Consider the following 57,671-nt stretch of genomic DNA (forward strand, 5'->3'; position numbering starts at 1 on the left):
AAACCTGTACTTTCACATCAAGTGAAAGTGGAGCGGGAAACGAGGCTCGAACTCGCGACCCCAACCTTGGCAAGGTTGTGCTCTACCACTGAGCTATTCCCGCCCTATAAAACCACCCTACTTTATTCAGGTGATATACTAAATAGTGGCGTCCCGTAGGGGGTTCGAACCCCTGTTACCGCCGTGAAAGGGCGGTGTCCTAGGCCTCTAGACGAACGGGACACAAATCAGTTTTATGAAAACTGTAAACCTGTACTTTCACATCAAGTGAAAGTGGAGCGGGAAACGAGGCTCGAACTCGCGACCCCAACCTTGGCAAGGTTGTGCTCTACCACTGAGCTATTCCCGCCCTATAAAACCACCCTACTTTATTGGGGTGATATACTAAATAGTGGCGTCCCGTAGGGGGTTCGAACCCCTGTTACCGCCGTGAAAGGGCGGTGTCCTAGGCCTCTAGACGAACGGGACACAATCAGTTTTATGAAAACTGTAAACCTGTACTTTCACATCAAGCGAAAGTGGAGCGGGAAACGAGGCTCGAACTCGCGACCCCAACCTTGGCAAGGTTGTGCTCTACCACTGAGCTATTCCCGCATTACAGTCGCCCTACTCGTTACTCGCATAACACAGTGAACAACTTCTAAATCTTCTACCTAATACTTAGTAAAAGTAGATGGTGGCGTCCCGTAGGGGGTTCGAACCCCTGTTACCGCCGTGAAAGGGCGGTGTCCTAGGCCTCTAGACGAACGGGACACAATCAGTTTTGTGAAAACTGTAAACCTGCACTTTCACATCAAGTGAAAGTGGAGCGGGAAACGAGGCTCGAACTCGCGACCCCAACCTTGGCAAGGTTGTGCTCTACCACTGAGCTATTCCCGCAAAATGCTTTTCATACAGCCTTAAAGAGAAGTAAACTATCATCTATTAACTAGATGGCGTCCCGTAGGGGGTTCGAACCCCTGTTACCGCCGTGAAAGGGCGGTGTCCTAGGCCTCTAGACGAACGGGACATACGTTCACGTCTTGCTGTGTGAGCGGGTGCGTATATTACTGTTACTATTTGGAAAATCAACATTTTTTTTAATAATCTGCTAAGTTAGTAGATTAAACACTTGTTTTACAACAATTTTGTATAAAAATGGAGCAACTATGCTTAATAAACGTCTCATTTTGACTTTTACATTGTCTGCCGCCTTACTCGCGGGCTGTTCAACAACGCACTACATACAAATAGACCCTACTGCCTCTATTCAAAGCGAGAAACTCAGTAATAATCGAGTGATTCAGGTTAGTACAACAACACAGATTGGCAACCAAATAGGGTCAATCAAAACAGGACTCAATGAACGTGCGGATATTTTTACCACTAATGATGTAAAACAGAGTGTTAATAAAAGTATTGTAAATGGTCTTCGCAAGTTAGGATTTACTTTAGACCAAGGTGTTTTGCCGCCGGCAAAAGTGGACGTTGTGATTACGAAAATGAGTTACACCACTAAAGTAGATAATTTAAAAACCGTTGCCACCTTGAATTTTGGGTTGAATGTTACCGTGACAGCAGGAGATGAAACTTATAAGGCGAAGTTTGCATCACAAAAAACGGAAGAATACGGGACCTTGCCCTATCAATCTGCCGTACAAAAGGATATGAATGAACTGGCAAGTAAAACGGTTACCCGACTACTTGAGGATCAAAATATTATCAAGCTTCTTCAGCAGTAGCCTAGTCATAGGCTGTCTTCAAAGCGGGGGACGTTATGTAACGTCTCCCCCTTTCCATTTTTCTTCAGACTAATATGAAACCTTTACCTCTCATTGAAAATGCTCCAGAGATAAGGTCGTGCTACTATATCTATCTACAGAATTGACCTATGAACTTAAGGTTGTCTGATTGATGAGGAATTAACGTGCACATTCGAAAGTCAAACAAACTATCAAATATCTGCTATGAAATTCGTGGCCCTGTTCTAAAAGAAGCCATGCGTATGGAAGAGGAAGGACAGCGTATTCTCAAGCTTAACATAGGCAACCCTGCCCCATTCGGCTTTGAAGCACCAGATGAAATTCTGGTCGATGTTATTCGCAACCTTCCAACCGCTCAAGGCTATTGTGAGTCAAAAGGTTTATATCCCGCTCGCAAAGCGGTTATGCAAAAATACCAAGCCCTCGGCGTGAAATCATCCGATGTGAATTACATTTGGATGGGCAACGGAGTTAGTGAACTGATTGTGATGGCGATGCAAGCTTTGCTGAACGATGGTGACGAAATTTTGATCCCGGCACCGGATTATCCATTATGGACCGCTGCGGCAACACTTTCTGGAGGTTACGTTAGACACTATCATTGCGATGAAGGCGCCGGTTGGCAACCAGATTTACAAGATATTCGCGCTAAGATATCTAATAAAACCAAAGCCATTGTGATTATAAACCCAAATAATCCAACGGGTGCTGTTTACGAGAAAGCTATTCTAGAAGGTATCATTGATATTGCCTCTGAGCATAATCTGCTTATTTTCTCCGATGAAATCTACGATAAGATCTTATACGATGGCGCCACTCATATCCCAACCAGTACATTAACAGAAGGTAGAGCACCATGCATAACCTTTGGCGGACTATCAAAAGTTTATCGAACAGCCGGTTTTCGTTCAGGCTGGATGATTGTTACAGGAGACAGGTCAGGTATTAAAGACTACATCGAGGGGTTGGATATTCTGAGCTCAATGCGTTTATGTGCTAACGTGCCTGCGCAGCACGCCGTACAAACAGCTCTTGGTGGTTACCAAAGTATTAATGAGTTAATCGAGCCTGGTGGTCGTTTATATGAGCAGCGCCAGGTCGCTTGGGAAGCTCTGGATGCTATTCCAGGTGTACATTGCCATAAGCCACAAGGTGCGCTCTATTTGTTCCCGCGGCTCGACTCTAAAATGTATCAAATAAAAGACGATATGGATTTTATTTTGCGTTTTTTACAAGAAGAGAAAGTACTGATCGTACAAGGTACTGGGTTTAACTGGCCAACGCCAGATCATGTGCGTTTTGTCTTCCTACCTCATGTCGAGCAACTCGTCCCTGCCATGGAACGATTTACTGCCTTTTTAGATCGATTAAGAAAGCGTTAACTTCTGCTTGAATTTCCACCAAACAGCCCTATCATGCTCTTTAACAATCTTTTAAGGAGCATGGTTATGCGTATCATTCTGTTTTTAGTCACGAACTTGGCTGTCATGTTAGTGGCTGGTGTGATTCTCAGCTTGCTGGGGGTGAATAATTATATGACCAGCAACGGGTTGAATTTCACCTCGTTACTGATTTTCTGTGGTGTATTTGGTTTTACGGGCAGTATCATCTCGCTACTAATGTCCAAATTCATGGCTAAGCGTGGTACTGGCGCGGTGGTTATTGAGAAACCAAGTAACCACAAAGAAGCTTGGCTAATGGATACTGTTGCTCAATTATCAAGAGAAGCGGGAATCAAAATGCCAGAAGTGGCCATTTTTCCATCGCACGATGCAAACGCATTCGCGACTGGCTGGAATAAAAACGACGCACTTGTCGCTGTCTCAAGCGGCATGCTTGAGCGTTTCCCGCCAGATGAGATCAAGGCTGTGCTAGGCCATGAGATCGGCCACGTTGCGAACGGTGATATGGTGACTTTGAGTTTGATTCAGGGGGTAGTTAACACCTTCGTCATGTTCTTTGCTCGTATTGCCGCTTATGCTGTTGATCAGTTCCTGCGTAAAGATGACAATGAAGGCTCTGTTGGTTGGGGTTATTACATTGCTACGTTTGTTTTCGAAATTTTATTCGGCATTCTAGCCTCAATGATTGTGATGTGGTTCTCTCGTTACCGTGAATTCAGAGCCGATGAAGCGGGTGCTCGTCTAGGCGGTAAAGGCGCTATGATTGCTGCTCTGGCACGTCTGCAAAGTGAGCACGAAGAAAGTCATATGCCTGATGGTATGGTTGCTTTCGGAATTAATCGCGGCAAAATGCCAACATTGGGTGAGTTGTTCTCTAGCCACCCACCTATCAATGATCGAATTAAAGCACTGCAAGCTTTATAATTAAAAATACCATTTGATACAAAAAAACGCTCGATACGTCGGGCGTTTTTTGTTTTCACCTCACGATAGACAAGTGAACAAACGCCCTTAAAGGGCTTGTGTGACGTTACCTTATCGGCATAATAAGAAATTACCCGCTGTAAAAAAGGAAGAATCTATTGTGCCCTATTCTCTGTCTTCGATTTCCATCTACCCAATCAAATCCATCCACGGCGTGGAATTAGTACAAAGCCAAGTAGAGTGGTCTGGGTTAACTGGGGATCGTCGCTATATGCTCATTAATTCAAATGGCGAATTTATCACTGGCCGAGACTTCCCCCAGTTGGTCTTGATCAAAGCTGAGCGGCTTACTAATAAAACATGGGAGCTGTCTCATCCTGATACTGCTATTAAGCTGGTATTAGACCCTGCAACCTTTAGCTCTATCTATCAAGATGTTGTGATTTGGGAAAAATCACTAAAAGCACAACATTGCTCGGAGCTGGCCAATGCTTGGTTTAGCCAAGTGTTAGACAGTGATGTTCGCTTGGTCTATTTTGGTGAGCAATCTGAACGGTTCACCAAAAGAAGGCCTGAAAGTCCTGTGGGCTTTGCCGATGGTTACCCATTCCACTTAACTTCCCAGGCTTCTCTAGAGGAGTTAAATCGTACATGCCAAGAAAGCATACAGATGACGCAATTTCGTCCCAATCTTGTTGTGACGGGCTCTCAGCCCTTTGAGGAAGAGACATGGAAACGTCTGCGGATAGGTGACGTCGAATTTGAGAATGTAAAACCCTGCGCTCGCTGTATTTTTACCACTGTGCACCCAGAGACGGCACTACGCAGTAAAAAAGGCGAACCAATGAAAACATTAGGCAAGTTTCGTTTGCAGCCTGAGGAAAAAGTCATCAATTTTGGTATCAATCTCATTGCCCTCAATACAGGGGAGATTCACGTGGGCGACAAAATGGAGGTTTTAGAGTATCAAGAAGCCTTTACTTATCAAGACAAACGCTAACGTCATTTTAGCAGACATAAAAAGGGAGCCTCTCGATATAGGCTCCCTTTTTATTGTGAATCACTAACGTGTTCAGTCAATACAAGACATTAAGCGTCCTGTTTGGCTAAATATTCGTCGTAAGTACCGTGGAAATCGACAATGCCATCACTGGTCACTTCAACAATGCGAGTCGCCAAAGAGGAGACAAATTCACGGTCGTGACTGACAAAAATCAATGTCCCTGGGTAGTTTTCCAGTGCTAGGTTTAAAGACTCAATCGACTCCATATCCATATGGTTGGTTGGCTCGTCCATTACTAGCACGTTTGGTTTTTGCAACATCAGTTTGCCAAACAGCATTCGGCCTTGCTCCCCACCAGAAAGTACTTTTACCGACTTTTTGATGTCATTTTGTGAGAACAACAGGCGACCCAGCGTGCCACGAATAACTTGCTCGTCATCGCCTTCTTTAGCCCACTGCCCCATCCATTCAATCAAATCGACGTCTTTGGTGAATTCATGGGCATGATCCTGAGCGTAATAGCCTATATTAGCATTCTCAGACCACTTTACTTCGCCTTTAGTCAGTTCCGTGTCACCGACCAAGCATTTAAGTAAGGTCGTTTTACCAATTCCGTTCGGGCCGATAACGGCGATACGCTCACCGACTTCCACCATCATATTCAGGCCGCTGAATAGCTGCTCATCGTAAGACTTGGCCACATTCTCCACCTGAACGGCCATACGATGTAATTTTTTCTCTTGTTCAAAACGAATAAAAGGACTTTGACGACTCGATGGTTTGACTTCTTCAAGTTGAATTTTGTCAATTTGTTTCGCGCGTGAGGTGGCTTGTTTCGATTTTGAAGCGTTAGCAGAGAAACGACTCACGAACGATTTCAGCTCGTTGATTTGTGCCTTTTTCTTCGCATTATCCGATAATAAACGCTCGCGAGCTTGTGTTGCGGCGGTCATATATTCATCATAGTTTCCTGAAAACAAACGCAATTCGCCGTAATCTAAATCCGCCATATTGGTACAAACCGAGTTAAGGAAGTGGCGGTCATGGGAAATGATGATCATGGTGCAGTTGCGCTCAACCAAGACGCCTTCCAGCCAGCGAATGGTATTGATGTCCAAGTTGTTGGTAGGCTCATCAAGCAACAGAATATCGGGATCAGAGAACAGCGCCTGCGCGAGCAATACACGTAGCTTCAAGCCTGGTGCGACTTCACTCATCAAGCCATAATGTTGTTCACTAGGGATCCCCACCCCCAATAACAATTCTCCGGCACGCGCATCGGCAGTGTAGCCGTCCATTTCCGCAAATTCTGCTTCCAAATCTCCGGCCCGAAGCCCATCTTCTTCGGTCATTTCGGGATTGGCGTAAATCGCATCTTTTTCAGACTTAACTGCCCACAGCTCTGTGTGACCCATAATCACCGTATCGATGACAGAATATTCTTCGTAAGCAAATTGATCCTGTTTTAATTTACCTAGACGCTCATTTGGGTCCTTAGATACGTTACCCGAACTCGGCTCTAAATCGCCGCCGAGGATTTTCATAAAGGTGGATTTACCGCACCCATTTGCACCGATTAGACCGTAGCGCTTGCCTTCAGCAAACTTAACAGACACATTTTCGAATAAAGGCTTGGCACCAAATTGCATGGTGATATTGGCAGTTGTTAACAAGGTATTTTTCCGCTTTTAAAAGTAAATTGAGCACACCTGAGTTGGCAGCTTGCATTAATGATCAGCATTATCGCACAGATACCCCTCGCTCTTTAAGACAGAAGATAAAATTACTGATAAAAAATAAGCTATATCAAGGGAACAAATGCTTACAATCCTACTCCAATTATTACGACTCAACACAGAAATAGGCTGTCATTAAATGATAGAAGACGCTAAAACTTATAGAAACAGGGATACAAAGCCAACAAACAAAGGATTACTATCGACAGAGAAGAGACATTGATTGACGGGAGACCATAAATGAAAACCGTCCTTAAGCAAGATACAAGCTATACTCTGGAGCCATCTAGACTCAAAGAAGGCTCTGTTTTTGGTGCCCTATCAGAACGCTCTATTACCTATTTACTCAAGAACGGAGCGCTTATTGAGCTGGAGTCTGGTGATCAACTGTTTGACTATGGTGATAAGGGTGATCGCTTTTACGTCGTCTTGGAAGGCTGTTTGGATTTTTACAAAACCCACAATGACCAAACCTGTCATACCAGAAGCATTAATTTTGGTGAAGCCGTCGGTTTCGTTTCAATGATTGCTTTGCATGATAAAGTAGGTAAAGCAATCGCCAAAGAAAACAGCCTTGTACTGGAGGTTACCAGTCAGTTATTTAGCGACTTTCACGATGACTATGCATTTGATTTTGGTATTTTACTGATGAATTTATCTCGTGACATGGCAAGGTCGCTAAGAGAGCTTGGTAATGCCTTGGTGGAAAACCACGTAAGTATAAAAGCGTAACTCAAGCAAGCGCGAGAGCTTTGCTTACCACCCAAAACACTACCAGAGATATGCAGCGCATGTTTTCATGCGCTTAGTACTTCTCTGCAGCAACAACTGAGATTTCGACTAACAGCTCAGGGCGAGCTAGGCGGGCTTCTACACAGGCACGAGCTGGTGTATGTCCTTGTACAACCCAAGCATCCCAAACGTCATTCATTGCAGCAAAATCTTTCATGTCTCGAAGATAAATAGTGGCCGACAAAAGATGCTCTTTGCTAGAACCTGCCTGCTCTAATAAAACTTCCACTTTATCTAACATGGTTTGAGTTTGTTCAGCAATATCTGCGCTTGCATCCGCCGCCACCTGCCCGCAAAGATAAATGGTACCGTTGTGCTTTACAATACGACTCATACGTGGAGTAATTTCCAAGCGCTCAATTTTCATAGCTCACCTCAATGTAAATAAAGCAGAATATTAGCAATATCCAGAAAGAATATTCATCTGTATATTGATTAAAACTAGGTTTTTTGACTAGAAACAGCTAAAATTCCAGTCCTTTCTGAGCTTTTATGCCACGCTTAAAAGCATGTTTCACTTCTTTTATTTCGCTGACGGTGTCCGCTAACGCAATCAAAGACTCACTCGCTCCTCTTCCTGTCACCACAAGATGCTGACACTCTGGTCGATTCATCAGCGCTTCCAGAACATGGTCTTCAGAAAGATATTCATAATGAAGTAGATATGTCAGCTCATCGAGCACCACTAAATCAAGACTTGCATCCGCCAGCATATCCGTTGCTTTTTGCCAGGCCTCTTCTGACGAAGCAACATCTGCCTCACGATTTTGCGTTTCCCATGTAAAGCCAGAGGACATAATTTCCCATCTAATGCCGTCTTGCTTTTTAAAAAAATCAATTTCTCCTGTGTTCCACTCACCTTTGAGAAATTGCACTACCCCTACTTTCATACCATGACCCAACGCACGAGCGACCATTCCTAATGCTGAACTGGATTTCCCTTTTCCATTACCAGTTAATAGTACAAAGGTTCCCTTATCTTCTTGGGCTTTGGTGATACGTTTGTCTACATGCTTTTTGATGTTTTGCATGCGTTTCTGATGTTTTTCTGGGTCTTGAATCGCTTTTGACACAATGGCCTTCCTAGTTGATGTAAATAAACAATGAGAGTTAACACCCCGTCATACTACACTCTATCATCTTCTGGGTCGTAGCCAAGATTTGGCGCTAACCAGCGTTCAGTATCTTCTTTGCTCATACCCTTGCGTTTGGCGTAATCATCCACTTGATCAGGACCTATTTTGCCAATACCAAAATACGTTGAGGCTGGATGAGCGAAGTACCAGCCACTGACCGCCGCTGTTGGCAACATAGCAAAGCTTTCTGTAATTTCCATATCAATATTATCTTTGACTTTCAATAGTGACCACAGTTTGGCTTTCTCTGTATGATCAGGGCAAGCTGGATACCCTGGCGCAGGGCGAATCCCTTGATACTTTTCTTTAATTAATTGCGCATTAGTCAAACTTTCATCTGGTGCATAGCCCCAGATCTCCTTACGCACTTTTTCATGTAAGAACTCTGCCGTAGCCTCAGCTAAACGATCCGCGACAGCTTTGATCATAATAGAGTTATAATCATCGTGATCGGCCTCGTATTTCGCAACGATGGGCTCAATACCAAAACCCGCAGCGCACGCAAAAGCACCGATATAATCAGGAATCTTCGACGCTTTAGGGGCAACAAAGTCGGCCAAGCTATGGTTATATTTGCCTGGTGCCGTCAGTTCATTTTGTATCCGCAAGAATGATAAATGCTCTATAACTTCACTGCGAGACTCGTCTGCATAAATTTCAATGTCGTCATCGTCTACTTGATTGGCTGGAAACAAACCCACTATGGCTCGTGCCTGTAAGCTGGCATTCGCGATCACGTTATCCAACATGGCGAGCGCATCGTTATAAACACGTGTCGCTTCCACACCAACTATTTCGTCCGTTAAAATGCGCGGATAAGCGCCGGCCAATTCCCATGTTTGGAAAAAAGGCGTCCAATCGATGTAATGTCGAACTTCGGCCAAATCGATATCATTTTCAGTCAACACGGTGATGCCAAGATTATTTGGCGTCACTATGCCACTGGAAAAATCGACGGGGGTTTTATTTAGACGCGCTTTGTCCAGTGAGACTCGACGACCTGCTTTGGCTCGGTCTTTATAGCGCAGGCGCGTTTTTTCATAATCGACTTTGATCTCATCAATAAAGGCTTGTCGGCGAGCTGTATCCTTGCTCAGTAAAGCACTGGCAACCCCCACGCTGCGTGAGGCATTGGTAACATGAACCACTTGATTTTGTTTATAGTTTTGCTCAATTTTAACCGCTGTATGAGCTTTGGAAGTGGTTGCTCCGCCGATCATTACCGGCAGATTGAAACCTTGTCGCTCCATTTCTTTTGCCACATGTACCATTTCATCCAGTGATGGAGTAATCAAGCCGGATAGGCCAATCATATCGGCTCCTTCCTCTTTGGCGGTACGCAATATTTTTTCGGCAGGAACCATGACCCCAAGGTCAATGACTTCAAAGTTATTACATTGCAAAACAACGCCAACAATATTTTTACCAATGTCATGAACATCGCCTTTTACAGTGGCCATGACAATTTTGCCATTACTGGACGATGCGGTGTCCATGTTCAGGCGTTTCTCTTCTTCAATAAAAGGCATTAAGTAAGCAACGGCTTTTTTCATGACGCGAGCCGATTTGACCACCTGAGGTAAGAACATCTTACCTGAACCAAACAAGTCCCCCACAATGCCCATGCCATCCATAAGGGGGCCTTCAATGACCTCCAAAGGACGGGCATACGCTTGACGCGCCTCTTCAGTGTCGTCATCGATGAATTCGGTAATCCCTTTAACCAAAGCATGGCTTAAACGTTCTGTTACCGGTAAGTTGCGCCACTCTTGTGTTTCTTTTTCTGCGACCTCGCCAGTACCTGCAAACTCGCCAGCAATGGCTAGCAAGTTATCGGTGGCATCCGGAGTGCGATTTAATACGGCATCTTCTACTGCATCGCGCAATTTAATTGGGATGTCTTCATACAAAGCTAATTGCCCAGCATTGACGATCCCCATGGTCATACCTTGTTTAATGGCATGATATAAGAACACAGCATGGATGGCTTCGCGAACAGGGTTGTTGCCTCGGAAAGAAAACGACACGTTAGACACCCCACCCGATACCTTGGCATAGGGTAATTCGCGGGTAATGTCTCCCGTCGCCTCAATAAAATCTAACGCGTAACGGTTATGCTCTTCAATACCGGTCGCTATGGCAAAAATATTGGGGTCAAAAATAATGTCTTCTGGCGGAAAACCGACTTCATCGACAAGAATTTTATAAGAACGACGACAAATCTCGATTTTTCGCTCTCGGGTATCCGCCTGGCCGAGTTCGTCGAATGCCATCACGATAACCGCTGCACCATACTTCATGAGCTTTTTCGCTTGTTCACGAAAATTGTCTTCCCCTTCTTTCATACTAATGGAGTTAACAACCCCTTTACCTTGAATCCATTTCAGGCCCGCTTCGAGAATGTCCCATTTAGATGAGTCCAGCATGATAGGCACACGCGAGATGTCAGGCTCAGATGCGATCAACTTAAGGAAACGCTCCATGGCGGCCTTGGAGTCCAGCATGCCTTCATCCATGTTGATATCGATAATCTGCGCGCCGTTTTCTACTTGTTGACGAGCAACGTCCAGTGCTGTATCGAAGTCCCCTTCTTTAATCAAGCGCTTAAACATCGCTGAGCCTGTGACATTGGTTCGCTCACCAACATTTACAAATAAGGCGTTTCCATCAATATTGAATGGCTCAAGTCCAGATAAACGACAGGCTTTTTCGATAGTCGGAATTTGGCGAGGGGTCGACTGTCGGAAGGCTTTAGCAAAGGTTTCTATGTGATTCGGTGCGGTACCACAGCAACCCCCAATGATGTTAATAAAACCGGAATCGACCCAACCTTGAATTTCTTCGAGCATTTCTTCTGGTGTTTCATCGTATTCACCAAATGCATTAGGCAAACCAGCGTTGGGGTGCGCAGACACATGAGTATCAGCAATGCGCGATAACTCTTCTACATATTGGCGCAAATCTTTTGGTCCCAATGCACAATTCAAACCAACAGAGAGTGGTTTAGCATGTGCAATAGAGTTCCAAAATGCTTCAGTGGTTTGTCCTGACAACGTTCGGCCAGATGCGTCCGTGATGGTGCCTGAGATCATAATTGGGTAACGAACACCGGTTTTTTCGAAATAATCTAAAACAGCATAAATAGCGGCTTTGGCATTTAGGGTATCGAAAATCGTTTCGATAAGAATGAGGTCCACACCACCTTTAACAAGACCATCAACGGCCACGGTATAAGCCTCGACTAATTCATCGAAGTGAATATTACGAAATCCTGGGTCGTTAACATCTGGTGAAATGGTACAAGTTCGACTGGTCGGCCCTACTGCACCAGCGACAAAGCGTGGCTTCTCAGGGTTTTGCTGAGTGAATTCATCAGCGGCTTCGCGCGCTAATCGAGCTGATTCGTAGTTCAGCTCATAACTAAGCGCCTCCATATGATAATCCAACATGGAAATGGCGTTAGCATTGAAGGTGTTTGTTTCAATGATGTCAGCCCCCGCCGCTAAATAGGCTGAGTAGATATCTTTGATGATTTTTGGTTGTGTTAATGACAGTAAATCATTATTCCCTTTTAACTCACTCTCCCAGTCTTCAAAACGTTCGCCACGATAGTCCTGCTCTTCAAGCTTATACGACTGAATCATGGTTCCCATTGCACCATCAAGAATCAGTACGTTTTGCGCTAAACGCGCTTCAATAATGGAATACGATTTGGACTTTACCACTGTCACCACCTCAATATGAATATGCGAGCTTACTATACCTAAAACTCAGCGGCTAAGTGTTGAATATTAATAATGTAGAGTTGAATGATCTGACTCATCAAGGACAAAATATAAGAAATGAAAGGTGGAATAAGCTCGCTGAAAGCACACAGACAAAAAAGCCCTGCTTCTTTTGGGGAAGCGAGGGCTTAGAGTCACTGATTGTAGTGCACATTTGTCATCGGCATTCTGTCTCTAGAAAAACCTTCGCCATAGCTAAAAAGGTCTTTGCAAGAGCAATGCAATCATGCCTCTTTCTTTCTCCTACTCATATAACCGGCCCCAAAGCCACCAGCTAAGCCAAGTAAAATAGCTCCAGCCCAGAAACCATATTTATCAAGCAGGTTATCATTATTTAACGCCATGGTTTCACTACCATCATACACTTGCCTTAAGATAACTTTATCGTGGTAGTTCATTTGTTGCGATACAAATAAGTTTAATTTGGCATTGGGCCGTTCGTTAAGACCATTTAATCGCCAACGCCATTGTAATTGGCCATTTTGTAGTGTTGCTTCAACTTTAGGGCTGCTGATCATTTGAATCGCACTATCCGTCACTAACTGAGCAATGTAGCTTTGTCCTGCTACGGGGTTGTTGACACGGGCGGTCACAACAATCTCGAAGTTGTTATGCAAAGAGGCTTCTTTAGGAAGCTGCCATGTCACACTCTGTAGACCAACGGCCAGCTGATTTTTAAGGGAGGCTACTTCTGCTTGAAACGGAATCAGGTCATTCACTTGAGCTGCCAATTTATTCCTCTCTGTAGCATCTCTGGCTGATTGCTCTTTTAAAGACGCTAATTGTTTCTCTAAACTGGCTTTATCTTGTTCTAAGCCTGTCAGTTGATTCGACAACGACTCGGCTTGAGCCTGACTCGCTAATAACGCTTTATTGCTGTCTTTTAGCGCCTTGTTTGCATCGACATTCATTTGTTCAAGTCGTGCTAATTGTGTCTCTAAAGCTTTTATATGGCGGTTATTGACTTTGTGTTGAGCGAGTTGCTTTTTCAGCGTCCGTACCTTCTTTTTATAGTCATCAATCAAACTTACCTGTGCTTTTAGCCTTGCTTCGAGGGTTGCTATCTGGCCTTGTAGTTGGCTATTGCCTTGATTGCTCGTTGTGTCGTCAGAAGGTGTTGGTTGGTTTCTATATTGTTCAGTTAATTTAGCCTGTAAGTGTTTTATCATGCCCTCTTGTACATGAATTTTATCCCACAAAGACTCTTGTTGTGCTCTAGCATCGGATATTTGCCCGCCCAGTTTTAAATTCTCTGCTTTTAGCGAATCTAATGCTTTCTGATTGGACAAGTTGTCGAGGGTCAATTTGTTATAACGTTGCTGTAACGTTTTTTCCTTGTTTTCTAGGGAGTGGTATTTTTTTTGCAGTGCGGAATAAGCAGAGTTTAGTGTTTGATAGCTTTTATTTAATGTCACAAAATCCAATTTAGCATTTGAGCTTGCTTGATTTTGTGACGTTTTGTTTACAGAAGAATTACTGGTGAGCTGCTTTTCAAGAGAGATATTTTCCGTTTTCAGTTGGGTGATTTTTTTATTAAGGCGGTCATTATCTATTCTAAGCTGAGCATACCGAGATTCTAAATCACGGCGTAGACGCTTTTCTTTTTCTAGGGCGATCAGGGCCTCAGAACTTGACGATGATTTTCCTAAAGCGTCTATTAACGCGTCTTTCTCATCCAGTTGATGTTGCAAATCCGCCAATTGGCTTTGGTTTTTGGTTAATGTTTGTTGTAATGCTGCAATACGCTGATTTTTTTCTTGCAACGTTTCTTGAAAGGAAGCTGGATTTCTCGCTACGGATGAATGAGGTATATTCCCTCCTTCAGTCCTGCCGGATTGACCTTGCGATGACGTATTGCTCGTTGTACTACAAGCTGTGGTCATGAGTCCTAATGCGATAGGTATAAACAAAGCGGTACGACTTATCATTATATGCCCCTAAACAAACCCAAGCTCATTAATTAGTTAATCTGTTATGCCAGAATCCAAAGTAAAATGCAAAAAAAACGTAAATTTTTCACTCTTTTCAATAGCTTCTATTTCTTTATTGTAGATGCTTAAACAAAAAAAACCCAAGATGAAAAGTCTTGGGTTTTTATGAGTTTACTTCATTTGATAAAAATACATCACGCTAAAGATTTTGAAACCACTTCATAAACATCTTTAGAAAGATCTTCTGCAAGAATGCGTTCTAATTGTTGCTTCATTTGTACACTTAACTCTGGCTTAAGTTTTTTCCAGCGTGTTAGAGGGGTGCATAGTCGAGAGGCCAATTGCGGATTACGCTTGTTTAAAACAATAATCTGATCGGCTAAGAATTGGTAACCTGAACCATCTTTATGATGGAACCCTGAGGTATTTTGACCAAAGCCGCCCAATACGGAGCGAACTTTATTGGGGTTTTTCAAATCAAATGATGGATGCTCCATTAAAGCTTTCACAGCACCCAATGCATCATCGCTTTCTTGTGAGGCACTTAACATTAACCATTTATTGACGACAAGAGGCTCTGCTTTCCATTGTTCGTAGAAAGCGGTGAGCATATTTTGTGCACTTTTATGGTTGGTCTTCACCGCAATAGACAAGGCAGCAAACTGATCTGTCATGTTATCTGCTTGTTTAAATTGTTCAGCGACAGCCGTTTGCGCTCGTTGATCTGCTGATTCAGCCCAGTATGACAAAGCGGTATTTTTCAAAGAACGGTGGGCGATGTCTTGTGCATTGGCTTGATATTTACCCATGACAACATGTTTTTTATAGACATCAGCAAACTGAGCAGCCAAAGCATTGGCAATGGTTACTTTCAAGAAATGACGAGCCCCTTTGATTGCTTGAGGGTCAATAACCTCTGCCAGTTCTGACAAGTAAGCTTGGCTTGGTAGCTTGAGAATCAAAGCCACCATAGCAGGATCAAGCGTTTCGTCTTCTAGTAGTGCTTTAAAGCCCGCCACTAAATTTGAATCGATAGAGAAAGCGTCACCATTTTCGGCTTGCTGAATCAGTTGACTTAATTCATTCACCGCCAATTGCTGCGCTGCGCTCCAGCGATTAAAGCCATCACTGTCACAGGACAATAACAGAAGCAGTTGTTCTGTAGTGTACTCGTAGTGCAATTTCACTGGCGCAGAAAATGAACGCAGCAAGGATGGGATAGGTTTACTGTGTACACTCGTGAATTCAAACGTTTGCTCATTGTCTTTTAAGTGTAGAACGAAATCGTCTGAGCGCTCGTTGTGAAAATCAGCCGTTAATGCGTCACCCTGTTCACTTATTAAACCAACTCGAATTGGAATATGCAGAGAAAGCTTGGTTGGTTGAGCGGGGGTTGCTGGGGTATGTTGCTTAACCGTTAAACGATAGGTTTTCGTTTGTTCATCATATTCATCCGTAACCGTCACAACAGGTGTACCAGCTTGTGAGTACCAACGTTTAAATAGAGTTAAATCCACACCAGAGGCATCTTGCATAGCAGCAACGAAGTCGTCACATGTTACCGCTTGACCATCGTGACGTTCAAAGTATAAATCGGAGCCTTTGCGGAATGCTTCTTCACCTAACAAGGTATGGATCATACGAACAATTTCAGCGCCCTTTTCATAGACCGTCAAGGTATAGAAGTTTGAAATCTCAATGTAAGAAGAAGGGCGAACAGGATGCGCCATTGGACCGGCGTCTTCTGCAAACTGTGCCGTTTTCAGAAAAGATACATCTTCCACACGCTTTACTGTTTCAGAGTGCATATCCGATGAGAAGCTTTGATCACGGAAAACTGTAAAGCCCTCTTTTAAGCTTAACTGAAACCAATCACGACAAGTAACACGGTTACCAGACCAGTTGTGGAAATATTCATGGGCAACAACGGACTCCACGCGCAGAAAAGCATCATCAGTCGTGGTTTCTGGGCTGGCTAGTAAACAAGAAGAGTTAAAAATATTTAGCCCTTTATTTTCCATTGCCCCCATGTTGAAGTCATCTACCGCGACAATCATAAAAATATCCAGATCGTATTCACGGCCGTAAGTTTCTTCATCCCAACGCATGGAGCGCTTCAAGGCTTCCATAGCATAATTGACTTTATCAATATTATGGCGTTCAGTAAAAATTTGCAGTTTTATATCGCGTTTACTCTGCGTTGTGAACACATCATTTTTTACCGCTAGATCGCCTGCCACTAGGGCAAATAGGTAAGCCGGTTTTGGGAATGGGTCGTGCCATACAACGAAGGTTTTTCCTTCGTCTGTTTTTCCTCGTTCTGTTTCATTACCATTAGACAGCATCACAGGGTAACGAGTCTCATCGGCAATGATGGTGGTCGTGAAAACCGACATAACATCAGGGCGATCGAGATAATAGGTAATGTGACGGAAACCTTCTGCCTCACATTGTGTACAAAACATGGAGGAAGAACGGTATAAGCCTTCAAGACGTGTGTTGTTTTGTGGGTCGATTAATGTTTCGCAGGTAAGAACAAACTCATCAGCCGTTGCTGTAATAATCAGTTTGTCATCTACTAAACGATATTCTTCACTTGGGAGTGTGTAGCCATCCATTGCAACACCAATTAGCTTGATATCTTCCCCACCATCTAACACCAGCGGTTGAGTAGATTTACCACAGGCTGGGTTACGGCGCATATGCAAATGCGATGTAACGACGGTGTTTGTCTCATCAAGATCAAAGGTCAATTCGGTTTTATCGATAAGAAAAGGAGGAACCTTGTAGTCTTTCAATAATATTGCTGAGGGTTGACTCTCTTTCATGTACTCTCTCCTAAAATGAGAATGATGCTTGGTAACCAGTGTATTTACGAATATTAATGACGCCTGTATCGAGCATCCAATATTGACCTTTAATGCCCATTAATACCCCTTCTATGTCTGGGGTTTTATCGCCATTAAGACTGGTTACTTTTGTTGGGTAGTCTAAAACAGGGTAAGTGAATTGATGCGTTTCATTTTCATCAGACAAATCAGTAATCGATTGCAAACCGAATTCATTCTGTAATGCATCCAACCCTTCGTATAACAACCCGATTAAACGTTCTTGCTCATATTCTAAATCCAGTTCAGCGGCACTTCCTTTTAACATATTACGCCAATTGGTCTTATCGGCCACTTGGGTTTTGAATAAGGTTTCCACTAACCCTGACATTCGACGATTGTTGACACGAAACAAGGCCCTTGCCTGAGTTGCCCCTTGGTCAATCCAGCGGGTGGGCAATTGATCACCACGGGTAATGCCGACTTTTAATCCTGATGAGTTGGCAAGATAAACATAATGATCCTGCATACAATATTTTTCACCCCACTCAGGCTCACGACAAGTACCTAGATGAAAATGACATTTCTCTGGGCTCATGATACAGGTATCGCATGCAGCTAATTTTTTAAAACAAGGAAAGCAAAAGCCCTGGTTGAAGGACTTTTTGGTTTGTCGGCCGCAATGCACACAATGAATATCTCCGGAAAGACTCAATGATATTTTTTTCCCTAACAGGTCATTTAAGGCAACATTTTCATCCCCTAGGTTCAATGAATACTGAACTTGGCCAGAGGGAGCCGATACCGACATTTTTTTCAAATTACCCAGTAACATTAAACTTTACCCTTAGGGTCATTGTTTACCCATTTAACGGTTTCATGTTCATTGGTACTGGTTTTGCTATCGCAACCCGAATGTACGTTGCGATCAATATACCCTACCCGTCTTTCTTCTGGTTTATTGCTATAGTCATAGGTAATAACAGCTTGCAGACATAGTTCTTTTTGCTCTTCCGTTAAACGTACACCATTTGGCCATTTGCCTAATTCGACAGCTTGCTTCAAGCGAGCATAGACTTCTGGCGACATATTATCGATCATTTCTTTAAAATTCATCACACACTCTCATTGCCGCTAGAAGACACGGCCTTTATAAATAACATGCAAGCCAATATCAGATTGGCTTGACATTTTGAATCTGGCTAGCAAATTTATCATTGTCTTAATGGACGGTGTTTGGTTGTCACCCAGTAAAGAAGGCACAATGCTAATCCAGCAAATAAACCAATTGTATGAGCTGTATTGGCAATGCTACCTAACCCCAGTGACTCAGGAATTTGTGTATAACCGATTCCCAGCCAAACCATGAAAAAGATCATCAAGGGTTTGCTGACAATAACTGGCCAGTCTTTGCGTAGTATCGGCAACAGCCAAGCAAAGCCGATTAACCCGTAAACGACTCCTGATAACCCACCAAATAGAGGATTAGAATCAATTTCAAACTGCAATATGTTGCTGAATATCGCGATAACAATAACGCCTACTATCCAAGCAAGTGAACCAATCATTCGCTCTAGACGACGCCCCACATCCCAAACCCATAAAGCGTTAAAAACGATGTGCATGACACTAAAATGAATCAATGCCGGAGTCAGTAAACGCCAGTATTCCCCTTGAGCCAATACATTTTGTAGCGAAAAGAAGCGAATCTGACCACCAAAAACCGAGAAAGGAGAAATGGTAAAATACTGTACCATTGAAAGATCCGACCCAAGCTGAGTTATAAATGCCACGATGACTGCTGCTAACAACACCCCCACTGTAGCTGGAGCTGCTTTTATTTGTTCGACAATACTAGAAGATTGAGGAATGGGCTGATTAGGGTCTATTTCGACTTTATTTAGCATCTGGGGGTCGTTAAGCCACATTTTAACTAACTGGGAAGCGGGCTCTTGATGAGATGGATGGTTTACCCAAAGTTCGCTACGCCCATCATTGACAACAATTCTATGGGAGATTTTTAAGCGCCAAAGTGTTTGGCTTAATAGAGATGGGTCTTCGTTCGCTGAAAATTGATAGACTAGATACATGGTCTGGGTGACACCTCTTATCCTATTGTTAGATACAACGTTAAACAATCGCTACGATTTATAACTGGATTGCCAACCTAACTTGTCACGACATACATCGTAAAAGTCATGGGTTTTAGGGTGTATTAAACGAATGCCACCTTCTTTTTTCGTGATATGAATTTCATCCCCAGGTGCTGTTGTTATATTTAATTGACCATCACAGCTAACACTTGGATAAGTCAAATTTGTCTCACAAACAACGATTCGAATGCGGGCATTGGCATCAATAACAATCGGACGATTACTTAATGTATGTGGGTGCATAGGCACTAATACAAGTGCATCTAGCTTAGGCAGCATAATCGGACCACCTGCGGACAATGCATAGGCGGTAGAACCTGTTGGAGTAGCCACAATCAGACCATCTGATTTTTGATTCATAACAAACTGATCATCAATAAACAAATCAAAGCGGATCATACGCGCCGACTTACCTGGATGGAGTACTAAATCGTTTAACGCAATACCTTCCCCACTAGGTCTATTTTGGCGCTTTATCTTGGCCTCAATCATAAAACGCTTTTCTTCATAGTATTCACCACGAAAAATAGGATCCAACTCTTCTTTTAGCGTATGGGGTGAAATATCCGTTAAAAAACCTAACGTACCACGGTTAATACCAATAACAGGAATATCATAATTACAAATAGCTCTGGCTGCGCCAAGAAAACTACCATCGCCTCCTACCACCATAACCAAATCACATTCATTCCCCAGTTCCTTTAACGGAGAAGAAGCCACCTTAAGGCCGGGCATCATGGCGGCCAAGCCCCTTTCGAGCACAGGCTGTGAGCCCTTCTCTGCAAGGTACTCCATTAAACTTTTAACCGTCTCTAGGATTTGTGACTTATCTAATCGAGCAATTATGCCAACACGTCTAAAAAGACTCATTTAGTATTCTCTTTTTCATCTAATGGTGTCATTTATCTTATCTAGCAGGGTGTTTTATTTTGCTCTTTTTATATCCTGCGCGCCGCGCCACTTTAACATGAAGCAGGCTATTATCGCTATCTGGTGATTTATCTTGTTTTAGACGTAGCCACGCCATCCTTGCAACCCACCAGTATGAATTAGCAATGTTCGTCGATAGGGCCAGCCTCCTTTCTGCCATTGCTTCATAACATAAAAAAGGGTTTTGCAAGTATATATGGGATCCAACGGCAGGTCAGGATTCACCGCATTGCATTCGTCAATAAATTCCAGCAGAGGTCCACTGTGTTTGGCAAAACCACCCTCGTGGGCATCAGAGTGAAAAAACAATCGGCCATCTAAGTCTGATTCGCCTGTGGCGTTATACGTTGTCTTTAGCTTCTCCAACTGCCTCAATCTCAATGCCTGCGCTAAGATGTCAGCTCGTTGTTGCTCTGCTCCTTTTAGGGCACTGATAACATGCAAATCCACAGGCTGTGGATGGGATAATAGTCCAGCTGCTGTCGTGCCTGTTCCTGCAGACACCACCCAAGCATCATATTGATTACCTAGCGCTTCAATGCTTTTCGCCCAATCAAGACAGCCTTGGGCACCTAGAACACCACCTCCACCTTCAGGAATCCAGTAAACATCACCGTATAGCGCATTTATTTGCTTTACTACGTCCGCGTTCAAGCCACGTTTATAGTCGAATCTTAATGTGGGCCATAGCTCAACATTATTAGAAACCATGTCTCGTAATGTTAGCGTAAGCTGTGGATGAAGCTCTCCACGAATCACAGCAAGCGCTTTAAACGTTTGGTGAGTATGAAGCGTTTGAGCGAACGCATGAAGATGATTCGAGTATGGTCCGCCAAAAGTAGCAATGAACTTAGCTTGGCGTGTTTGAGCTTCTAACAGATGATATTTCAACTTATGCCACTTATTACCAGGCGCATAAGGGTGCTCAAGATCACCACGATAGACAAAGATCTGGCCTTGGCTAAGCGAACTTTGATAGCGCCTAGGTACGATAAAGGGTTGAATAATGGACAAAAAAAAGCCTCGATGGTTAGTCGAGGCGAATTCTAGCACATATTGAAGGGAGCAAAATAAGGGAATATTTCACTGCATTCGTATCCTTTGAGTCCAGCTCTTAAAATAAGTTCAACAATAAGATGAAGATAACAAAGAAATGTCCCTATGCGGGACATTTCTTTGTTAAAATTTTGTCAGTCATCATCAGCGGAGTAAAAGATACATGATCCCATCACTTTCTGAAGTCTCGCCCGTTCAGGCTAAATACCTCTCATTTATTGAGCGCCTGAAGGCTTCAGGATTTTCAGGGGACACCAATCCTGATTATGCCAACCGAATTGTCTTGTCAACGGACAACTCTATATACCAAGTCTTACCTCAAGGGGTTATTTACCCCAAAACAGCGGAAGATCTGCAATGTCTTGTTAAGCTGACTAACGAGGATACTTTTCACGATATTGTACTCAGCCCTCGTGGTGGTGGCACTGGCACAAATGGTCAATCCCTCACGGATGGCCTGATTGTTGATGTGTCTAAATACATGAATCGTATCCTTGAGATCAATGTGGAAGAAGGTTGGGCGCGAGTTGAAGCGGGAGTAGTAAAAGATCAGCTCAACAAAGCTATTAAACCTCATGGGTTATTTTTCGCGCCTGAATTGTCGACCAGTAACCGGGCCACGATCGGTGGCATGATCAATACTGACGCGAGTGGACAAGGCTCAGTAATGTATGGCAAAACGCGAGACCACGTATTGTCACTCAAAACGGTTCTTTTAGATGGTACATTACATGAGTCGGCTCCCATCAATGATGATAAATTAGAGAAAATTAAGTCTGGAAGCGATTACGTTGCCCATGCCCATCGGGTAATTGATTCGATCCAAAAAACGAAGCAGCAAGAGATTAGTGACACTTTCCCTGAATTAAATCGTTGTTTAACGGGTTACGACTTGGCCCACATCCGTACCGACGATGGAAAGTTTAATTTAAACTCAATTTTATGTGGCTCCGAAGGAACGTTAGGGTTTATTGTCGAAGCGAAAGTTAACTTGCTGCCAATTCCGACCTATGCGGCATTAGTCAACATCCGCTACGATAGCTTTGAAGGCTCCCTTCGTCACGCTCGTGAATTATTAGCGGCCAAACCGACCTCTATTGAAACGGTTGACTCAAAAGTACTGGGCTTAGCGAAGGGCGACATTATTTGGGGTTCTGTCTCTGAGTTCTTCCCTGAAAACGAAGACGAAAACATCCAAGGAATCAATCTTGTTGAATACACGGGAAATGATGAGCAAGAGGTTTCTAAGCGCATCAAAGTACTGACAGACAAGCTAGATAATGCGAATAAAGAAGGATCTGGCAGTAGTGCTCTAGGCTATACCGTTGCCATGGGGCATGACAACGTCAATAAACTTTGGGCAATGCGTAAAAAATCCGTTGGACTGCTAGGCAACGCCAAAGGGGAAAAACGTCCAATTCCGTTTGTCGAAGATACTGCCGTACCTCCGGAAAATCTCGCTGACTTTATCATGGAATTTCGTGCTGTCTTAGACAGTTATAAAGTTCAATATGGCATGTTTGGTCATGTTGATGCTGGGGTTTTACACGTTCGCCCCGCTCTGGACCTAAAAGACGAAGCCCAAGAACCGATGATTCGCGATATTACCGATAAAGTGGTCGCTTTAACGCAAAAGTATCATGGTTTACTCTGGGGTGAGCATGGCAAAGGGGTTCGCTCTGAATATTCGCCCTTCTTCTTTGGCGAGCTTTACCCCAGTATTCAACAAGTTAAAGGAGCCTTTGACCCGAGAAACCAACTCAACCCAGGCAAAATAGCCACACCATTTGAGCTTGGGGCAGACCTTCTGAAAATCGACGAAGTGCCGTTACGCGGTCAGTTTGATCGACAAATCCCTTTGCATAATCGAGATCAGTTTAAAGAAGGTATGTACTGTAATGGCAATGGCGCCTGTTACAACTTTGACCCTAATGATGCCATGTGCCCTTCTTGGAAAGGCACACGTGATCGTCGTCATTCACCAAAGGGGCGAGCCTCGCTAATGCGCGAATGGTTGCGCGGTATGAGTGAGCATGGTGTGGATACGTTAAAAGCAGGCAAAGAGGTAAAAAACAGTCGTTTCATATGGCAGTTTATTCCTCGCTTAAAAAATACGCTGGCTAAGCGTCGCGGGGAGTATGATTTTTCCAATGAAGTACACGAGTCCATGATGGGGTGTTTGGCATGTAAATCTTGTGTCGGACAATGTCCTATTAAGGTTGATGTGCCAGAATTTCGCGCCAAGTTCTTAGAGCTTTATTACAGTCGCTACCTACGTCCAATAAAGGACTATTTAATCGGCTCTCTTGAATTTATGATGCCAACGCTCTCTATGTTTCCACAGCCATATAATTGGCTTGTTAAAAACCGCTGGATTAATCAGCTAAGCAGTAAATACTTGGGCTTGACCGATAGCCCAGCACTGAGCGCGCTCAATCTTAAAAAAGAAATGTCTCGTCGAGGCATTCGCTTGGCTACGCCGATGGCCATCGAATCCCTCAGCCCTAAAGATAGAAAGCGTGCCGTCATCATTGTTCAGGACGCCTTTACCAGCTACTTTGAGACCGAACTGGTATTGGATATCATGGAAATGTTGACTCGCCTTGGCTTTCAAGCGTATCTTGCCCCTTACCTACCAAATGGTAAAACCCTGCATGTCCATGGTTTTATGAAAGCGTTTGAGAAAGCCGCCCGTAAAAATCTAGACATGTTGCAAAGTCTGTCATTTTACGGTTTGCCTTTTGTTGGCATTGATCCCTCAATGACCCTTACCTATCGATCAGAATACAGTAAAACCTTTGCTGATAGCCGACAAATCCCTACGATTCAACTTATGCAGGAGTGGCTGGCAGAGCAAGCCGTACATATACAAAACCAACCTCTTTCCGGTGATGGCAGCACCTATCACCTGATGACACACTGCACGGAAAAAACCAATGCCGCAGGATCAATCAAGAATTGGCAAGAGGTTTATAAGCTGCTTGGCTTGGAGCTAAAGGTTGAAAGTGTTGGCTGTTGCGGCATGGCTGGCACCTACGGTCATGAAGCCAATAATGTAGACACTTCTAAAGCCATCTATGAGTTATCTTGGAAAGACAAAATACATGACCCAGCCCTTGCCGGTAAACTGGTTGCAACTGGGTATTCTTGCCGGAGTCAGGCAAAACGTTTAGATGATGCAGCACTCCCCCATCCTGCGCAGATACTGTTGAAACACCTTAAACAATCGGCGGCTACCTCGTAAGATAAAACATATCATACGGATACCCTATTCGCACTTGCTAATCGAGCCTACTGATGTCTGGCTCGATTTATTTAAAAGGAAAACCATGAAATATCTTAATTTGTTACATGACAGTGCGGACGAGTTCGGCCCCATTCGTGTTTATGATGATGGAAAGTTTCGTATTTTATCTTTCGCTGACGGAGATGAGCAAAGCCGTATCAAATTGGCGACGCCTCATATATTACAACATGAGTACACGCAGGCCATGACGCTAACCTTACTGTTTTGTCAACAGCCCAAACGAGTTGGCATATTAGGTTTGGGAGGCGGAACCTTGTTAAGTGCGCTTTACCACGCTATACCCAGCATACAAATTACCGCAGTAGAACTTAGGGAAGAAGTGATTGAATCGGCCAAAATGTACTTCAAGTTACCACAAGGCAAACGCATTCAAATCGAACACGCTGATGCCCAAGAGTACATTAAAAAAGGCTTTAATAGAAAGGTCGATATTCTAATGACAGATCTCTATAACACTGATGACATGGAGCACGGTGTTTTACAAAAAAGCTTTATCGAGAACTGCGCACAACAGATCAAAGAAGACGGTTGGCTGGCCCTTAACTGTTGGATAAATCATAAAGATGATCCCCAGTTAGTATCGACACTAAAAGCCTCATTCGGCGATATTCGAGCACTGGATACAGGCAGTGGAAACTGGGTCGTACTAGCAGGCAAAATCAAGAACGAAATGAACAGCAAAGAGCTAAAAGCCATTGCTCAGAAAGTAAGCCAACAGCTTGGTTTCCCACTCAATAAGTGGCTATCTCGACTTTACACGATTGAATAACAATAACTTTTCGCTTTCTTATGCATGACACCCTAAATACAAACAGGACGCATGTGAGCGTCCTGTTTGTATTTCATGTAGAGGGCATTGTTTATGTAAACTAAGCTGGCAGAACACTGTCAACTAAGGCTTTCGCTTCTGTTTCCAGTTTCGCTAAATGCTCTTCTGAGATAAAGCTCTCCAAATAAATTTTATAAACATTTTCTGTTCCTGATGGGCGAGCAGCAAACCAGCCATTTTGTGTCGACACCTTCAAACCACCAATGGCGGCGTTATTCCCTGGGGCATGTGTCAGCACACTCGCAATCTCTTCACCTGCTAGCGTGGTTTGGGTAACGTCTTTTTTATCTAGCGCACCAAGAATTTTTTTCTGCTCAGGGGTAGCAACTACATCAATACGTTTGTAATAGGGTTTACCATACTTAGCCACTTGCTCTTCGTATAAGGTTTGTGGATCTTTGCCAGTCACCGCTAAAATCTCAGCCGCAAGCAGCGCCATAATAAAACCATCTTTGTCTGTCGTCCAAACCGATCCATCATGACGCAGGAAGGAAGCACCGGCACTTTCTTCTCCTCCGAACGCCATTGTGCCCTCAAATAGCCCTTCAACATACCACTTGAAACCGACCGGGACTTCACATAACTGGCGACCTAATCCCTCGACGACTCTATCTATCATGCCACTGGATACGAGGGTCTTACCAAACTGGATGTTCTTCGACCATGTCGGACGGTGGGAAGATAAATACTCAATCGCTACCGCCAAATAGGCATTTGGGTTCATCAACCCAAAACCGGCACAAACAATGCCGTGGCGGTCGTAATCAGGGTCATTACCCACGGCAATGTCAAAGTTATCTTTCAATTTCAGTAGGTTCTGCATGGAATAAGGTGATGAGCAATCCATACGAATTCGGCCATCCTTATCAAGAGACATAAAGCGGAATGTTGGATCCACCTCATTGTTCACAACAGTGATGTCTAATCCATACTTCTCCGCTAGAGGGCGCCAGAAATGAATGCCTGATCCTCCCATAGGATCGACGCCAATTTTAATGCCGGCCTTAGCAATCGCTGACATATCAATCACGTTTTCAAGGTCATCAACATAATGTTTGATGTAATCAAACTCTTCAACTAACCCTGAAGCCATTACTTCATTATTCGAAAAAAACTTCACATCGACAAGCTCGCCAGCCAACAGAGCATTTGCACGTTTGGCAATCCAATCGGTTATTTCTTTGTCGGCAGGCCCACCTTTTATGGAATTATATTTAAATCCACCGTCTTCTGGTGGGTTATGGGATGGGGTGATGACAATACCATCACTGCTATCTGATGGAGAGACTTTAATATTATGCGTCAAGATCGCATGAGAAATAACTGGTGTGGGAGTATATCCCCCACCTGTCTGCACCCGTACGCGAATACCATTTGCAGTTAAAACGCTGAGTGCCGTTTGATAGGCTGCTTCAGACAAGGCGTGAGTGTCTTTCCCTAAATACAACGGCCCTCCAATAGACTGATCTTTGCGATAATCCGCAATGGCTTGGCTAATGGCTAAAATATGATTCTCGTTAAAGCTTGACTGGAAAGCGCTACCACGATGTCCAGACGTGCCAAAACTCACCTGTTGAGATGAAAGCGAAACGTCTGGTTTTTTCATAAAATATGCCGTCATTAGCTCTGGAATATTTACCAATGAGCTCTGTTCAGCCAATTGCCCAGCACGTGGATGAATTCCCATGTCTCAAATGCCTCTTAAGAAAATGATACGAGTTAGTGTGTCTTATTATTATGACGGTTTCAACGACCATGCCAAGTGTTTTCCATGAAGACTCAATCACTTACTGAGATAATTGTGTTACAAAACACATTTAAAAATATCACGCAAAACATTATTTTCTAGCTTTCCACTAATCGAGACTTAAGCCATACTCAAGACAAAAAGGATGGTTTTGATCTATGATGAATAAAAACGCACTTATTCTCTCAGGTGGTGGTGCTCGTGCTGCTTACCAAGTTGGCGTGCTTTCCGCTATAGGTCGAATGGTTAAAAAAGGCAGCCCACTACCTTTTCCGATTCTTTGCGGCACCTCCGCTGGCGCTCTCAATGCCACCATGCTGGCCACCAATGCCGAAAACTTTACCAAAGCCGTTTCTAAGTTAGCCTTTGTCTGGCGTCATTTAACCCCTGATAAAATTTATACTATGGGACGCTGGCCGATTGCCACCTCTATTACTAAAACGCTCATTTCATTATTTCATACACAAAATCATGCAACACCGATTGCTTTGATGAACAATGGGTCATTAAAAGAGTTACTCGATAATTTTCTTGATTTTTCTAATATTGATACCGCTATTGCAAATAAAAATTTAATTGCACTGGCCGTCACAGCCATGAGCTATAGCACAGGAGAGTCGACTACCTTTATGCAGGGCTCGGATATGATTGAGCCTTGGCATGACAACAGGCGACGGGGTATTATTGATACCATTACCACTGAGCATTTGTTGGCGTCTAGCGCGATTCCTGGCATATTTCCCGCTCAGAAAGTTCAGGAGCACTTTTATGGAGATGGTGCTATAAGGCAAAAATCAGCGATTTACCCTGCTATTAAAATGGGCGCAAAAAAGCTTTTTATTATTGGTGTCAGTGGCAACCGCCGAGTAAACCAACAATCCGACCTCCCTGAAGAGTACTCAGCACCAAGTGTTGCACAAATATTGGGGCAGCTACTCAACAGTGCGTTTATCGACAACCTAGAGGATGATATTCATCAACTAGAGATTATGAATCAGTTAATTCAAGATATCCCAAAAGATAAACGTGAGCCTTACAACCTTCCTTCAGATACTCTGATCATTTCGCCATCAGAAGAAGTAAACAGTATCGCGGAACATTACATCGATACCTTACCCAAAAACATTCGAGTTCTTATCAAAGCAACAGGTGGATCTATTTCTCAAACAGCCAGCTCTGCAGCTAGCTATCTACTTTTCACACCGGAGTACTGTAAGGCTTTAATGGAACTTGGCTATAAGGATGCCATGCTCGAAAAGCACAATATTCTACATTTTTTTGAAGAAGATTAGTAAAGCTACCCATTAAACACGGGGTCACTCAATCATCTAACCATCTGAATGGGTATATAGCTAAAGCAAAACAAAAAAACCGCTCTAGTGAGCGGTTTTTTAATGCGGTATTTTAGAAAAGCTAAATCATAAGGTTAAGCGACGTAGGTCGCTAAGCAATGAGTTCAAGTAGGTCATAAACCGACCTGCATCGCCACCATTCACTGCTCTATGGTCATAAGACAAGCATAGAGGCAGCATAGTACGAGGTTCAAACTCTTTGCCATTCCAACGCGGTTCTATGTCCGCTTTAGAAACCCCGAGGATACCCACTTCAGGGGCATTCACGATAGGCGTAAATCCTGTTCCACCAATAGCACCAAGGCTAGAGATAGTGAAACAGCCGCCTTGCATATCAGCAGATTTAAGTTGCTTATTAAGCGCTTTCTTAATCAGCTCATTGGCTTCTTTAGCAATTTGAGTAACCGATTTTTTATCCGCATCACGTAATACAGGTACCACCAATCCAGCGGGTGAATCGACGGCAATACCAATATGCACATAATGCTTCTGCACATAGCTTTCGCCATCCGCCATCAAAGAGACATTAAATGCAGGGTTGGCAACCATTGCCTGAGCCACCGCTTTGATAAGGAATGGAAGTGGTGTCAATTTCACACCTTGTTTTTCCATCTCGCCTTTTAAGCCCTTACGGAAAGCTTCAAGATCAGTAATGTCTGCTTTATCAAACTGCGTTACATGGGGGACAACTAATGAGTTGCGAACCATGTTTTGTGCCGTCAACTTCTGGATTTTGCTCATCTTAACGACTTCAACATCGCCAAACTTGCTAAAGTCCATATCAGGTACCGTTGGCAGACCTGTTCCTGCTACTGCACCAGCAGCGGGAGCAGATGCTGCTTTTTGAACTGCAGCTTTAACATAAGCATGCAAATCTTCTTTGGTAATACGACCACGAGGGCCTGTAGCGCGAACAAGAGATAAATCTACGCCTAATTCACGGGCTAACATACGCACAGCAGGGCCTGCATGAACATTTTTAGCTGGTGAACTTAGTACGGCAGACTGGTCAGCAGAAGACGGTTTTGGTGCTTGTTGTTTCGCGGCTTCTTGTTTAGGTGCTTGTTCAGCTGATTTTGGTGCCGCAGCTTTAGGGGCTGGAGCGGCGGCTGAACCTTCCACTTCAAGCTCAAGAATAAGATCTCCTTCGGACACCTTATCGCCTTCTTTGATGGATACAGACTTAACGGTACCCGTTTTAGGCGCAGGAATGTCCATAGAAGCCTTATCTGTCTCAAGAACAATGATGGAATCACCCTCTTCGACTTTATCACCTGCAGTAACACTGACTTCAATCACATCAACATCGGTGGCTCCACCGATATCTGGTACATTAACAGACTCTACACCACCGCTTTGAGCGGGTTGTGAGCTTGTTTCTTGTGCTGGCGCTGCGTTTTCTTCAGACTTTTGCTCTGGCTCTGACTCTTCAGATTGCTCAGAGCTAGAGACGCCTTCGGCCATAATTACAAGAATGTCATCACCTTCGGATACCGTATCGCCTTCTTTAATGAGAAGTTTTGACACTTTACCACTTACTGATGCTGGAATATCCATAGACGCTTTGTCAGTTTCAAGAACAATGATCGAATCACCCTCTTGAACGTCATCGCCCTCGGCCACACACACTTCAATAACATCTACACCTGTTGCTCCACCAATGTCTGGTACAGACACGGTTTGCTCAGACGACGCCGTTTTGGCTGGTTTTTGGGTAGGTTTTTCTTCAGCAGCTGGCGCTTCTTCTTTTACTGGTGCTTCCTTCTTTGGCTCTTCAGAAGAGTCTTCATCACCTGCTTCGACTTCAAGCTCAAGAATGTCATCACCTTCAGAAACGGTGTCACCTTCTTTCACTTTAATAGAGGTGATTTTACCTGCTAGTGGAGAAGGCACGTCCATAGACGCTTTGTCAGTTTCTAATACAATAATAGATTGGTCGACTTCAATAATGTCACCAACCTTCACGCTGACTTCAATTATATCGACGTCAGTCGCACCACCAATATCCGGTACTCGAATGATTTCAGTACTCACGGAAATCTCCTTTGTCATATAGACGCATCAAACTGATTAACTTATCTGGCTCGAGGATCACTCAAACCAGATACCTAGCTTGTTATATAATTAGCAAGTGACAGGGTTTGGTTTTTCAGGGTCCAAACCAAATGTCTTAATGGCTTCGCTAACTACAGATGCATCGATTTCACCGTCTTTTACCAACGCACTTAGCGCTGAAACGACAACCCAGTAACGGTTAATTTCGAAGAAATGGCGTAATTTTGCACGCGTATCGCTTCGACCAAAACCGTCTGTACCAAGCACATTATAAGTGCCCTTAACAAATGGGCGAATTTGATCAGCAAATAATTTGATATGATCCGTTGAAGCAACAACTGGACCATTATCTGCCAAACACGTTTCAACGTAAGACTGGCGCTGCTCACTTTCAGGGTGAAGCATGTTCCAACGACTTACATCAAGACCCTCACGACGAAGCTCGTTGAATGAAGTGACACTCCAAACATCCGAGTTCACACCGTAATCTTCAAGAAGAATTTCTGCTGCCGCTTCCACTTCACGCAGAATGACACCTGAACCAAGTAGTTGTACTTGTTTCTTATTGCCTTTCTTCTGATGAGTATGAAGCTTATACATACCTTTTAGGATGCCTTCTTCAACACCTTCAGGCATATCTTCATGGGCATAGTTTTCGTTCATTACTGTTAAGTAATAGAAAACACTCTCTTTCTCTTTATACATACGACGCAGGCCATCTTGGACAATAACAGCCACTTCGTATGAGTAAGTAGGATCGTAAGAAACACAGTTCGGAATCAAACCAGCCTGAATATGAGAATGACCATCTTCGTGCTGTAAGCCTTCACCGTTTAATGTTGTACGACCTGCTGTAGCACCAATCAAGAAACCACGCGCCTGTGAGTCCCCTGCTGCCCAAGCTAGATCACCAATTCGTTGGAAACCAAACATTGAGTAGTAGACATACACAGGAATCATTGGCAGATTGCTGTTGCTATAAGAGGTTGCCAATGCAAGCCATGCAGAGAATGCGCCTGGCTCATTGATCCCTTCTTGAAGGATCTGACCTTTCGCATCTTCTTTGTAATACATGATTTGCGTATGGTCATGTGGCGTATAACGCTGACCTTCAGATGAATAAATACCCAACTGGCGGAACATACCTTCCATACCAAAAGTACGTGCTTCATCTGCAACGATGGGGACTACCCGCTCACCGATATTCTTGTCTTTAACCATGACGTTAAGAGCACGAACAAAGGCCATGGTTGTCGAGATTTCACGGCCTTTTGTGCCCGCGATTTGAGACTTGAATGCTTCTAATGATGGCACTTCAAGCGCTTCGCAATCTCGACGACGTACAGGGAAGTCGCCATGAAGCTCTTTACGACGTGAGCGTAAATACTTCATTTCTGGGCTGTCTTCCGCTGGGCGGTAGTAAGGCAAATCTTTTAGTTCTTCATCGCTAATAGGGATGCCAAACTTGTCACGGAACTGTGCTAAAGACTCTTCATCCAGTTTCTTCGTCTGGTGAGCTGTGTTTTGCGCTTCAGCCGCTTTAAACATACCGTAACCTTTGACAGTTTGAGCCAAGATAACAGTAGGTTGACCTTTATGAGAGGTTGCTTCCGCATAAGCGGCGTAGACTTTATAAGGGTCATGACCACCACGATTAAGGTTCATGATGTCATCATCAGACATATCCTTAACCATTTCGAGCAGTTCTGGGTATTTGCCAAAGAAGTGTTCACGAGTGTAGGCACCACCGTTGGCTTTGTAGTTCTGAAGCTCGCCATCGCAAACCTCATTCATACGTTTAACCAATAAACCTTTGTCGTCTTTTTCGAATAATGGATCCCAATGACGGCCCCATAGACATTTGACAACGTTCCAGCCAGCGCCACGGAAAACACCTTCTAACTCTTGTACGATTTTACCATTACCGCGAACTGGACCATCAAGACGTTGAAGGTTGCAGTTAATAACGAAAATCAAGTTGTCTAGTTTTTCACGTCCAGCAAGAGCGATAGCACCCAGAGATTCTGGTTCGTCACACTCACCATCTCCCAAGAATGCCCAAACTTTACGATCGCCTTGATCAATCAAGCCACGGCTATGTTGATACTTCATAACGTGCGCTTGATAAATCGCCTGTATTGGTCCTAGTCCCATGGACACAGTTGGAAACTGCCAGTAATCAGGCATCAACCATGGGTGAGGATAAGAAGAAAGACCTTTACCATCCACTTCGCGGCGGAAATTATCCAATTGCTCATCCGTTAAACGCCCTTCTATATAAGAGCGAGCATAGATGCCCGGTGAAATATGGCCTTGGAAAAAAACCATATCCGCTTCCTGCTTACCATCAGCACCACGGAAAAAGTGGTTAAAGCCAATGTCATAAAGCGTTGCGGCAGAAGAGAAACTGGTGATATGACCACCAAGAGTTGAATCCTGACGATTCGCTTTCATTACCATTGCCAATGCATTCCAACGAATTATGGAACGAATACGACGCTCCATAAATAAATCTCCCGGCAATGTCTTCTCATTTTGAGGAGCAATTGTGTTTCGGTAAGACGTTGTAATGGAGGCTGGCATTGGTGTGCCTGCTTTCGCAGCCTCTTTTGTTAAACGATCCAAGATGTATTGTGCGCGCTCTGGTCCTTCTTCTCGAAGGACAGACTCGATTGCATCAACCCATTCTTTAGTTTCGATCGGATCGATATCTTCGAGGATATGCTGCTCCGTCATAGTGTTAATAACCCCCGCTATTAGGACAGATCTTCAACCTACCAAGGATTTTATTGGTTAACCTTGGAGGCTACTTAAACGAACCCGCGAAATTTATAGCAATATCGCGACCAAAACCAGCCTGCATAAGAAAAACGATGTCTTACTTTCGTAATGAAGGCATCGTTTTTCCATTTATCTAAAATCGGTATTTATTATTTTTGGAGACACTACCTATGCTTTTCGATCACCAAAAAATTTGCTGAGTTCGTTTCCAAATAGACTTGTTTTTCAAGTCTGGTGTTCGCTTTTCGTGGACATTATGTCTCGTTGTTCAAGACACCATAAAAAGCATAAAATTCTTGCCAGCAACTAATGTAATGAGCAACATTTGTCTCTCAAATACGGTTGCCAGTTCGAGAAACCGTCTTAGTGATAAGACGATTTCGAGGTTCTGATTTTCTATAAACACTTCAAAATCAACCGTTAGGTTAACACTGAATGCTAAAATAGCCTAGAGTGTTGAGTGCATATCGGCGTCAGATACCCCATAAAAACACGTAATTCAACAAGGCTAAATCAATACTTGAGCACAAAAAAACAAGCTCAGACCTTTAAAATCAACATATTTATCGTTAACATTCACTCAAGACATCCTAGCCATAAATATTATGAATTTTAGTGCTAATTGCTTATTTTTTAAACTTAAATACCCCTCTTATAGGATATTTAAACAGTAAATAGATACAACGATGACTATGTTTACGTATCAAGCAGACTGTCAGTAAGGGTCAAAAATAGTGTGTTGAGGCATTTTTTAAAACCGCAAACTGGCTCCCCCAGATGGAAATCAGTGCTATATACTCCTTACTCATAAATAATTCAACGGTAAAGACAATCTGTAGTAGCACATAAGACCTGTATAATCATCATCACTGACGTGCTCGTTTGATGGCGCTACAATAGCAATAGTGATTTTCATCAAAGCTTTTTATTTAAGGAAATAATATGACACCCTTTACTGCGGATTTGAAAGAACACATTCAATCCAGCATTGCTTTCTCTCTGAAAGAAGACATCGGCTCAGGTGACATCACCGCCCTACTTATTCCTGATGATCAGGAAATTACCGCTTCCGTTATTTCTAGAGAACCCGCAGTCTTATGTGGACAGGCTTGGGTTGAAGAAGTGTTTCATCAGCTAGGACAAAACATCTCACTCACATGGCATAACAAAGAAGGGGATTTTTTAGAGCCTAATCAGCCTTTTCTGACATTAAAGGGGCACGCCAGAACCATCCTGACAGGTGAAAGAGTTGCCCTCAACTATCTACAAACCTTATCTTATACAGCCACTATCTCTCGACAATATGCTCAAGATGTCTCAGCAACCAACCTCACTATTTTAGATACTCGCAAAACCCTCCCAGGTCTTCGCTTAGCCCAAAAACATGCTGTAAGAGTTGGTGGTAGTAGCAATCATCGTATTGGTTTATACGATGCCTTTTTGATAAAGGAAAACCATATCATGGCCGCTGGTTCAATTGCGAACGCCGTCACTATGGCCAAAAAGATTGCTCCTGGTAAAACTATTGAAGTTGAAACAGAAAATTTAGCTGAGGTTGCAATGGCTGTAGAGTCAGGTGCCGATATCATCATGCTTGATAATTTTTCTTATGAAGATATGGCTACTGCTGTCGAGCAGCACAAAGGTAAAGTGAAATTTGAAGCGTCTGGTAATATGGATCAAGACAAATTGATGATGGTCGCCAAAACGGGGGTTGACTACGTTTCCATTGGTGCCATAACCAAACATGTGCAAGCAATCGATCTTTCTTTACGAGTACATCAGGAGTAACCATGACAGACAGCATTTTAGTAATTAATTGTGGCAGCTCTTCACTTAAATTTGCCATTCTGTCTAATGCTGGACAAACGTTAATAGTAGAAGGCATTGCCGAGCGGTTAGGATCTGATGATAGTTCTATTAGCTTTAAATTTGAGGGCCAAAAAACTGAAATAGAGCTAAAAGACAGTAGTCATAAGCAAGCTGTCACCCAGATTAAATATTGGCTAGAAAAGCACCCTTACATCCAAAAAAACTTAGTGGGCATTGGGCATCGTGTGGTACATGGTGGTGAAACCTTTACCCAATCGGCTCTGATCGACCAAAGCGTCATTCAGGGTATTGCTGATTGCTCTCAATTTGCACCGCTTCACACCGCAGCACATGTAACAGGCATCGAAGTGGCATTGCAAATTTTTCCTGGGCTGCCTCAAGTCGCTGTATTTGACACGGCCTTTCACCAGACACTTGAACCTGAGCAATACCTTTACCCAATTCCAATGGCAATGTATCGAGATCATCATTTTCGAAAATATGGCTTCCATGGTACAAGCTATCGCTATATCAGCCAACGTCTAGCTGAGCTGGATCCTAAAAGTCAGCGGCAAGGGGTTCTGGTTGCCCATTTGGGGAATGGCGCTAGTACCTGCGCAATCAATAAAGGAAAGTCATCGGACACCAGCATGGGGATTACCCCCTTGGAAGGTCTCATGATGGGGACACGCTGCGGAAGCTTGGACCCCAGTTTGACTTCCTTTATTAGTAAGGCAGAACACATATCGTGCGATGAAGCGCTTGATATTTTAAATAAAAAAAGTGGCTTGTTAGGTATTTCGGAGCTTTCTAATGACTGTCGTACACTGGAAGAAGCGATGGTTTCTGGTGATAGTCGTGCCAAACTTGCGCTGGATATGTTTGCATCACGGACGGCCAAGTATCTGGCAAGCGTGGCAACGACATTAGAAAGTATTGATCACCTAGTTTTTACTGGAGGCATCGGTGAAAATTCATCTTATTTGCGGCATGTCATTTGTCAGCACTTAAAAGCACTTAATATTTCCATTCACGAAGATAAAAACAATAATGCGCCTCGTGGTATAGCCAGTGAAATACATGCGGATCATAGCAATACAAAGGTATGGATCATTCCAACCAACGAAGAATTAGTGATCGCGCTTGATACCATTAGCCTAATTAACCACTAACAATTATTGCGTTATACGCAAATACAGGAACTGAAGTTATGTCAACTAACGTATTGATGACAGTACCAACGGGACCAGGTGTTGGTTTGACATCTGTCTCTGTCGGGTTAGTCAGAGCCTTAGAGCAACAAGGCTTGAAAGCCAGTTTTTTTAAACCAATTGCTCAGCCTCATCCCGGTGATAGCGGTCCTGATAAATCCACCGCTATGGTCGCTCAAGGCTCGACGCTCAGTCCCGCCGAGCCTATCCCGCTTCACGAGGCTGAACGCTATCTTTACAATGATAATATTGAAGAACTAATGGAAGAAGTCGTCGGCCGCTTCCAAGCAAGCGTTGAACCCGACTCTACCGTTATCGTCGAAGGGCTTGCCCAGATTCCTGGTCATCCGTATGCAACCCGTTTAAACAAAGCCATAGCACGGACTCTGGACGCAGGGCTTGTTCTAGTGACGGCGCCAAATAATATGCGTGTTAATGAATTGGAACACCATGTCGAAATTGCCGCTGGCTCTTACGGGGGCATTAAAGCGCCTGATGTAATTGGCTGTATTCTCAACAAGACAATCCCAGGGTCATTGGGAGTAAAATCTTACGGTGATTTGTTTGCTCAACGGGCTATTTTTAAACGTAACTTCAGCCTGCTTGGTCAAATTCCCGTTTCAGATGAATTAACCTACCCTCGAGTAAAAGATGTTGCCGACTTTTTGGAAGCCAAAATAGTCAATGCCGGAGATATAGAAACTCGACGTGTTCAGTCGTACACTTTATGTGCACGTGGTGTTGAAAACATGCTAGAAGCGCTAAAACCTGGTGTGTTGGTTTTTACTCCTGGTGATCGTACGGATATCATTATGGCGACAGCCATTGCCGCACTGAACGATACAAAAATTGCTGCCCTTGTACTAACGGGTGGTTATCAGCCAAGTGAAGCCTTAATGACATTATGTGGTAAGGCTATGGCGAAGGGGTTGCCCGTTTTGTCTGTTGATTCCAACAGTTGGGAAACAGCCATCACGATGCAATCGTTCAATCAAGAGATACCTCTTGATGATAAAGAGCGTATTCTTACCGTAAAAGAACATATTGCCCGCTGTATTGACCATGACTGGATTAATTCGTTTGCAATGAATCAAGATGAGCGCAAACTCTCCCCTCCTGCGTTCCGTTACCGCTTAATTGAACAAGCACGCTCACTGAATAAGCGCATTATTCTTCCTGAGGGCGAAGAAATTCGTACCATCCAAGCGGCATCAATTTGTGCTGAACGGGGAATTGCTCGTTGCACTCTGCTTGGCAACGAAGCTGAAATTATACGTATTGCACAAAACAATGGTGTAGAGCTGAGTCATGGTGTTGAAATCCTCGACCCTTCAAGCATCCGTGAACGTTATGTCGCACCGATGGTTGAGCTTAGAAAGCACCGCGGCTTAACCGACATTGTTGCCCGCGAGCAATTGGAAGACAACGTTGTTCTAGGAACTATGATGCTGCAAACCAATGATGTCGATGGCTTAGTTTCTGGAGCTATTCACACTACTGCTAATACGATTCGCCCCGCCCTTCAGCTAGTGAAAACCTCCCCCAACGCCTCACTCGTTTCTTCTGTCTTTTTTATGTGTTTACCTGATCAGGTATTGGTCTATGGCGATTGTGCGATCAACCCTGATCCAACCGCAGAACAATTGGCTGAAATTGCTATTCAAAGTGCCGACTCAGCTACGGCTTTTGGTATTGCTCCGAAAGTGGCCATGATCAGCTACAGTACTGGCGGATCAGGCAGTGGTAACGATGTAGACAAAGTACGTGAAGCAACAGCCATTGCCCAACAGCGTCGTCCAGATCTATTGATTGATGGCCCTCTCCAATATGACGCTGCCATTATGGAAAAAGTTGCAAAACAAAAAGCGCCTGATAGTAGAGTCGCGGGTAAAGCAACTGTATTTATTTTCCCAGACTTAAATACGGGTAATACGACTTATAAAGCAGTACAACGGAGCGCCGAGGTAGTGAGTATTGGCCCAATGCTTCAAGGCATTCGTAAGCCAGTTAACGACCTCTCTCGTGGTGCTTTGGTTGATGATATTGTTTATACAATTGCTATTACTGCGATTCAAGCAGGACAGGCAGAAGTTTTAGCGGCTAAAGCTAACAAACCGTAAGCCAACATTATCGGCTAAAGATCAAGCAGCAGGGCTATATGCCCTGCTTTTTATTGGACATTTTTTAACCTATGTCGTATTCTAAATACTGTCAACGGGTACTGTTTGTAGGTCAATATTCATGTCTGGCAGCCTTCCTCATGCCATCTCAAGTCATACTATGATGAACAACCCATCATCAGGCTATTCTGCGTTTGACCAGCGCCACGATGATAGTAATGATCAAACCTCCCTTAATGCAGTCAATGCTAAAGCCTCCAGTGATTTTGTGATTCGACTGTCCGAACAAGGACAAGCTTTGTCTCAAAACCGTGATAAAGAGTCCGATCGTGTCAACGAGAAAGCCAGTGACGACAAAGAACAACAAAAAGAAGGGGCGACTAAAAAGGCGCTTGATCAGGACAACGACTTAACGCCAGAAGAAGAAAAACAAGTAGAGGAACTAAAACGGCGAGACCAAGAAGTAAGAGTTCATGAACAAGCTCATGCTTCTGTTGGCGGGGTTAAAACAGGCTCTCCTTCTTACACTTACACCCAAGGTCCTGACGGTAAGCGATACATCACAGATGGCGAAGTCTCTATCATCGTTAATCCGACGTCTGACGATCCTGAAAAAACCATTTCTGATATGGAACAGGTGTATCGTGCCGCTTTGGCTCCTGCCGAACCCTCCAGTGCTGATAGGAAAGCGGCAGCTGAAGCACAGGCTATTATCCAGCAAGCGAGACAACAACTTGCTAAGCAGCAGCAGGAAAAGCTTTCCACTCCAAATAGCCACCTAGCTGATTCGAATGTAAATAACACGCGCAATCAGACAGATGCTACAGAGGTTTCCCAAACCCTCTCATCGCAAATAGATACTACCTCCAGCGTGCAAAATAGTAGGTCCAATGCGTATAAAGACGGCATCAGCCGAAGGGGTGATTTTTTAAATCAGATCGTTTAAGGTATTGGGACAAAAAAAATTAGCAGGATGCTAACGTCAGAATTACCAGAGACTTCAAGGAGTGAAGCATGGCAATGTCCCTTACTAAACAGCATGGTTTTACCCTATTAGAACTAATGGTGGTAATTGCTATTATTTCAATTTTAGCGGCATTTAGTGCCCCAACGTTTGTACGTCAAATCACGAAAGCAAAACTGGTTGAGGCGGAAAATTTGGCCACCCAAAACCAGTCTTTAGTAGAAGAATACATCCTTCTGAACGGTAAATTTCCAGCTGAACAGGCCTTTAAAACGCTGACTCAACCCCTTCCAGATGACTCAATAGCCAAAAGTATTAGGGTCACAAATCCAACTAAAGCGACAGGAAATATTGTCATCACACTTAATGATGATACCGGCATCGATGCTGGTCAAACCATTACCTATACTCGTGATAAAAACCGTCAGTGGCATTGTGAATCCGATTTGAAAACATCGGTTTTACCCCCTAAGTGCACCAGTATTAAGACATCGCCTTTGGAGGGCAATTAAATGACCCTAGAAGAAATTCTCCTGAGAGCCACTCAGTCTAATGCGACAGACATACATATTGAGCAAACCAAAGAACATATTCAGGTTTCCCTGCGTCATTTAGGGCAAGTCTCGCCGCTAACTAAGCTGGATGCATCCAACACACTAATTAACCGAGTAAAAATGCGTTCCAATTTAGACCTATCTGAAACACGGCGTAATCAAGAAGGACAGTTTACTTTCTCTCATCAACAACAAGATACTTTTGTGCGAGTGAGTATCATCGCTACTGTAAAAGGTGAAAAAGTTGCAATGAGGCTGTTGCCAGAGAAGTGTCGCTTTGATCTCGATAGAATTGGTATGCCCCCCTTGTTATTAAAGGCCTTAAAATATGCGCTTGATATGGGCAGTGGCTTAATTTTAGCCTGTGGGGCAACTGGTGCTGGGAAAAGTACCACGCTATATTCTTGCTTAAATTATCTAAATAAAAAGGGGAATAAAACACTCTTCACTATAGAAGACCCCGTCGAGTATGAGATACCCAATGTATACCAATGTGAACCTAATCCAAGCATTGGGCAACACCCAACGACTATATTAAAATCGCTACTGAGACAAGACCCAGATGTTATCATGATTGGTGAAATCAGAGATTCGGAAACAGCCAATCTCGCTTTATCCGCTGCTTTAACAGGACACTTAGTCTTAGCGACATTGCATACCAACTCAGCGTTAGATGCGGTTTATCGATGTCATAACTGGAATGTAGATTTTTTCTCATTTGTTAGCTCTGTCCGTTTGATTATTCATCAAAACATGAACTATCAAAAAGACAGCCAACATGCACGGTTCACTGCCCTTGCTCCTAGATGGCAAGGGACCCTACCTTTAGATTACCAAACTCTATTATCCTCACCTAAGCTCTGGTGTGCTTACAATAAATCCAATATTCATAGTGATGTCGATGCCTTGGTATAAGATCCAATCTCAAAAAGACCACAAGCAGTACCATTTTTTTGACTCAGAAAAGGACTTGCAGCTCTTTCTTATTAACCAGGGAACGTGGCGAGTTAAATGGTCCGTTTGGCACCCAAAAAAATTTAATTACAAGCGATTATTAGGTTTCTACCAAGAGCTGCAGAGTGCGCTGCAATCTGGGTTTCAAATTAATCAAGCAATAGACAATCTGTCTCAGATAAGCAGCGACTCACACCTTTCAAAAAACAGTCAAGCGATTCTAGAAGAAATGAAAAAGGGCACGGACTTTAATCGGATTATTTCCAACCTTAGTACCACTCACGCCCAAGCATATTGCAAGTTAATCCGACCTGAAGGCTCAAGAGAAGATTTGGAGCAAAGTTTATCAGTGTCGATTTTACAATTAGAGACGCTGTTAAACTGGTCAAACCGACTATTGAAAAGTATTGCTTATCCCTTTTGTATCATTCAAATCTCTCTGATTATGAAAATACTGCATACGTTCTTTTTGACCAAGGCGACAAGCCACCACCTACTCGACATCCTATTGGATATCAGCCTTTACTCTATTACCACCCTAATACAAGGTTATGTTGCCATCAGCTTGGCCAACGGTAATGCCAGTAACCTATTTGAAAGGCTGAATCCACATTTTCGTTTAGCGAAATTATTTGCTCTTTTGGAGACAACACGTAAAACGGGCTCTCCTCTACAACAAGCACTTTATTCAATGCCTCGTTATTTTGAACACAGTGGTATAAAACACGATATCTTAATGGTGTATTACAAACTAAAACTTGGACAGGATTATCAGCAAAGCTTCCCAATATATTGGTTTCCCAATGAAGCAAGAGTTGCCCTACACTCCACTTCTCAAGGCGGCAGTATAGAACGAGCCCTCAAACTGGCAAAGCTCCAACACACTAAAAAATGGTCGAAAGCCGTGTCCTTATACGAAAAACTCATTCCAGCTTTGTGCCTGATCATCGCCGGTAGCTTTGTCACTTCATCTTTGTTATCGCTTTATAGACCACTATTAGAGATCCCTTAAATGTTATTAACTCCAACTCAATCGTCTTTTTTTGCCCTTATCATTCTTAGCTTTGGCAGCTTTGCTGCTTTATTTACTGTTCGCTGGCCGCGTTTAAGCGAGTATCTATGGCAAAAGGAGGCGCACAATGCTCTCGGTATACCTTTTGAGGCTGAAATACCAGAAAGCATATCGACTGGACGCTCACGGTGCGAGAGTTGCCATCACACACTCTCTTGGAAAGACTTAATCCCAATACTTAGTTATGGCTTGTTACAAGGCCGATGCCGATATTGCCAAATGCGGATTTCACCACATTATGTCCTTATAGAAAGTACTTGCTTATGTATCTGTCTCCCTCTTTTAATAACTTGCCACGACCTAATAGAGCTGTCACTCAATAGCCTATTGATGTGTTCCTTGCTTACTGCTGCCATTATCGACTACCAGCATAAACTCATTCCAGACGAGTGTTGTTTAATTGCCCTTGCCGCCGCTCTACTCCTAAACATCCACTCGGGCACATTGGAAAATGCGGTTCTTGGTATGATTGTGGGGTATAGTGCTGTTTACCTTCTGCGTTGGGGATACTTGAAAATTAGAAACATTGAAGCCATCGGGTTGGGAGATGTCAAACTTCTTGCTACGCTTGGAGCATGGCTAGGGGTATTACATTTAACTACGTTGTTACTCTATGCTAGCTTAATAGGGATATTGTATATTTTACTGTACCGTGAAAAAAACAAAGAGCCGATTCCCTTTGGACCGTTTTTGTTTCTTTCAGGGATCATTCATTATTATTATTTGAATTTATGACTGTAGAAAAAAAAATACCTATTGTTGGACTGGCTGGTGGCATCGGGTCAGGAAAGTCAACTATTGCGACTATTTTTAATGAACTCGGAATACAAAGTGTTGATGCCGATGACGTTGCTCGTGACGTTGTTGCTGTAGGGTCTTATTGTCTCAATGAGATCCAGAAGCATTTTGGCAAAGAGATATTGCAACAAGATGGTTGTTTGAATCGTAAAGCCCTCCGTGACATTATTTTCAAACAGCCTAAAGAGAAGCTGTGGCTTGAGTCCTTAACTCATCCAATTATTCGCGATAACCTTCAAACGAGATTAGCTCAATCAACTTCAACATACGTACTATTGGTTCACCCTCTTTTATTTGAGACAAAACAGAACACTATTTGCAGATTGACGGTTGCTATAGATGCCTCTTCTAAAACTCAAAGGGAAAGAGTATTAGTAAGAGATAATGTATCTTCGGAGCAGATAGATAGTATCTTTGCCAGTCAATTAACTAATGAAGAGCGTTTAAAAAAAGCTGATCTCATCATCAACAATGATAATGATATTAATGATTTAAGAAATAAAGTAAAAAAATTACATAATCAAATTTTAGAGCTATTATAAGAGAACGAGTATTAAAAATGACCATGATTGCATGCCCTACTTGCCAAAAAAAAACAGAATGGAGCACCGATAATGTTGATCGCCCTTTTTGCAGTGCAAAATGCAAGTTAATTGACCTAGGGGAATGGGCTAGCGAGTCTTACGCCATCCCACAGCAGACATCAGATGAAGAGGAAATATTTTCCGGTACGCTAGAGTCAGACCCAAATAAATCATTTCTTTAACTCTCATTAGACAAAACGGATCCTTGTATGGATAGTAGCGATTTTGCAAATAAAAAAGCTTTGCTCATAGAAGATATGGCCGAAGCTCGCATCATGCAAAAGAAAATGCTAAGCGATTTTGGCTTTCAGCACATTGAAATTGCGATGAAAGCGGAAACAGCGATGGAGCTACTAAAAACACAATCTTTTGATGTTATTTTATCTGATTACAACCTCGGTAATGGTAAAGACGGCCAACAACTTTTGGAAGAAGTTCGACACTCCAATCTTATTCCTAATACTGCGACCTACTTGATGGTAACGGCGGAAACGTCTATCGAAATGGTAATGGGGGCTATTGAATTCCAACCTGATGGCTACATTACCAAGCCGTTTTCACAAGCTGTTTTACAACGACGCTTAAGCAAGCTGTTAGAGATGAAGAGTCGCCTCTATACAGTCAATAAAGCCTTAGATCAAAAAGATTACGATAAGGCCATGGAAGAAGCAAAAAAGGTTATGGAACAGCACCCTTCTTTAGAGGGGAAATGTCAACGAGTTATCGGCGATTGCCTATTAGAAAAAGAGCAATATGAGCAAGCTTTAACCTTGTTTGGCAATATCTTGCAAGATAGAAAGATGCCATGGGCTCTTTTTGGTGAAGCCAAAGCCTGTTTCTACATGGGGATTCTCGATAAGGCGGAAAATAAATTTCGACAGTTGATGCTTGATAATCGCTTTTTTGTTAGTGCTTATGATTGGCTTGCTAAAATAAAAACTGCGCAAAAAAAACATCACGAGGCGCAGTCCATTCTACTAGAAGCCCTGCAACGCTCTCCCAAAAATTTACTAAGACAAATCCACCTTGGCGAGCTAAGCTTTACAATAGGTGATTATTTAACAGCAGAAATGGCTTTTCGCCGTGCTGTATTTCTTGCCAAACACTCTTGCTACAATACATCGGGGGTCTATCTCCACCACATTGAGTCCATTGTCAAACTCGCTGAGTCTGCACCCTTACAAAGCAGACAAAAAGAACAATTTAATATTACACTTAAAAAAATACATCGTTATTTTTTCGAAGAGCCAGATACCAGAGCAAAAACTTATTCTTATCAACTAGAATTGGCCCTGTTAGAGAAAGATTTGGTTACAGCAAAGGGCTTTTTGAAGCTTTGGGAACAAGAAGCAGAGTCCGGTGAGGCTACAGCACCAACCGACCAACAACTTACTCATTACCACGTCGCTTTTGGGGAACAAAATGAAGAAAATGGACATTAGTACTATCTTAGCAAGCGCCATCCATGAGAGTAAGAACCAAGTTGGCACTCTTTTATATCAGCTCCAAGGACTCAAGGAGTCAATTCCTGAGAGTGATAGTAAAAATAAAAAAATTACGGTTATTGAAGAGTCTTTAAAAAAGCTCAATGACGAGTGGGTGGAATACCTTTACTTATATAAACTGGCTTCGGATGGGTATCAGCTTCATGTCGATACCTTTTCTATTGACGAATTTTTAGATGATCAGGTCTTTGCACTACTCGGCTCTGCAAATGCAAAAAACCTCAAATTAACTTATGCATGCCCTGAAAACCTGATGGGTGTATTTGATGAAAGATTGATGACTGCCGTCGTAGGCACTGCTGTATATAATGCACTGAGGTTTGCCCGAAGCTCAATAGAAATCAATGCCGCTATAGAAGATGACTACCTCGTTATTGGCATTGATGACGACGGAGATGGATTTGATAATAATGAAGAGGAAGATTTAGTCGAATCCAACACGGGACTAGGCCTCTACTTTGCTCAGCTCTCAGCGAATGCCCACATCAGTAAAGGAAAATCAGGCTTCTTGAAAAAAGAAAGCTCACCGAGGTTAAAAGGTGCTCGCTTAGCTATTTATCTCCCGCAATAAACTGGCTTCTACTCCCATATATATTTATATCATCAATGAGTGCCACATAAGTACAAAGCCTAGTGGCACTATGCATTCCAACACCATATCAGGGAATAAAAATCTGGAAACGACTGCCTCCTAACTCGCCATCATTATCCAACTTCACCCAACCTTTTACTTTTTTACTATGATGCATATGGGCAATGCTATGGCAGAAATACCAAGCTAACATTTGATTTGTTAAATTAGCCAACTCTTTTTCAGTTACCACATTCGCAAAGTCTTCCAAAACAAAGTCAGGGTAGCCGTGACCATTATCTTCCAGTGTAATAATCGCACCATCATCAACAGGACAAACCTTGATATCAATACGATTATCTGTGTATCGGGCCGCGTTGACCAGTGCTATGTCTAAAACTTGAGAAAGTATTGCTGCATCACTATAAACATATATTTGCTCATCAATATCAAAATCAACTTGTACGTTAAATCGTGACAATAGCGCAGCATGAGAAATCATTCTCTCTTCAATCAGCTCCAGTATATACACTTCTTTGAACTGCAAGCTCAATTTTTCATTTTCAAGTAAATAAAGACTATAAAGCTGCTCAGTGCTATTTTGTAGCCGAGTGACTTCATAGTGCAGCGTTTTTGCCTCAAATCTATCTAATGAAATCCCTTTATCATCTGTTGGCATCTTCTCAAGCGTATGCTGCAGCAAATTTAGAGAGTTTTTCATATCTTGAATAGACGCATCCATTACGTGATAAAACTCATTTTTTCTTTCTACGTCGTTCATGACTATAATTGCTCACTTTTAGAGATTAGCTTTTTCAACTTAATATAACGAGAATACTGCTTATGAGTCGATGTAATATGACCCGCTCTCGTTAAGGCTTGTTTACATTCTGCTAATAAAAATGCGTCCTTCGATTTTTTCTCCATCTTTTTTAGGGCCGCTTGAATATAGTTCATATTAAGCCCTGGATGATGAGGCGATATTTTTATAGCTTCTTCAAATAACTCAATTGCTTCATCAAAATCATTTTGTGCGTAAGCGGCCAATCCACTGCCATTGATTGCTTTCGCCTTACCTCTTGCACCAATTGGAATAGGCTCATCTAAAAAATCGGACATGGCTTTGGATTGAGCGCTTGTTAACGTATTGTTGGCGGCTAACTCCTTCCATGCTTGTTTAGCCTCTTCTTCTTTGCCTGCTAAATATAATGACTTACCTAGCTGAATACGAACATCGATTGTGTTTGAATCAGGTGATTGCTCTATTAACTTCTGTGCAGATGCCAATGTTTCATCACGGAGCTTTGTTTGCCCTTGGCGAGCATAAACTCGACTCTCAGATAGTGCTTTTTTAATACGAATTTCATGATCATTTGTATACTTTTTAGAGACCTTATTTAGCGCAGCCAACGCCTCAGAAGCCATTCTTTTTTTATCCGATCCGGTTAATTCCGTTGCCGCCTCAGACAAAATTTCAGCTAATTGAAAATACTGCTCGGGAGACTCATTAATGGTGTTTGTGACAAGCTTGAGAGTTTGTTGACTCGCTTTTACCGCGCTCTGCGAGTCACCATTCTCTAAACTGATATCGACCATTTTTTGCTGTCGCTCATGGCGCAATGGAGAGATCTTTAAGGCTGACTCTAATACTTCTTGAGCCTGAGTATGCATTCCTTTATTTTCGAAACTTAGCGCCAGTAAGTCATATGCTTGAATACACTGGGGGAATTTTTGAACAAGAGTCTGGGCCGATTTAATCGCTTTATTCCAGTCCTCCTTGGCAACGTGCATACGAACCAGACCCAACAAAGCCCAGTCTATGTCTCTCACGGCTAACGTCTCTTCACAGAGGGTCGTCAGCTTTTCCCATGATTTTAATTCTAAATAGGCATCGATAAGGGTTCGTTTACACCAAGGAGAGTAGCGGCCTTCATGCTGAATGTGCGCATTACATAGTGTTACCACTTTTTCATAATGCTTATTAGAAAAGGCCTTTTTTATATCTTCTAATTCAACATTCTGGGCAAATAGGCGCTCTATTCGTTTACTTAATACTCCTTCAGTAAAAGGCTTACCAAGGTAATCATCTGGTGATGATTCTAAAATACCAAATACAATATCACGACTTGTCTCAGCAGAAATAATAACAAAAAAAGCCGAGGGCTGGATGAGGTTTAGCTGACGTAACTCATCCAGCACTTGTAAACCATTTTTCCCATTACCTAGCCGAAAATCACATAAAATCAGATCGTATTTCTTTGCCCGACATGCATCAATCACCCCTTTTCCTGTCGCAGTTTGATCAATCTGCCCAATGCCAATTGTCGTTAACATTTGCTTAACAGATTTTCGAGAGTTCTCAAACTCATCAGCAATCAGTGCTGAGTAGTTTGCATAAGATGTAAAAGCCTGGGCGCTTGTTTTTTTAAGAGTGTCTTTATTCACTTCATACCCATTAATCTATTGACCTTAAAAACGTTGTCAACTTTTCACCCGCGTCCTCAATGTGTTTTTTCAAAAGAGACAGCGCGGCCGACTTCTTTTTTAACTGAATCAACGTCAGTAGCTCATGATGATCTTGTTGGCTTTGGCTTTTATAGCCCATCGGTCCATATTGAAAGCCAATATAACGAGTCACTTGTTGATTAATACTAGACACAGTCTTCTGTAAGGTTTGCTTATCGGCAGGCAAATATAAAGCTTCATGAAAAAGCCAATTCAAATGCCCCTTCTCAATTAATGTTAGCTCATCTTTTTCAAGTATACTTAAGATACTGTGTGCTTTTAACATATCTTTTTGTTTAATAAAATCAAACGAGAATGACAGAAGAAGAACTTCTAACTGTGACCGCATTAAATACAGTTCTTCTGCTTCCTTCCAATTTAAATGAGGAACCATCAGCCCTGCTTTACCATGGGGAACTAGCCAGCCTTCTGCCTTTAAGGCAAGTAAAGAGTCTCGTATTGGTATTCTACTTACTCCATAGCGCTTTGATAACTCAGCCTGCCTTAATGGTGTTCCCTTAGGTAGCACATTATTTAAAATATCGTCTTTTATTTTCTCAGAAAGCACAATCAAACCTACTTTGATCTTATCATCTTTTGAAAAGCTTAAATGCTAATAAAAAGATGCCTCCTAGAATAATTCCCCAAAATGCCGAAGCAACGCCGAAAAATGACACGCCAGATGCCGTAACTAAAAATGTTACTAACGCTGGTTCCCTGCACATATCGTCAGACATGGCACTCTTTAGATTCATTGCGATGGTTCCGAGCAATGCAATACCCGCTACGGCTGCAACCATCGCTTGAGGGAAAGCCGAAAAAAGCGCCACCACTGAGGTCCCTGCCAACCCTGCGGCCGTATAAAAAATACCAGCAGACAATCCTGCAATATAACGACGCTTAGGATCCTTATGACAATCATCTCCAGAGCAGATAGCGGCAGTAATTGCAGCTAGGTTAAAGGCAAAACCTCCTAACGGAGCTAAGACAATAGAGGTTAACCCTGTCCAACTAATTAATGGAGAAACAGGTGTATTATAACGACTACTTCTCATGACAGTCACACCAGGAATATTTTGTGATGTCATCGTGACAATAAATAAAGGCACACCAACACCGAGCAACGCACCAAGATTCCATTGTGGCCAAACCCAAACAAACTGCCCTAGACCAACGGGAATATTAGTGAATAAAGCACCATGACTTCTCGCTAAGGCGTAGACAATACCGACGGTTAATACCGCCAGAACAACATACCTAGGCGAAATTAACTTAATAACAAGGTAAGTTGCAATCATCGTTGCAACCAAATAAGGGTCACTTTTGAGCGAGGTGAATATGCCTAGGCCAAACTCAAAAAGTACTCCAGCAAGCATAGCTGATGCAATGGGTACTGGCACCAGTCGCATGAGTTTTTCAAATACCCCAGATACACCGGTTAATAGAGTCAGCACACCGGCAAAAATAAATACGCCAATGGCATCCGCATAGCTGATACTTCCTAAACTGGTTGCTAATAGAGCCGCTCCTGGCGTTGACCAAGCGGTAATAACAGGGGTTTTATACCATAAGGAAAGAAAAAAACAGGTAAGACCCATGCCTAAACCTAGCGCCATAATCCAAGATACGGTGATATGAACGTCTGCCCCTGCGGCTTTTGCTGCCTGAAAAATAATGGCAACAGAGCTTGCGAAACCGATGAGAACCGCAACTAACCCTGCCATCACTGCACTAAAGCTTAAGTCTTTAAGTATAGACTGCATACTGGAATCCTCAAACAGCATGATTGAAAAAACCAACCATAGCGGAAAGGAGATAATTTTTGTATACATTTTTGAATTTAGGTATAAAAAAACCAAATTCAGAGCACTCACGCATAATTGCTTACTCTGAATTTGGTTAATTTATTAATCTAACGAGATCCGAATGAAACGGGGTATATCTTAAGAGTGTTATACCCCCTTATTGCCCTAAGTAGGCATTTAAGAAGGCTTTTGTCCTATCATGCTTAGGTGAGATAAAAATCTCTTCTGGCTTGCCCTCTTCTACTATGGCACCTTTATCAAAAAAACATACCCGATCGCTAATCTCACGAGCAAAATACATTTCATGAGTGACCAACAGCATCGTAAAGCTATCTTCCTTTACTAGGTTACGAATCACATCCAGCACTTCATCAACTAGCTCCGGATCAAGAGCAGAAGTGATTTCATCTAGCAACAAAATAGACGGTTTCATTGCTAAGGCCCTCGCAATGCCAACCCGTTGCTTTTGCCCACCAGATAAATCATTTGGGTAACTATTAGCTTTATCTGCCAATCCAACGAGATTGAGTAGTTTTTCTGCTGACTTTTCCGCATCTTCACGAGAGACCCCTTTAACGCGCATAGGAGCCTCTGTAATATTTCTTTTCACGCTCATATGAGGAAACAAATTAAAATGCTGGAACACCATCCCTAAGTGATTACGCATTTTATGTAGATGCTTGCTGTTTGCCGGAACGTATTGACCTTGCCAGTGCATATGCCACAAAGACTCCCCTGCAACATTAATATAACCACCGTCAATTCCCTCAAGCGTCATTAAAATCCTCAGAAGTGTGCTTTTACCTGATCCACTGGGCCCAATAATAGAGACAATTTCATTCTCTTCTACTGTAAAATTAAAATCGCTAAAAATGGTTGTGTCGCCAAAGCGTTTTTTTACGTTTTTAAATTCAATAATAGGCGTACTCATTTTAGGGTAAATCCTTCTTTAGGAAAGCGTTTTTCTACTTGATGAATACCAAATGCCGCGACAATACTAAACACTAGGTATAGAATTCCAACTAAGGTGAATGGCTCTAAATAGCGGAAGTTTTCAGAACCAATAATTTTTGCTACCTGTAACATTTCTAATAATGTAATGGCCGATAGCTGAGGCGTTTCTTTAAACATAGCAATAATATAATTGCCTGTTGCAGGAATCATTGGACGAATCGCTTGCGGTAAAACGATGTCTTTATAGGTATCGATTGTTGTTAAATTTAATGCTCGAGCAGCTTCCCACTGGCCTTTTTCAATGCCATCAATCCCGCTTCGAAATACTTCTGATAAATAGGCGCCATAGTGTAGACCAAGAGCAAACACCCCTGTCATCAAAGGAGACATGCTGATGCCAAACTCGGGCATCACATAATATAGAAAAAAGATTTGCACCAACAAAGGTGTACTTCGAATAAATTCGACTAACCAATATATACTATTGCGAAGAATTCGACTTGGGCTACGGCGTAAAAGAGCAAACACAAGCCCCATGAAAATGGCAAAAATACTACCCAGTAAGGTTGCTAACAACGTCACTTTAGCGGCAGACAAAATCATAGGAAGCACTTCCCACGCAAATGCCCAATCCCAACTAAAACCATTCATCAATTGATACCTCCGCGTCCCAAACCTTTACTTAAGCGCTTTTCTAACAATTTAAATAGAAGTGCTAGGGCTTGAGACATAATGAAATATAACAATAAAACAACCCCGAAAATCTCCCCTACTTGTAATGTCGTATCCGCAAGAGATTTCGCTTTGAAGGTTAAATCGCCAATTGTGATTAAAGAAACCAACGATGTTGCTTTAACAAGCTCGATGGCTAAGTTCCCAAAAGGTGGAATCATATTAACCAATGCTTGAGGTAAAATTATTCGCCAAACTCTTTGCCTCGCCGTAAAGTTCAATGCGATAGACGCTTCGTATTGCCCCTTAGGTACGGATTGCACTGCGCCTCGCACGACTTCTGTTCCATAAGCCCCAATATTCAGCCCCAACGCCACCACTGCGGCTGTCATGGCATCAATCGTAATACCGAAAAATGGTAATACAAAATAGATCCAATAAAGCTGAATTAACGCTGATGTCCCACGGAAAAACTCAATGTAGAAAATAGCAATTTGCTTAAATGGCGCGGGTGAATAGAGTCGTATCAAACCGAAAATAAAGGCCATTACGGCGGCGAGAGGCAAGGCCATTGCCACGATTTTTATCGTGACAACAGCGCCTTGAAGTAAGACGGAGACTATTTCTCCAAATTCCATGAGTCTGATTCCTTTATTTTATTGACATAGTTTTGCCGCCGTCATATTGCCTGGTAAGGTGTACTTACCAAAACCATATGGTTCAACCATAGCAAGGTGTGCTTTTGATCCAATAAAGCCTTTTAATTCTTTGTTAAAAGCATTACGTAGCGATTTGTCTGATGGACGGAAACCAAAACCACCATAACCTTTAATCGATTTACCTTTGATCTTCAATGGCGTGAAGGGCTGTGCTAACTCAACATGGTTGTCCTTCTTGTCCAACGACGCCATAGTTAGGCTGGTGCCCGCAAGTGCATCAATTCGGCCAGATTTAAGAGCAGCTACTCCAGATGGATAATCCGGTAGAACAACAATTTTGCTTAAACCTATGCCGAAGTCACGAGCATAACCGTATTCGACAGAACCAGACATCACCCCTAACTTAACATCATCCTTTTTGACATCTCCATATCCATGAAGATTGGCAGGGTTACCATTTTTGACCAGAAAGCCTTCGCCAATGCTATAAGTTGGGTTTGAAAACAGAATTTGTTTACAACGTTTTGGAGTAATGTACATGCCTGCGGCAATCACATCAAAACGCCCTGCACGAAGTCCAGGAATGAGAGAACCAAACTCTGTTACCACGACTTTAACGTGCTTAACTCCCAGCTCATGTAAAACATGAACTGCAATCGTTGGCGCCTCACCTGCTGGCTTCCCTTCCGGTGTTGTGTAGCCATAAGGTACCTCATTCGCTACACCGATGGTGACCGTTCCTGATTTTTTTATCTTGGTTAAAGTATCGCCTGAGGCCGATACGGCAAAAAAAGCCACAGCAAAAGTTATTAGAGATATAATATATTTTCCCACTATTTTTTTCATTTTGTCCTCTTCCTTTTGTGATTTATCACTGAATTTCCCAGAAAACTACTCTATAACACTAAATAAATTACAGAAAATGATCAAGAATTAATTAGTTCTGTAATGTTTTTGGTTGATAGTTTCAGACATTTTGGCCTGTATTTTAACGAGTTAAGAACCCAGCTAGGATATACGGCATTGACACAAATACGCCAAAGAAGGGGACGATTAAGACAGGCAACATAAAAACTCTTGATGAAGTTGCCTTGAATGAACAGGTTTATATGAAAGCCTGAGACTTAGACGAGTTATTCGTACCTTAGCTACTCAAGAAACGGTATAATGTGACACTACGCGTGTAGAAAACTCAGTATGACGCGCAAATAAGCGCTCTGTTTAGGTTAAGAAGACACGAATTAAGTTAGAACATCAGCTCAGGTTAGCCCAATGACACCAAATGAATTAGACAACATTATAAAATCGCTTTCTAACCCAGCCAGACGAGATATCCTAAGCTGGTTAAAAATGCCTCATTTGGAGTTTCAAGGACAGTCCAATTATCAGTATGGTGTCTGTGTTGGTAAAATTTTTGAAAAGTCCGGCTTATCACAATCGACTGTGTCATCTCATTTAGCCAACCTCCAACGTGCGGGGCTTGTATCATCAACTCGTCAAGGTCAGTGGGTCTATTACCAACGAAATGAGGCTATTATTGAAGAATTTGCTGAACTTCTTAGAAAAACACTATAAATCACTCAATTATTTAGTTAAATTCAATAAAAAGGCCGTCATCAGTAGATGACAGCCTTTTAAATGATCTATAAATAAGACTAAAAATCGCCGTTATTTAATTTCTAGTGCTTGCTCTTCAATACGAGCCTTCCATTCCGCTGGACCAGTCACATGTACAGATGTTCCTTTAGAGTCGACAGCAACAGTAACTGGCATATCAACCACATCAAATTCATAAATCGCTTCCATTCCCAATTCAGGAAAAGCGACTACATCTGCTTTCTTGATCGCTTTTGATACTAGATAAGCAGCGCCGCCCACAGCCATTAAGTAGACAGCACCAAATTCTTTAATAGCCTCGATAGCAATTGGGCCACGTTCGGCTTTACCAATCATACCAAGCAGACCTGTTTTTTCTAGGACTGTATGAGTGAACTTATCCATACGAGTAGATGTGGTTGGGCCAGCTGGGCCAACCGCCTCCTCGCGTACTGGATCAACAGGTCCTACGTAATAGATAAAGCGTCCTTTCAAGTCAACCGGCAGCTCTTCTCCATTGGCCATCATTTCGACCATTTTCTTGTGAGCAGCGTCACGGCCAGTTAGCATCTTACCATTTAGCAGGATGGTTTCGCCGGGATTCCAGCTTTGAACTTCTTCTGGTGTTACTTCGTTCAAGTTAACACGGCGTACACTATCTCCGACTTCCCAAGTAATTTCCGGCCAATCATCCAAAGATGGTGGTACTAAATCCGCTGGGCCAGAGCCATCTAAGACAAAGTGTGCATGGCGAGTCGCCGCACAGTTTGGAATCATTGCCACAGGTAAAGAAGCGGCGTGGGTTGGATAATCCATGATTTTCACATCAAGAACCGTTGTTAAACCACCAAGACCTTGCGCACCAATACCCAAGTTGTTGACTGCATCAAAGATGGCAAGACGAAGCTCTTCCACACGGTTTTGAGGGCCACGCTCTTTAAGCTCGTGAATATCAACAGGCTCCATCAAAGATTCTTTTGCCATGACCATGGCCTTCTCTGCGGTACCACCAATCCCAATCCCCAACATACCTGGAGGACACCAGCCTGCTCCCATAGTAGGAACCGTCTTCTTGACCCATTCAACAATATCGTCAGAAGGGTTCAGCATTGCCAGTTTGGATTTGTTTTCTGAACCGCCACCTTTTGCGGCAACATGAACTTCTACCGTGTCACCGGGCACCACTTCCATATGTATTACCGCAGGGGTGTTGTCTTTGGTGTTTTTGCGCGCACCAGCAGGATCAGCCAGGATGGAAGCACGTAAGACATTCTCAGGAAGTGTATACGCGCGGCGCACACCTTCATTAATCATATCGGAGACGCTCTTCGTTCCTTCCCATTGAACGTTCATACCAATTTTTATAAAAACAGTTACGATGCCAGTGTCTTGGCATATCGGACGCTTCCCTTCAGCGCACATACGAGAATTAATCAGAATCTGAGCCATTGCATCTTTCGCTGCAGTACTCTCTTCTCTTTCATAGGCTTCATGAACGGCTTTAACGAAATCTAACGGGTGGTAATAGGAAATAAATTGCAGCGCGTCTGCTACGCTATCAATCAAATCACTCTCTTTGATAATGCTCATGCATCTCTCCTGCTGAGGATTACGAATCAATCGAAGGCAAAATGGTAAAAGATGCGCGAGCGCAAAGAAAGACCTAGAGTCTATTTAGACAAGATATACAGTGCATTCACAAAATAAATATAGCAAGAATACAGTATACCCTCGCAACATCGAGCAAAAAACAACCAGTCATTCTTCTAAACAAAAACGATAACCAACCCCTGCTTCAGTTTTTAAATATTTTGGATTAACAGGGTCATCCCCTAATTTCTGACGAAGATGACTGACAACAATACGCAGATAATGCGTATCGTCAATATGGCTCGGCCCCCAAATCTCTTTGAGTAGTTGTGTTTGCGTAATAACACAATTAGGCGAACTCGCTAGAATCGCCAATACGCCATACTCTTTAGGGGTGAGAACAATTTGAGCATCATTAAGACGAACCTCGCGCCTTGATAAATCGATGTATAACTTACCATCGTCGATAACAGCCAGTTGATCAGGCTTAATATTATCTCTTAAACACACCCGTATTCGAGCAAGCAACTCGATGACACTAAAGGGTTTCGTAATGTAGTCCTGAGCACCGGAATCCAATGCTGCAACTTTTTCCTTATCATGATTTCGTACTGATAATACAATGGTCGGCACCGAACTCCATGAGCGCATTTCACGTAATACCTGATGTCCATCCATATCTGGCAAACCAAGATCAAGAATGACCAGGTTAGGTTGATGACGAACAATGGTCATTAGCCCTGCTTCGCCATTCTCAGCTTCAATCACTTCATAACCTTCGCTCCCAAGAGCAACTCGTAACATGCGACGAATCTGAGACTCATCGTCAATCACTACTATTTTAATGCCCACAAACTACCGCTTTATTTGTTAAGAATTTGGTTCACCATACTCTAAAGGCAACTCGACTATAAAACGAGTCCCCCTGCCTCCAGCCCCGTTACGGGCACAGACTGTTCCGCCATGTGCACCAATCATGCCACGGCAAATAGCCAAGCCCATACCTGTACTTTTACTTTTTTTGTCGCCATCTGAAACAATATAAAACATGTTAAAAATGTGCTCCTGCTCATCCTTTGGAATTCCTGGTCCTTTATCTTCTATGGTTATTCGACAGGTTTTAGCGTCCACAATAAGCTTCACCGTAATCGCTTCTTTTTCCGGAGAATAACGCACAGCATTTTCCAAAATATTAAACAAAGCCTGCTCAATCAGTGCTGCATGTACATACAACACTGGAGCGTCGTCTGTTAAAGCCCAATTGACTTTTGCATGAGAAAAATAACGTTTTAATCGATTCAAAGCACTGCCAATAATATCATCAACCGAAACCCAATCTCGTTGGATTTTCAAGCCACCATAACCGAGCCGAGTCATATCTAGAAGATTCTGAATGTAACTGTCTAAGCGATGGCTTTCTTGTAAAATCGTATCGACCAATTCTTCCTTGTCACTAACACTCAATTGCTTATCCAACATTTTCAAGCTTTCAGCCGCTCCCATCATAGCTGACAAGGGGGATTTAAGGTCATGGGAAACAGACGATAGCAAGGATGAGCGAATTTGCTCCACTTCTGTCTTAACACGAGCTGATTCTAAATCAGACACCAACCGCACTCGTCGCCAAGTACTGGCACCTTGCTGAAGCATAGATTCGACCAAATCCCTTTCAAAAGGAAAAAAATGTTCTTGCTCCGCTGACCAGCGAATCAATAACCCACCAATCACTATATTTTCTTGTTTAACTGGCAAAACCGTAATACGGGACGCATTTAATGTTTGTGTGAATCGACCTGCTTGCTCGCCGTGTGTTAAAGACCAAGCTATTGCAGATTCTTCCACTTGAGATAAAGAAAAATTTACCTGTTTAACATGCGATTCATTGTCACTACCTTCGGGGTAGGCAAAAAAACATTTCGCACCAAGCAGAGAGGATGCTTTCTCACACAGTGAATCCCAAAGAGTTGCTTCACTTTCAACAACGGACAGTCGTTGAGCCATGTCTTTTAACGCTTCGGTATAACGGTTTGACTCTTTCAGTAAAATAAATTGATTTCGAATGCGTGATGCCGCTGGACCACTCAACAAGCCTAATACCACTAAAAACACCAAGGTAGCAATATCGTCTTGTTGGTTAACTTTAAACGTATAAATCGGCTCTGTTAGAAAGAAATTGAAGCTTAAAAAAGCCCAAATCGCCGTCGCCAACGCAGGTCTGGTGCCATATTTAAGCCCCACCAACACAATCGAAATAA

The 57,671-nt window shown here is 42.9% G+C and carries 46 protein-coding genes and 8 tRNA genes (1 of these 54 running past the window's edge); 21 read left to right on the top strand and 33 right to left on the bottom strand.

All coding sequences use genetic code 11. The annotated features are described in order from the left end of the window. Positions 1–28 precede the first annotated feature (28 nt). The 8 genes from MSP8886_RS15190 to MSP8886_RS15225 all read right to left on the bottom strand — a co-directional run bounded on the left by MSP8886_RS15190 (position 29) and on the right by MSP8886_RS15225 (position 1,009). Positions 29–103 (bottom strand) — tRNA-Gly (locus tag MSP8886_RS15190). Positions 104–146: 43 nt separating this feature from the next. Beyond that, a tRNA-Glu gene (locus MSP8886_RS15195) sits at positions 147–222 on the bottom strand. A 52-nt stretch (positions 223–274) separates the two neighbouring features. After that, positions 275–349 (bottom strand) — tRNA-Gly (locus tag MSP8886_RS15200). Positions 350–392: 43 nt separating this feature from the next. After that, positions 393–468 (bottom strand) — tRNA-Glu (locus MSP8886_RS15205). A 51-nt stretch (positions 469–519) separates the two neighbouring features. Continuing rightward, a tRNA-Gly gene (locus tag MSP8886_RS15210) sits at positions 520–594 on the bottom strand. A gap of 83 nt (positions 595–677) precedes the next feature. Then, a tRNA-Glu gene (locus MSP8886_RS15215) sits at positions 678–753 on the bottom strand. A 51-nt stretch (positions 754–804) separates the two neighbouring features. Continuing rightward, a tRNA-Gly gene (locus MSP8886_RS15220) sits at positions 805–879 on the bottom strand. Between the two features lie 54 nt (positions 880–933). Then, positions 934–1,009, bottom strand: a tRNA-Glu gene (locus tag MSP8886_RS15225). Positions 1,010–1,148: 139 nt separating this feature from the next. Here MSP8886_RS15225 and MSP8886_RS15230 point away from each other — a divergent pair. From MSP8886_RS15230 to MSP8886_RS15245, 4 genes are all read left to right on the top strand, one after another. Beyond that, positions 1,149–1,721: a YajG family lipoprotein gene (locus MSP8886_RS15230; RefSeq protein WP_067017969.1), complete on the top strand. Its 573-nt coding sequence runs from the start codon at positions 1,149–1,151 to the stop codon at positions 1,719–1,721. Between the two features lie 185 nt (positions 1,722–1,906). After that, the gene (locus MSP8886_RS15235) at positions 1,907–3,124 is read left to right on the top strand and encodes a pyridoxal phosphate-dependent aminotransferase (protein WP_067017971.1); all 1,218 of its coding nucleotides are present in this window, start codon (positions 1,907–1,909) and stop codon (positions 3,122–3,124) included. Between the two features lie 66 nt (positions 3,125–3,190). Continuing rightward, positions 3,191–4,069, top strand: a complete 879-nt coding sequence (gene htpX / locus MSP8886_RS15240; RefSeq protein WP_083200977.1) for a protease HtpX — start codon at positions 3,191–3,193, stop codon at positions 4,067–4,069. 100 nt (positions 4,070–4,169) lie between these two features. Next, positions 4,170–5,069, top strand: a complete 900-nt coding sequence (locus MSP8886_RS15245) for an MOSC domain-containing protein (RefSeq protein ID WP_245659112.1) — start codon at positions 4,170–4,172, stop codon at positions 5,067–5,069. 89 nt (positions 5,070–5,158) lie between these two features. Here the strand turns inward: MSP8886_RS15245 and MSP8886_RS15250 are convergent, their stop codons facing one another. Continuing rightward, positions 5,159–6,745, bottom strand: a complete 1,587-nt coding sequence (locus tag MSP8886_RS15250; RefSeq protein ID WP_067017976.1) for an ABC-F family ATPase — start codon at positions 6,743–6,745, stop codon at positions 5,159–5,161. Between the two features lie 303 nt (positions 6,746–7,048). Here MSP8886_RS15250 and MSP8886_RS15255 point away from each other — a divergent pair, with 303 nt between their 5' ends. After that, on the top strand, positions 7,049–7,540 hold the full coding sequence (locus tag MSP8886_RS15255; RefSeq protein WP_067017978.1) for a Crp/Fnr family transcriptional regulator: 492 nt from the start codon (positions 7,049–7,051) through the stop codon (positions 7,538–7,540). A gap of 73 nt (positions 7,541–7,613) precedes the next feature. Here MSP8886_RS15255 and MSP8886_RS15260 read toward each other — a convergent pair whose 3' ends face one another. The 10 genes from MSP8886_RS15260 to MSP8886_RS15305 form a co-directional block, all read right to left on the bottom strand. After that, a complete protein-coding gene (locus MSP8886_RS15260) occupies positions 7,614–7,967 on the bottom strand; it encodes a RidA family protein (RefSeq protein ID WP_067017980.1) in 354 nt (117 codons plus the stop codon). A gap of 97 nt (positions 7,968–8,064) precedes the next feature. Then, complete coding sequence (gene cobO / locus MSP8886_RS15265) at positions 8,065–8,673, bottom strand: cob(I)yrinic acid a,c-diamide adenosyltransferase (protein ID WP_083200978.1); 609 nt, start codon at positions 8,671–8,673, stop codon at positions 8,065–8,067. A 53-nt stretch (positions 8,674–8,726) separates the two neighbouring features. Then, positions 8,727–12,461, bottom strand: a complete 3,735-nt coding sequence (metH, locus tag MSP8886_RS15270; protein ID WP_067017982.1) for a methionine synthase — start codon at positions 12,459–12,461, stop codon at positions 8,727–8,729. 284 nt (positions 12,462–12,745) lie between these two features. Beyond that, complete coding sequence (locus MSP8886_RS15275) at positions 12,746–14,449, bottom strand: coiled-coil domain-containing protein (protein WP_067017984.1); 1,704 nt, start codon at positions 14,447–14,449, stop codon at positions 12,746–12,748. Positions 14,450–14,646: 197 nt separating this feature from the next. Beyond that, the gene (gene pepN, locus MSP8886_RS15280; protein WP_067017986.1) at positions 14,647–17,280 is read right to left on the bottom strand and encodes an aminopeptidase N; all 2,634 of its coding nucleotides are present in this window, start codon (positions 17,278–17,280) and stop codon (positions 14,647–14,649) included. A 10-nt stretch (positions 17,281–17,290) separates the two neighbouring features. Beyond that, positions 17,291–18,115, bottom strand: coding sequence for a DUF2797 domain-containing protein (locus MSP8886_RS15285; protein WP_067017988.1), 825 nt, complete (start codon positions 18,113–18,115; stop codon positions 17,291–17,293). Further along, positions 18,115–18,396, bottom strand: a complete 282-nt coding sequence (locus MSP8886_RS15290) for a YeaC family protein (RefSeq protein WP_067017990.1) — start codon at positions 18,394–18,396, stop codon at positions 18,115–18,117. The genes MSP8886_RS15285 and MSP8886_RS15290 overlap by 1 nt, the downstream gene beginning before the upstream one ends. A gap of 98 nt (positions 18,397–18,494) precedes the next feature. After that, positions 18,495–19,370, bottom strand: a complete 876-nt coding sequence (locus MSP8886_RS15295) for a rhomboid family intramembrane serine protease (protein ID WP_067017992.1) — start codon at positions 19,368–19,370, stop codon at positions 18,495–18,497. Positions 19,371–19,421: 51 nt separating this feature from the next. After that, positions 19,422–20,303, bottom strand: coding sequence for an NAD(+) kinase (locus MSP8886_RS15300; protein WP_067017994.1), 882 nt, complete (start codon positions 20,301–20,303; stop codon positions 19,422–19,424). A gap of 138 nt (positions 20,304–20,441) precedes the next feature. Then, a complete protein-coding gene (locus MSP8886_RS15305) occupies positions 20,442–21,377 on the bottom strand; it encodes a 1-aminocyclopropane-1-carboxylate deaminase/D-cysteine desulfhydrase (protein WP_067017996.1) in 936 nt (311 codons plus the stop codon). 205 nt (positions 21,378–21,582) lie between these two features. On the opposite strand from MSP8886_RS15305, the gene ydiJ reads away from it, so the two are divergent. Together ydiJ and MSP8886_RS15315 are read left to right on the top strand one after the other, a co-directional pair. Next, the gene (gene ydiJ, locus MSP8886_RS15310) at positions 21,583–24,663 is read left to right on the top strand and encodes a D-2-hydroxyglutarate dehydrogenase YdiJ (RefSeq protein ID WP_067017998.1); all 3,081 of its coding nucleotides are present in this window, start codon (positions 21,583–21,585) and stop codon (positions 24,661–24,663) included. 85 nt (positions 24,664–24,748) lie between these two features. Next, positions 24,749–25,495 (top strand): spermidine synthase, encoded by a 747-nt coding sequence (locus MSP8886_RS15315; protein WP_067018000.1) that lies wholly within the window; start codon positions 24,749–24,751, stop codon positions 25,493–25,495. A 100-nt stretch (positions 25,496–25,595) separates the two neighbouring features. Here MSP8886_RS15315 and pgm read toward each other — a convergent pair whose 3' ends face one another. Next, on the bottom strand, positions 25,596–27,242 hold the full coding sequence (gene pgm / locus MSP8886_RS15320; RefSeq protein ID WP_067018002.1) for a phosphoglucomutase (alpha-D-glucose-1,6-bisphosphate-dependent): 1,647 nt from the start codon (positions 27,240–27,242) through the stop codon (positions 25,596–25,598). Between the two features lie 218 nt (positions 27,243–27,460). On the opposite strand from pgm, the gene MSP8886_RS15325 reads away from it, so the two are divergent. Continuing rightward, a complete protein-coding gene (locus tag MSP8886_RS15325; RefSeq protein ID WP_083200979.1) occupies positions 27,461–28,594 on the top strand; it encodes a patatin-like phospholipase family protein in 1,134 nt (377 codons plus the stop codon). A gap of 126 nt (positions 28,595–28,720) precedes the next feature. Here MSP8886_RS15325 and aceF read toward each other — a convergent pair whose 3' ends face one another. Both aceF and aceE read right to left on the bottom strand, forming a co-directional pair. Then, complete coding sequence (aceF, locus tag MSP8886_RS15330) at positions 28,721–30,688, bottom strand: pyruvate dehydrogenase complex dihydrolipoyllysine-residue acetyltransferase (RefSeq protein ID WP_067018004.1); 1,968 nt, start codon at positions 30,686–30,688, stop codon at positions 28,721–28,723. Between the two features lie 90 nt (positions 30,689–30,778). Then, positions 30,779–33,445, bottom strand: a complete 2,667-nt coding sequence (gene aceE / locus MSP8886_RS15335; protein WP_067018006.1) for a pyruvate dehydrogenase (acetyl-transferring), homodimeric type — start codon at positions 33,443–33,445, stop codon at positions 30,779–30,781. 987 nt (positions 33,446–34,432) lie between these two features. Between aceE and nadC the strand changes: the two genes are divergently transcribed. The 12 genes from nadC to MSP8886_RS15395 all read left to right on the top strand — a co-directional run bounded on the left by nadC (position 34,433) and on the right by MSP8886_RS15395 (position 45,635). Continuing rightward, a complete protein-coding gene (gene nadC, locus MSP8886_RS15340) occupies positions 34,433–35,281 on the top strand; it encodes a carboxylating nicotinate-nucleotide diphosphorylase (RefSeq protein ID WP_067018008.1) in 849 nt (282 codons plus the stop codon). Between the two features lie 2 nt (positions 35,282–35,283). Further along, on the top strand, positions 35,284–36,474 hold the full coding sequence (locus tag MSP8886_RS15345; RefSeq protein WP_067018010.1) for an acetate/propionate family kinase: 1,191 nt from the start codon (positions 35,284–35,286) through the stop codon (positions 36,472–36,474). A gap of 38 nt (positions 36,475–36,512) precedes the next feature. Further along, a complete protein-coding gene (gene pta, locus MSP8886_RS15350; protein WP_067018012.1) occupies positions 36,513–38,633 on the top strand; it encodes a phosphate acetyltransferase in 2,121 nt (706 codons plus the stop codon). 121 nt (positions 38,634–38,754) lie between these two features. Further along, complete coding sequence (locus tag MSP8886_RS15355; protein ID WP_067018014.1) at positions 38,755–39,579, top strand: putative metalloprotease CJM1_0395 family protein; 825 nt, start codon at positions 38,755–38,757, stop codon at positions 39,577–39,579. A gap of 68 nt (positions 39,580–39,647) precedes the next feature. Then, positions 39,648–40,109: a pilin gene (locus MSP8886_RS15360; RefSeq protein ID WP_067018016.1), complete on the top strand. Its 462-nt coding sequence runs from the start codon at positions 39,648–39,650 to the stop codon at positions 40,107–40,109. Further along, a complete protein-coding gene (locus MSP8886_RS15365) occupies positions 40,110–41,066 on the top strand; it encodes a GspE/PulE family protein (RefSeq protein WP_067018018.1) in 957 nt (318 codons plus the stop codon). It abuts the gene before it with no gap. Beyond that, a complete protein-coding gene (locus MSP8886_RS15370) occupies positions 41,053–42,117 on the top strand; it encodes a type II secretion system F family protein (RefSeq protein ID WP_067018020.1) in 1,065 nt (354 codons plus the stop codon). Before MSP8886_RS15365 ends, MSP8886_RS15370 begins: the two co-directional genes overlap by 14 nt. Then, positions 42,118–42,912, top strand: coding sequence for a prepilin peptidase (locus MSP8886_RS21960; protein ID WP_083200981.1), 795 nt, complete (start codon positions 42,118–42,120; stop codon positions 42,910–42,912). It begins immediately after the preceding gene. Next, positions 42,909–43,517, top strand: coding sequence for a dephospho-CoA kinase (coaE, locus tag MSP8886_RS15380; protein WP_067018024.1), 609 nt, complete (start codon positions 42,909–42,911; stop codon positions 43,515–43,517). The genes MSP8886_RS21960 and coaE overlap by 4 nt, the downstream gene beginning before the upstream one ends. Positions 43,518–43,534: 17 nt before the next feature. Beyond that, positions 43,535–43,741, top strand: coding sequence for a DNA gyrase inhibitor YacG (locus tag MSP8886_RS15385; protein WP_067018026.1), 207 nt, complete (start codon positions 43,535–43,537; stop codon positions 43,739–43,741). A gap of 27 nt (positions 43,742–43,768) precedes the next feature. After that, the gene (locus tag MSP8886_RS15390; protein WP_067018028.1) at positions 43,769–45,001 is read left to right on the top strand and encodes a response regulator; all 1,233 of its coding nucleotides are present in this window, start codon (positions 43,769–43,771) and stop codon (positions 44,999–45,001) included. Further along, a complete protein-coding gene (locus MSP8886_RS15395; RefSeq protein ID WP_067018029.1) occupies positions 44,982–45,635 on the top strand; it encodes an ATP-binding protein in 654 nt (217 codons plus the stop codon). Before MSP8886_RS15390 ends, MSP8886_RS15395 begins: the two co-directional genes overlap by 20 nt. Positions 45,636–45,723: 88 nt before the next feature. Here MSP8886_RS15395 and MSP8886_RS15400 read toward each other — a convergent pair whose 3' ends face one another. The 8 genes from MSP8886_RS15400 to ehuB form a co-directional block, all read right to left on the bottom strand. Beyond that, positions 45,724–46,416, bottom strand: coding sequence for a sensor histidine kinase (locus MSP8886_RS15400; RefSeq protein WP_067018031.1), 693 nt, complete (start codon positions 46,414–46,416; stop codon positions 45,724–45,726). A 2-nt stretch (positions 46,417–46,418) separates the two neighbouring features. Next, positions 46,419–48,080, bottom strand: a complete 1,662-nt coding sequence (locus MSP8886_RS15405) for a tetratricopeptide repeat-containing response regulator (protein ID WP_067018033.1) — start codon at positions 48,078–48,080, stop codon at positions 46,419–46,421. Between the two features lie 10 nt (positions 48,081–48,090). After that, positions 48,091–48,708, bottom strand: coding sequence for a GntR family transcriptional regulator (locus MSP8886_RS15410; protein ID WP_245659113.1), 618 nt, complete (start codon positions 48,706–48,708; stop codon positions 48,091–48,093). Positions 48,709–48,730: 22 nt separating this feature from the next. Continuing rightward, entirely contained in the window at positions 48,731–49,903 is a 1,173-nt protein-coding gene (locus MSP8886_RS15415) for a benzoate/H(+) symporter BenE family transporter (RefSeq protein WP_067018035.1), read from the bottom strand. 199 nt (positions 49,904–50,102) lie between these two features. Continuing rightward, on the bottom strand, positions 50,103–50,876 hold the full coding sequence (ehuA, locus tag MSP8886_RS15420) for an ectoine/hydroxyectoine ABC transporter ATP-binding protein EhuA (protein WP_067018037.1): 774 nt from the start codon (positions 50,874–50,876) through the stop codon (positions 50,103–50,105). Further along, positions 50,873–51,550, bottom strand: a complete 678-nt coding sequence (gene ehuD, locus MSP8886_RS15425; RefSeq protein ID WP_067018039.1) for an ectoine/hydroxyectoine ABC transporter permease subunit EhuD — start codon at positions 51,548–51,550, stop codon at positions 50,873–50,875. The genes ehuA and ehuD overlap by 4 nt, the downstream gene beginning before the upstream one ends. Next, entirely contained in the window at positions 51,550–52,209 is a 660-nt protein-coding gene (gene ehuC, locus MSP8886_RS15430; protein WP_067018041.1) for an ectoine/hydroxyectoine ABC transporter permease subunit EhuC, read from the bottom strand. Before ehuC ends, ehuD begins: the two co-directional genes overlap by 1 nt. A gap of 18 nt (positions 52,210–52,227) precedes the next feature. Continuing rightward, positions 52,228–53,076, bottom strand: a complete 849-nt coding sequence (ehuB, locus tag MSP8886_RS15435; protein WP_067018043.1) for an ectoine/hydroxyectoine ABC transporter substrate-binding protein EhuB — start codon at positions 53,074–53,076, stop codon at positions 52,228–52,230. 426 nt (positions 53,077–53,502) lie between these two features. On the opposite strand from ehuB, the gene MSP8886_RS15440 reads away from it, so the two are divergent. Then, entirely contained in the window at positions 53,503–53,805 is a 303-nt protein-coding gene (locus MSP8886_RS15440) for an ArsR/SmtB family transcription factor (RefSeq protein WP_067018045.1), read from the top strand. Positions 53,806–53,898: 93 nt separating this feature from the next. On the opposite strand, the gene MSP8886_RS15445 is transcribed toward MSP8886_RS15440, so the two are convergent. The 3 genes from MSP8886_RS15445 to MSP8886_RS15455 form a co-directional block, all read right to left on the bottom strand. Next, positions 53,899–55,416, bottom strand: coding sequence for a fumarate hydratase (locus MSP8886_RS15445; protein ID WP_067018047.1), 1,518 nt, complete (start codon positions 55,414–55,416; stop codon positions 53,899–53,901). Positions 55,417–55,584: 168 nt separating this feature from the next. Further along, positions 55,585–56,268, bottom strand: coding sequence for a response regulator (locus MSP8886_RS15450; protein WP_083200982.1), 684 nt, complete (start codon positions 56,266–56,268; stop codon positions 55,585–55,587). Between the two features lie 18 nt (positions 56,269–56,286). Continuing rightward, a protein-coding gene (locus MSP8886_RS15455) for an ATP-binding protein (protein WP_067018049.1) crosses the window boundary here: on the bottom strand, positions 56,287–57,671 show its 3' portion. 1,279 nt of this gene lie beyond the right edge of the window; the window shows 1,385 of its 2,664 coding nt (coding positions 1,280–2,664); its start codon lies off the right edge, out of view; its stop codon occupies positions 56,287–56,289.

Source organism: Marinomonas spartinae (genome assembly GCF_900089775.1).
Taxonomy (GTDB): Bacteria; Pseudomonadota; Gammaproteobacteria; order Pseudomonadales; family Marinomonadaceae; genus Marinomonas; species Marinomonas spartinae.

What these genes read in the sequence shown, in the direction of transcription:
- pepN (WP_067017986.1), bottom strand. Translation starts at nt 17,280, where the DNA reads ATGAAAGAGAGTCAACCCTCAGCAATATTATTGAAAGACTACAAGGTT.
- MSP8886_RS15300 (WP_067017994.1), bottom strand. Translation starts at nt 20,303, where the DNA reads ATGAGTCTTTTTAGACGTGTTGGCATAATTGCTCGATTAGATAAGTCA.
- MSP8886_RS15230 (WP_067017969.1), top strand. Translation starts at nt 1,149, where the DNA reads ATGCTTAATAAACGTCTCATTTTGACTTTTACATTGTCTGCCGCCTTA.
- MSP8886_RS15445 (WP_067018047.1), bottom strand. Translation starts at nt 55,416, where the DNA reads ATGAGCATTATCAAAGAGAGTGATTTGATTGATAGCGTAGCAGACGCG.
- pta (WP_067018012.1), top strand. Translation starts at nt 36,513, where the DNA reads ATGTCAACTAACGTATTGATGACAGTACCAACGGGACCAGGTGTTGGT.
- MSP8886_RS15315 (WP_067018000.1), top strand. Translation starts at nt 24,749, where the DNA reads ATGAAATATCTTAATTTGTTACATGACAGTGCGGACGAGTTCGGCCCC.
- MSP8886_RS15395 (WP_067018029.1), top strand. Translation starts at nt 44,982, where the DNA reads ATGAAGAAAATGGACATTAGTACTATCTTAGCAAGCGCCATCCATGAG.
- pgm (WP_067018002.1), bottom strand. Translation starts at nt 27,242, where the DNA reads ATGGGAATTCATCCACGTGCTGGGCAATTGGCTGAACAGAGCTCATTG.
- MSP8886_RS15295 (WP_067017992.1), bottom strand. Translation starts at nt 19,370, where the DNA reads ATGTATCTAGTCTATCAATTTTCAGCGAACGAAGACCCATCTCTATTA.
- MSP8886_RS15285 (WP_067017988.1), bottom strand. Translation starts at nt 18,115, where the DNA reads ATGTTACTGGGTAATTTGAAAAAAATGTCGGTATCGGCTCCCTCTGGC.
- ydiJ (WP_067017998.1), top strand. Translation starts at nt 21,583, where the DNA reads ATGATCCCATCACTTTCTGAAGTCTCGCCCGTTCAGGCTAAATACCTC.
- MSP8886_RS21960 (WP_083200981.1), top strand. Translation starts at nt 42,118, where the DNA reads ATGTTATTAACTCCAACTCAATCGTCTTTTTTTGCCCTTATCATTCTT.
- ehuD (WP_067018039.1), bottom strand. Translation starts at nt 51,550, where the DNA reads ATGAATGGTTTTAGTTGGGATTGGGCATTTGCGTGGGAAGTGCTTCCT.
- MSP8886_RS15390 (WP_067018028.1), top strand. Translation starts at nt 43,769, where the DNA reads ATGGATAGTAGCGATTTTGCAAATAAAAAAGCTTTGCTCATAGAAGAT.
- MSP8886_RS15275 (WP_067017984.1), bottom strand. Translation starts at nt 14,449, where the DNA reads ATGATAAGTCGTACCGCTTTGTTTATACCTATCGCATTAGGACTCATG.
- coaE (WP_067018024.1), top strand. Translation starts at nt 42,909, where the DNA reads ATGACTGTAGAAAAAAAAATACCTATTGTTGGACTGGCTGGTGGCATC.
- MSP8886_RS15255 (WP_067017978.1), top strand. Translation starts at nt 7,049, where the DNA reads ATGAAAACCGTCCTTAAGCAAGATACAAGCTATACTCTGGAGCCATCT.
- MSP8886_RS15345 (WP_067018010.1), top strand. Translation starts at nt 35,284, where the DNA reads ATGACAGACAGCATTTTAGTAATTAATTGTGGCAGCTCTTCACTTAAA.
- MSP8886_RS15415 (WP_067018035.1), bottom strand. Translation starts at nt 49,903, where the DNA reads ATGCAGTCTATACTTAAAGACTTAAGCTTTAGTGCAGTGATGGCAGGG.
- htpX (WP_083200977.1), top strand. Translation starts at nt 3,191, where the DNA reads ATGCGTATCATTCTGTTTTTAGTCACGAACTTGGCTGTCATGTTAGTG.
- MSP8886_RS15260 (WP_067017980.1), bottom strand. Translation starts at nt 7,967, where the DNA reads ATGAAAATTGAGCGCTTGGAAATTACTCCACGTATGAGTCGTATTGTA.
- MSP8886_RS15440 (WP_067018045.1), top strand. Translation starts at nt 53,503, where the DNA reads ATGACACCAAATGAATTAGACAACATTATAAAATCGCTTTCTAACCCA.
- MSP8886_RS15385 (WP_067018026.1), top strand. Translation starts at nt 43,535, where the DNA reads ATGACCATGATTGCATGCCCTACTTGCCAAAAAAAAACAGAATGGAGC.
- nadC (WP_067018008.1), top strand. Translation starts at nt 34,433, where the DNA reads ATGACACCCTTTACTGCGGATTTGAAAGAACACATTCAATCCAGCATT.
- MSP8886_RS15355 (WP_067018014.1), top strand. Translation starts at nt 38,755, where the DNA reads ATGTCTGGCAGCCTTCCTCATGCCATCTCAAGTCATACTATGATGAAC.
- MSP8886_RS15370 (WP_067018020.1), top strand. Translation starts at nt 41,053, where the DNA reads ATGCCTTGGTATAAGATCCAATCTCAAAAAGACCACAAGCAGTACCAT.
- MSP8886_RS15360 (WP_067018016.1), top strand. Translation starts at nt 39,648, where the DNA reads ATGGCAATGTCCCTTACTAAACAGCATGGTTTTACCCTATTAGAACTA.
- ehuA (WP_067018037.1), bottom strand. Translation starts at nt 50,876, where the DNA reads ATGAGTACGCCTATTATTGAATTTAAAAACGTAAAAAAACGCTTTGGC.
- MSP8886_RS15400 (WP_067018031.1), bottom strand. Translation starts at nt 46,416, where the DNA reads ATGAACGACGTAGAAAGAAAAAATGAGTTTTATCACGTAATGGATGCG.
- MSP8886_RS15325 (WP_083200979.1), top strand. Translation starts at nt 27,461, where the DNA reads ATGATGAATAAAAACGCACTTATTCTCTCAGGTGGTGGTGCTCGTGCT.
- MSP8886_RS15365 (WP_067018018.1), top strand. Translation starts at nt 40,110, where the DNA reads ATGACCCTAGAAGAAATTCTCCTGAGAGCCACTCAGTCTAATGCGACA.
- MSP8886_RS15290 (WP_067017990.1), bottom strand. Translation starts at nt 18,396, where the DNA reads ATGAATTTTAAAGAAATGATCGATAATATGTCGCCAGAAGTCTATGCT.
- ehuB (WP_067018043.1), bottom strand. Translation starts at nt 53,076, where the DNA reads ATGAAAAAAATAGTGGGAAAATATATTATATCTCTAATAACTTTTGCT.
- ehuC (WP_067018041.1), bottom strand. Translation starts at nt 52,209, where the DNA reads ATGGAATTTGGAGAAATAGTCTCCGTCTTACTTCAAGGCGCTGTTGTC.
- aceE (WP_067018006.1), bottom strand. Translation starts at nt 33,445, where the DNA reads ATGACGGAGCAGCATATCCTCGAAGATATCGATCCGATCGAAACTAAA.